Source organism: Vibrio ichthyoenteri ATCC 700023 (genome assembly GCF_000222605.1).
Lineage (GTDB): Bacteria > Pseudomonadota > Gammaproteobacteria > Enterobacterales > Vibrionaceae > Vibrio > Vibrio ichthyoenteri.
Genome location: NZ_AFWF01000018.1, coordinates 1 through 54696 on the forward strand (window position 1 = coordinate 1; position 54696 = coordinate 54696).

The window sequence follows — 54696 nt, forward strand, 5'->3', positions numbered from 1 at the left end:
TTTTTAGGTAACAATGGTGGAATGAAAAAGTTTACTTGCTTCGTTTACTGTGATTTGTGAGTGGTACTTTAGTGATCAATCATAACTTGTAGAGCAGCACGATGGATTGAAGCACTCAGTTGGATAAATTAGATCCGTTACATTCTCTGGGTTGAGTTGGCGTGCTACAGGGACCTGGAATCGAGTGGCTGTAATTTGATTGAACATTTGCCAATGATTGAGTAAGCATTGATTGATGTCGTCAGTCTCATCAGACCAAGTTTCAGTAAGAAAAGGCGTTAAGCTTGCAGCGCCATGCGCGTACATGATCATTTGCCATTTTATCTCCCACACTTTGACCGGAGACTCAGGGAACGCTTGATTATATTCTTCTGCCATATTGTTCACGAGCGCTTCTAATTGGCCTGAGCGATCGATGAAATAATCAAACAGAGCATCTTCCTGACGAACGGCATCGGCGATAAGCTGTATTGGCTGTTTAAATAACAACATATGTGCTAGCAGACGAACAGAGAACAGATAAAGCCTTTCATTAGCAGGAGAGTTTTGCGGTAGGTTGTCGATTATTGTGTGTAGGTATTTGCCCATAAATCGATGCAGCTCATCGCTGATTGCATGCCAAATTTTTTCTTTGCTACCAAAGTGGTGGCGGATCAAGCTATGTGAAACCCCAGCTTGTTCACTGATATTACGTAATGACACACGCTCATAGCCAAGCTCGCAAAACATATCGGCGGCTACCATCAGAATCTGTTTTTTTGTGTTCTCAGCATCTTGTGCGCTTCGACGCCCTTGTTTTCTTTCGGTCATTCGTTTCTACCAACCCTAACTAACCGGGTACTTTTACCAGAAACTTCACCATATTTCATCAATATTAGTTTATTGACCACCTGGAAAATAAACGTTGATCTCAAAAAAAAAATAAATATACTGCACGACTGTGTAGTAAGTGTAACCGTTAAGCGTGGATAACGAGCGGTAACATAAGCGGTGAAAACGAACTTTAGTGGATGTGTCTGATCTTTCGATGGACGCTTTGATACTCCAGTTTTGACCGGTAATTACTTACTCTATTTGGCTAGGTAGCGTCGGTAACGTTTAGGCTTTGCACAAATCGTGTGAGCTTGATCTATGTTTGCATGGCGAGCTTCCATCTTTCGAATCAATCCACTGCCAAGGAACTATTGATTTGTTTTCGCCAACCCAGCACTTGTTGCTGGGTTTTTTGTGTCTGCTATTTGTATATCGTAATCGTCAGTCAATACCGTATTACGACGTTAGTCTAATAAATATAATAGAAGGTAAAATTGATTGTAATTATATATTTAACTAATTAGATGATACTAATATCAGCTAATTAGTTGAACTAAAGTCGATATAAGATTTATTTTAATTTTTATCCCTTCTTAATAAAAGTATCAAATAACTGTAATTATGTAACTTGTTGATATTATTTTGTGAAACGTGGTGTTTTGAGTGCTTAATTTCATGATATCAAAGGTTTATAATTTAACTTATAAAAGTGTTGATAATAAATTTTAATAAAATCAGTATCTTAACTCGCCATAACAAATATATAACATTTCATTCTAAATGGGATCTTTCTCAACTTTACGTAAAATTTAAAACTATTTATTTGAAGTGTCACAATTCCGGATTAGCTTTAGTTAATAGAACAAGGCAATACAAAGATGTTGCCTTAATTATGTTTTACCTATCAGGCTTAATGAGTTTGATATTTATAAATAGTTTTATCTATTTACCTTGCTGTTAAGAATGGAGTCTATTGATGAAAAAAATCGCTTTGATCACAGGATCTAAAGGTGGAATTGGATCTGCGATTTCCTCCCAACTGGTTGCTGATGGCTACCGAGTAATTGCGACCTATTACACGGGCAAGTTGGAGTGTGCGAAACAATGGTTTGCAGAAAAACACTTTACCGAAGATCAGGTCCGTTTGTTTGAACTGGACGTGACGAATACGGCAGAGTGCGCGGACCGTTTAGCAACGCTTTTAAGCGAAGAGGGAACGATTGATGTCGTGATCAACAACGCTGGCATTACACGTGATGGTGTTTTCAAAAAAATGACAGCTGATGCTTGGAAAGAAGTCATCGATACAAATCTAAATAGTGTTTTCAATATCACCCAACCTCTTTTTTCTGCGATGTGTGAAAAAGGGGGAGGTCGCGTTGTAAATATCTCGTCTGTAAATGGTATTAAAGGCCAGTTTGGTCAAACAAACTACAGTGCAGCGAAAGCCGGGATGATTGGTTTTTCGAAAGCGTTGGCAGCGGAAGGGGCGCGTAGCGGTGTGACAGTTAATGTCGTGGCACCAGGTTATACCATGACGCCAATGGTGGAAATGATGAAACCGGAAGCATTAGAGTTTATCAAAAATCAAATTCCAATGAGCCGTTTAGCCGAACCAGCAGAAATCGCACAAGCTGTGAGCTTCCTAGTCAGTGATGCAGGTGCCTATATCACAGGGGAAACCTTGTCGGTAAATGGCGGCTTGCACATGCAATAACGGGGAGCAATGATTATGGAAAAGGTATATATCGTAGCGGCTAAACGCACCGCGATTGGTTCTTTTGGTGGTTCTCTGAAACATATTAACGCCGGTGATCTTGCTGCTGTAGCGATAAAAGCTGCGCTGGAAGAAAGCCAAGTTGCCAAAGAAACGGTGGATGAAGTTATCGTTGGCAATGTTATTGGTGCGGGACAAGGCATGAGCGTAGGCCGCCAAGCAGCCTTGTTTGCGGGTATTCCAGATACAACACCGGCGTACACTTTAAATATGGTTTGTGGCAGCGGGATGAAAACCGTTATGGATGCCATCAGCCATATCCGATCTGGGGATGGCGACATCATCATCGCTGCCGGTGTTGAAGTTATGTCCCAGATCCCTTTCATCATTCCTAGTGAGGTTAGAAACGGTCATAAAATGGGTAACATGTCGCTAACAGACTTGTTGATCAATGATGGTTTGACCGATGTATTTAACCAATATCATATGGGTGTAACGGCGGAGAATGTCGCTAAAGAGGTTGGCATTACGCGTGAACAACAAGATCAATACGCCCTAGCAAGTCAGATGAAGGCGGTTGCTGCCATTGAAGCTGGGCATTTCAAGAATGAGATAGCACCAGTAGAAGTAAAGCTACGCCGTGAAACTTACACTTTTGCAACTGATGAGTACCCTAAAGCGAACACCACACTAGAAAGTTTACAGAAACTGAGACCCGCTTTTGACAGAGAAGGGTCGGTGACTGCGGGTAATGCTTCAGGCCTCAACGATGGCGCTAGTGCGATTATTTTGGCCAGTGAGTCTGCGGTAGCAAAACACAATTTAACGCCGATTGCGGAAATAGTGAGTTACGCACAGTCTGGTTTAGACCCAAAAATCATGGGCTTAGGTCCGGTTCCTGCAGTAACAAAAGCACTGGCTAAAGCTGAGTTAGCGACTGGCGATATTGACTGTTATGAACTTAATGAGGCTTTCGCCGCTCAGGCATTAGGGGTCATTCATCGCTTGGCTGAAGTACACCAAGTGCCAGTAAACAGTATTTTAGATAAAGCGAATCCAAATGGTGGCGCTATTGCTCTTGGGCATCCGCTAGGGGCATCAGGTAACCGTATTTTGGTTTCACTTATCCATGAGTTAAATCGAAGTGACGGCCAGTATGGCGTTGCGTCTCTATGTGTTGGCGGAGGTATGGGTACCGCTGTCATCGTTAAATCAATCAAATGGAATTAAACTTAATCACTTAGGAGTGTTAGTCATGTATACAGACTTTTTCAAAAATTTTAGCGATCAAACTGAGAAAACCCTAGAGCCGTACGTGAAGTTCAACAAGCTAGTAACGAAGAACGTTGAAGTGCTTACAGAGCTTCAACTAAATGCCATTCGTACCTACAGTGAGATGGGCTTGACACAAATGAAAGCGGCAACAGAAGTGAAAGACGTGACTTCTTTGACCGTTTTTAATAGCCAACAGCTAAATGTCCTATCGAAACTTTCTCAGCAAATGACCAATGATAGCAATAAGCTTCAGTCGATTGCTCAAGAGTTTAAAGATGATGTTGAGCAACTAACATCGGAAAACTTAAAGACAGTGACACCAGCATAATCACTGACTTATTGCCGCCTTTATTAAGGCGGCTTTTTCCGATCATAGGAGTTGCATCATGTTTCAACACTTCTTTTCGGACTACCTTGTGAAGCTCCAGGAATCCAATCAACAATGGTGGAATGATCTCGAACTAAACAGGGCGTCCGCAAATACCCCGCTTAATAAAGCCATGCAAGAACTCAATTTTGAAGATACGGCTAAGCTTTTGGAAGGCGCGTCAAATCAGCCGGCTGCGATGTTGGAAATTCAGGCTAAATGGTGGACCCAGCAACTGGAAATTTGGCAGAACGTCGCTTTGACAGGTAATACAGAGTCAGTCGTGTCTGCTGAAAAAGGTGACAAGCGATTCAGTAGTGACAGCTGGCAAAATGAATTGGTGTTTAACTTTATTAAACAATCCTATCTGCTGTTTAGCAAAACCTACCTAGAAACAATCGACAGTGTCGAAGGACTGGATGAAAAAGCGAAAGAACGCTTAACATTTTTTTCTCGCCAAGCTCTCAACGCGTTATCACCAAGCAATTTTATTGCGACTAACCCTGATTTGCTCAAACTCACGATTGAGCAGAATGGTGAAAACCTCTTAGCAGGTCTTGATCAGTTTAAGAACGATTTAGATTCAAGTGCCGACATTTTAAAAGTTCGCATGACGAACAATAATGCTTTTCGTCTTGGTGATGATGTTGCCAATACTCAAGGTGATGTTGTCTATAAGAATGAATTGTTTGAGCTCATCCAATATCGTCCACTAACGGAACAAGTGCATGCTACGCCGCTACTGATTGTTCCGCCATTTGTGAATAAATACTACATTCTTGATCTACGTGAAAAGAACTCAATGGTTCGTTGGCTGCTAGAGCAAGGACATTGTGTATTTATGATCTCTTGGCGCAACCCTGGCCAAGCTCAGCACGAGTTGGAGTTTGGTGATTACGTCACTGAAGGTGTGGCAAAGGCTGTGTCTGCGATCGAGGATATCACTGGTCAATCCCAGATTAATGCTGCTGGTTATTGTATTGGCGGTACGGTTTTAGCGTCTACAATTGCCTACTATGCCGCTAAGCGAATGAAGAAACGTATTAAGAGCGCGAGCTTTTTTACTACGTTATTGGATTTTGCTCAACCAGGAGAGGTTGGTGCATACATTAATGAGCCAGTGATCAATGCCATAGAAGTTCAGAACAACGCTAAAGGCTATATGGATGGTCGCTCTTTAAGCGTGACGTTCAGCCTGTTACGTGAGAACAGCTTGTATTGGAATTACTATGTTGATAACTATCTCAAAGGCGTTAGTCCGGTAGATTTTGATCTACTTTATTGGAACAGTGATAGCACTAATATTGCCGCACCCACGCATAATTTTATGCTTCGTGAGCTCTATTTGGAGAATAAACTTGTTCAAGATAAAGGAGTGAAAATTGGTGGGGTTTGGATCGATTTAGATAAGATCAAAATTCCAAGCTATTTCATTTCGACTAAGGAAGACCATATTGCACTCTGGCAAGGTACGTACCGCGGGGCACTAAACGTCGGCGGAAATAAGACCTTTGTACTCGGTGAATCAGGCCATATAGCGGGAATCGTAAACCACCCGGCAAAGAATAAATATGGTTTTTGGACCAACGATAGCCTTGATGAAAATGCGGACGAGTGGTTGGCGAATGCAGAACATCATGAGGGTTCATGGTGGGGACATTGGCATGAATGGTTATTGGCCTTCAATCCCGACCAACAAGTTGAACCTTATCCGCAAGGTAATGAACAATTTCCGGTGATTGGAACCGCGCCAGGATTGTATGTAAAACAAGTGTTGCCGATTGAACAAGAAGAGATGGCTTGATCTCTTTCAATTTGTAGGTGACAGAATGTCGTCGTACGGTTTTGAAACTGGCTGTATGACGGACAAGATTAAAAAGGGGCTTTTTGCCCCTTTTTCTATGTTGGGATCTCCGAGAATGACCAGGCTTTGTATGGCGTATTTGTACTGAGAGAAAACGTGTTAATCGGCGAATAGCAAATAGTAATGATAGATAATCTAAGTCAGTTCGCATTTTGTAGCATTGGGACTCATATTCCAAAATTATCTATAGCTTTCATTTCTTTATCGCTTAATAGTACCCGTAACGTGTAGAACTATTAGTCGTTTAGTTCATCAATTATTTCGACGATAAAGTGCGTGATAATTATGACGACTCAGTGTGGTATAGGGAGTTATTTCACTTGGTCTTGTTTCAAACATTATTTTGTCGGTTGTATGTACTTTCATCGAGTATGCTAAAACTGGCGCTAGGATTGAGTAGCGTAGTCATGTTGAATGGCTGTTTAGGTATGCCTGAAACGGTAAAGCCGGTCGACAACTTTGAACTCAATCGCTATCTCGGCACCTGGTATGAGATTGCTCGTCTAGATCATTCATTTGAAGCTGGGCTAGAACGAGTTTCAGCCGAATATAACCGACTACCCAAAGGCGGAATTTCGGTAAAAAATCGAGGATATGACCCAGAATCAGACGAATGGGTAGAAGCAACTGGCCAGGCATTTTTCGTTAATCAAGATGATCAGGGTTACTTACAAGTGTCTTTTTTTGGGCCTTTTTACAGCTCTTATGTGATATTTGAGCTTGATAAAGAAGGCTATCAGCATGCTTTTGTTTCCGGCCCCAATTATGACTACTTATGGTTACTGTCTCGTACCCCTGATGTTTCAGATGAATTAAAAAACAAATTTCGTCTTCAAGCGAGAACCTTAGGCTTTGATGTGGATGAATTGATTTTTGTCGAACAAGAGCTTTGATTAGATGACATCGTGAATCATCAGAGCTTAGGGCTATGATTCTTCCGAACATTATATGTTTTAACCGAAAGACAAACTTTGTTACATATTGCCCCGATATTAAATTGATTTAATATCGGGGCCAACGTACCTTTTCGCTTAAGCCATTTAGATGTTTTTGATGAGGGTACAATGCGAACGGTTCTCGGTTTGACGTTATTTTCGATCTTTAGTTTAGTCTCTACCACGGTCAAATCAGAGCATGCAACTTGTCATCAAAACTTTACTGAGCTAACCAAGTTGGTCGAAAACAATTATGCTGGTTATGCAGATAATATTCGTCAACAGATCGAAGCTTCAGAGATAAAAACTCTCGGCCATATTCAGTATGAGTCAGCGGTAGATTGCTTTGCCACGTTATCTAATTGGCTTGCTGTATTTGCAGATCCTCATTTAAAAATTACCTATATCGATCATCAACAACTCGCCAAGACCATTTCTTCTGAGCCTCAACTCCGTTGGTTGTCTGATACTGTGTTATCCCTTTACCTTGGCGATTTCTCAGCCACAAATAGGGAGTCGTTAGCGAGTTTTTTGCAGCGTAAAATGCCTGATTTACTGCGTGCAGAAGGGGTTATTATTGATGTTCGTGGTAATCAAGGCAGTAGTTTTCTGGCAATGCGCCAGATACTAGAACTGATTGGAACAGAAGGCTATCAATCTCTCTGGCATGTACTTGCATCGCCTTCAAACAAAGCATTTTATCAACGTCTGTTGGAGCAACTGGATTCAAGTCACTCACTTGAAATTACTGCAATGTATTCGAACTTAGTGCGGCAAATGACGGCTTATCCGAATACATGGGTTGAATATAATTGGCCTAGCGTGAAGCAGGACAATGTTTTGCCCAACATAAAAAAAATCTATGTGTTAACGGACAAAACGGTGGCCAATGCAGCGGAAGAGTTTGTCATTGCAGCCCGTTCAAATAATAAAGTGACAGTGATCGGCACCAATACATTTGGTGCTCTCGATTATGGTCAGGTTGTCGCTTATCCTATTGGTATTGATCAATATCAGGTGTTGATTCCAAGCCAAAAACGAGTGTGGTACCAGTACGGTCCCATCGACAATAAAGGCTTACCACCCGATATCGTTTCTCACCTTAGTGGCGATGAATTGCTCTCTTATACTCATGATCTACTGTCTCAACAGCTTTGACAATTCAAGGATATGTTGAGAAGCGTGATATGAAAAGATGGCATCATAGCAAATCAAACATACGTTCGTTACGCAAGCTATAGTTACTCGAATCCCACCTCAATGCAGATAAATGCCACATTGGTGTATTAGTAATTACTTATTTAGCATTGACTTAATATTATGTATAAGTAAAATCTAATATAAGATTAAAATATATACAATTCAAACATGCAGTCATTATCGAACACCGTAGTAATGATTAGGTCTGTAATTTTGTTTAGGTGATGATGAAGAGGCAGGTTAACCAGTGGAGAAATCATTATGTGGCAAGTAATACCTTGGCAATCACTGCTGGGAGGGATGTTACTAGGACTTTCGGCGGTGTTACTACTGCTTGTTAATGGCAAGATTGCTGGGATTAGTGGCATTATCAATGGCGTGGTTAATCCTGATGTAAGAGACCGAGTTTGGCGAGTATTATTTTTAGCTGGAATGGCGGTTGGAGGGGTATCGGCTGTTCAATGGCTAGGAGCGTCTGTGCCAACCTTAGAAAATTCAAACCTTTGGATCTATATCGTAGCGGGCCTATTGGTGGGGATTGGCACCTCTCTGGGGAATGGCTGTACGAGCGGTCATGGTATTTGTGGGATTGGCCGTTTGTCTAAACGTTCAATTGTTGCGACGGTGGTCTTTATGTCAATCGCAATATTGACCGTTTTTGTTCGTGTTCATTTACTGTGAGAGGCAACAATGAATAACTCAATTTTGAATGCTCTGACGTTTGCCAGTGCTATTTTGAGTGGGACGCTTTTTGGCATTGGTATGGCAATATCCGGAATGGTCGACCCCAATAAGGTGATTGGATTTCTAGATGTCACAGGGCAATGGGACTCCAGCCTCGCGTTTGTGATGGGCGGTGCATTGATAATTTTTATGCCTAGTTATTTCTTGTTGATTAAACCCAAACAGCAATCTTTAACGGGGGAACTCTATTGCATTCCTAATCATCAAACGATTGACCGCAAACTGCTGATTGGTGCCACTATTTTTGGCTTAGGATGGGGAATCGCGGGCATTTGTCCTGGCCCAGCGGTCGCTAGTCTTTTGTTTGGTAATATCGCGATTGTTCTATTTTTAGTGGCGATGATTGTGGGGTCACTGATCGCAAAGCGTTACAGTGCCGCAACTTCCAAGCGATAGTCCCCAAAAGGCGATCCCACTTTGCTCTGCGTCGGCTTCGAGTGTACTTGCTAGTTAAGTATTATCGATAGCGGGCAGTGATCGCTGAGTTTAAATTCCACCACATCGCTAGGTTCAAATAAATGCTGCTTAGCCTCATTAACGATAAAGTGTGGGCTAGTCACAAAGTGATCGATCAGTGAGCGAAACTGATGGGTACGCTTTGCCTTATTGCGACTACGAACCAGACAATCTGCGTTGACATGACGAGTGGACAAGTGAGCTTGTGATTGCTGGGTAATGTCATTCCATAGCCAATCGTTGGGATAGGCGAGGTTATGATTAAAATCACCACTGATGATATAAGCTTGCTTTTGTTGCTGTCGCTCTAATATCCAACGGTTTAATGCCAGACCTTGCTCCTTTAAAGTTTGACAGCTTTTATTAGGATGAAACTGGCCACTGCATCTCGCTTTTAAGTGAATACTGAGAAGATGAATGGGTTCATCCCACCAATCATTAACGATAATGTAGCTGGCAAACCGTAGCTTAGTTTGACGATTGCTTCTAAGTAACGAAAAATCATCTGGGTCAGTCACCCGGATACCTTTCTTTATCGCAAATCCGGTGTACTGATTAATATCGTTGAATTGTAAGTGACGATATTGCCCCGTACTTCGAGCAGATAAATAGATGTTGTAGCTATCCCCAACAACTCGTCTAATCGCAGACTCACTTGTTACTTCTTGAAAGGCAAGGATCGGGGTATCAATTTGCACAAAATAATCAGATATTTTGTCGAAATCAGCGTTTGTTCGCAATGATGACTTGAAACGCTTATTTCCTTGTAAATCGAGCCATTCCATATTCCATGTTGAAATTTTACTCTGTTGTTGCGCTAGTGTTGGTGGTGCGTACAAAACCACTACATATAGTAAAATGAGACATTCTACAACGCGTTTCATGATTGACTCCCTGTAAAATTAGTCCAAAGCTTTATGCTGCAAGCCTTCGCAAAAAATCAAGCTTAAATACGAAAAAAACGCAATTTTCACGGTTTTCTTTGTATCTGAGATCTATGCCATCAAGATCGATTTGATCTTGCTCTCTAGCCTATGTTTATTGATCTAAATCAATACTTTTAGGGCGTGGTTTGAGTTTAATACGCCACAACATATAGTGTCAGTCGAACAATAATTAGCCCTATATAGTGTATTTGTGGATAACTCTGTGAGTATGCTGGGTAAGGAGATAAAGTGAAACCAATCGTAATCAAGCGTGACGGCTCAAGAGCGCCGTTTAGCCGAGATCGTATTCAAGCAGCAGTGGAAGCTGCAGCTGATCAAGTAGACAACGAAATCGCTATTCATGCTTTAAATGTAGCATTAGCGGTTGAGCTACAACTTAAAGATCACGATGAAGTTCATATCACTGAAATCCAAACCCTAGTTGAGAACGAATTGATGCAAGGACCATTTAAGTCTCTTGCTCGTTCATACATTGAATATCGCCACGATCGCGACATCGCCCGTGAAAAGCAAAGCACACTAACGCGCGAAATCGAAGGCTTAATCGAAGAGAGCAACGTTGATCTCATCAACGAGAATGCAAACAAAGATGGTAAAGTAATTCCAACACAACGTGATTTACTTGCGGGCATTGTGGCTAAGCACTACGCAAAGACCCATATTTTGCCTCGTGATATCGTACAAGCTCATGAAGAGGGCGATATTCACTACCACGATCTCGACTACGCACCATTCTTCCCAATGTTTAACTGTATGCTTATTGATCTAAAAGGCATGTTAACGCATGGCTTTAAGATGGGTAATGCTGAGATTGATACGCCGAAATCTATTTCGACTGCAACAGCGGTAACCGCGCAAATTATTGCTCAAGTAGCGAGCCACATCTACGGTGGTACCACCATCAACCGTATTGATGAAGTGCTGGCTCCTTATGTTAGCGCAAGCTACGAGAAACACCTTTTAACGGCGAAAGAATGGGATATTCATACTCCTGAAGCCTTTGCTATCTCTCGCACAGAGAAAGAGTGTTATGACGCATTCCAATCACTAGAGTATGAAGTAAACACACTGCATACCGCGAACGGTCAAACGCCATTTGTTACCTTTGGTTTTGGTTTAGGTACCAGCTGGGAATCTCGCTTGATCCAGCAATCCATTTTGAAAAACCGTATCGCTGGTTTAGGTAAAAATAGTAAAACAGCGGTATTCCCTAAATTGGTCTTCGCGATTAAAGATGGCTTAAACCATAAAGCGGAAGATCCAAGTTACGACATCAAACAGCTGGCGCTTGAATGTGCGTCAAAGCGTATGTACCCAGATATTCTTAACTACGACAAAATTGTTGAAGTAACGGGTTCATTTAAAACCCCAATGGGTTGTCGTAGCTTCTTAAACCCGTATGAAGAAAACGGTGAACTCATCCACGAAGGCCGTAACAACCTCGGCGTAGTGAGCTTGAACTTACCGCGTATTGCTCTTCGTTCTAACGGTGATGAGAAAGTGTTCTATCAACTGCTTGATGAGAAGCTAGATATCGCTCGTCGTGCATTAGAAACGCGTATTTCCCGTTTAGAGAACGTAAAAGCGCGCGTTGCACCAATCCTATACATGGAAGGGGCATGCGGCGTACGTTTAAAAGCGGATGATTCAATTGCTGACATCTTCAAAAATGGCCGCGCGTCTATTTCGCTAGGTTACATCGGTATTCATGAAACGATTAATGCGTTATTCGGTACAGACCAACACGTTTACGACAGTGAAGAACTGCGCCAAAAAGCGTTGGATCTGGTGAGTTACCTGAAAAAGAATGTGGAGCTATGGACAGAAGAAACCGGTTACGCATTCAGCCTTTATGGCACGCCGAGTGAAAACCTGTGTAGTCGTTTCTGCCGTATCGACACCAAAGAGTTTGGTGTTGTAGAAGGCGTAACAAATAAAGGTTACTACACCAACAGCTTCCACTTAGACGTTGAAAAGAAAGTAAACCCATACGACAAAATCGATTTTGAAATGCCTTACCCGCATATCTCAACCGGTGGCTTTATTTGTTACGGCGAGTTCCCGAACATGCAACGCAATATAGAAGCGTTGGAAAACGTCTGGGACTACAGCTATACACGCGTGCCTTACTACGGGACCAATACCCCAATCGATGAGTGTTATGAGTGTGGTTACACTGGTGAATTTGAATGTACCAGTAAAGGCTTTACTTGCCCGAGCTGTGGCAACCACGATTCGAGTAAAGTGTCAGTAACCCGTCGTGTCTGTGGTTACCTTGGTAGCCCTGATGCTCGCCCATTTAACTTTGGTAAACAAGAAGAAGTTAAACGTCGCGTTAAGCATCTGTAATTGATGCAAACACACTAAATAGTAACCAGCTCGTTTAGGCGGGCTGTTTTTTTGCAGAAGAACTATGAATTATCACCAATACTATCCAATCGATGTGATTAATGGACCTGGTACTCGTTGTACTTTGTTTGTTTCTGGCTGTGTTCATCAGTGCAAGGGTTGCTACAATCAATCGACTTTACGCCTAGATAGTGGTCATGAATTCACTCAAGCGTTGGAAGACCAAATCATCGCTGATTTGAATGACACACGAATCAAACGTAAGGGGTTATCACTCTCCGGTGGTGATCCGCTGCATCCTGCTAATGTCTCTTCGGTGCTGAAGTTAGTGCAGCGTGTTCGCAACGAATGTCCGGGTAAAGATATCTGGCTTTGGAGTGGTTACACGCTCGCTGAGTTGAGTGATGAGCAGCGTGCGGTTGTTGATCTATTAGATGTGCTGGTGGATGGAAAGTTCGTGCAAGAGAAGAAAGATCTTAATTTGGAATGGCGGGGAAGTTCCAACCAAGTGATACATCGGTTCAAAATTTAATAGAGGCAGCGATTTCGCTGCCTTTTTTAGCTCTATATCTTATTGATAACTTTTCAAGTAATGTCGCATTTATGAAAAAATGCAATTTCATCAGGCATTTACGCATGATAGTTTAATGTTGCATTGAGTCAAAACGTGAGCCTGTCATTAAGGTAGTGATATGGCACTAATGCGGTCATTAAGATGGAATTGAGCTGTATGGATTATGAAGTAACTACGCTAAGTGAAAGACCCGATTTAATTGACAAAGTAGCGAATCTAGACAATCGCTCATGGCCGGTATTTTTACAACACAGTGATGCGAATAATTGGCATCACCTTTATGAAGAGTTCGCAGATTCAACGCTTATTTTACTATCCAGTGAACAGGTTATTGGTGTTGGATTTACTGTACCGGTGAAATGGTCTGGAGGAGTGACGGGATTACCGGAAAGTATTCACGATGTTTTGGTACAAGGTTTGGCTCTACGAGAGAGTGAAGCACAGGCCAATACCCTAATTCCCATCGCTGCATTGGTTGACCCTAGCGTGCAAGGTGAAGGGTTAAGCGCAAAAATCCTCATTGAGATGAAAGCATTGGCGAAACGACGTGGTCTGACGTCATTGGTTGTTCCTGTTCGCCCAACCTACAAAGCAAAATACCCAATCCAATCGATTCAAAGTTACGCCAGTTGGTTACGTGATGACGGCTTGTATTATGATCCTTGGCTGCGTGTGCATCAAAAACTCGGTGCTAAAGCGATACATATTGCTAACTGTACTTTGAAGGTAAAAGGCAGCATTGCTCAATGGCGTGAATGGACGAATATGATTTTTCCTCATTCAGGTCAATACGTTATCCCTGGTGCATTAAGTCCAATTGAAATCGATAAAGCCAACGATTGCGGCACTTATCGAGAGCCGAATGTATGGATGAAACATCCAATGAATGATGAGTTGGTGTAAACGAATATTGAACGTTTGCGGTAAAAGAAAAAGGCGAGGTGAATCCTCGTTTTTTTTTGCCAGCGTTTGGTTTATTTGTCGTAATTTAAAAAAAGTAATGATAACTTGAAACTCACTTTCTAACGTTGAATTTCAAAGGGTTGTGACTTTCATGTTTTCTCATTTGCCAGCACCTCAATTAGATCCAATTCTTTCGCTCTCAGTTGCCTATAAGAGTGACCCACGTAATGAAAAAGTGGATCTAGGTATTGGAGTGTACAAAAATAGCCTCGGCGAAACGCCAATCATGCGCGCGATTTCTCAAGCGCAAGATATTGTAGTATCCACTCAAAAAACCAAATCTTATGTCGGTTTAGCCGGCTGTGAAGAGTTTAATCAAGCGATGATCAATCTCGTGCTTGATGGAACGTCAGTGCTGGATCGTGTTATCGCCGTACAAACGCCGGGGGCGAGTGGGGCATTGCGTATGCTTGGCGACTTGATGAAAGTTGCCCAACCAGATACAACAGTTTGGATCTCGAATCCAAGCTATGTAAACCACAAACCGGTGATGGAAGCGGCGGGTTTACAAGTAAAATACTATCGCTATTTCAGCACTGATACTAAGCAAGTCGATAAAGCGTTAATGTTGGAAGATTTAGCGAAAGCGGGCAAAAACGATGTGGTTCTTCTTCATGGCTGTTGTCATAATCCCACCGGTGCCGATATAGACTTCGACGCATGGCAACAAATTACCGCGTTGGCACAAAAAAATGGATTCACGCCTTTTGTTGATGTTGCTTATCAAGGTTTCGGTGATGGTCTTGACGCAGACGCGAAGGGGTTGCGTTATATGGCTGATAATGTCGCGGAAATGTTGATTACAACCTCGTGTTCTAAAAATTTTGGTTTGTATCGAGAGCGAACGGGTGCCGCGATTGTCGTCGGCCAGTCCATCGCAGAGGCCAACAATGCCAAAGGTAAGCTACTAACGCTTGCCCGTTCCACCTATACGATGCCACCAGATCATGGTGCCGCACTTGTTAAAACCATTTTACAAAATCAAGCGCTAACGGCAACTTGGAAGCAAGAGTTAAGTGAAATGCAGCAACGTTTGTTAAACCTGCGCAAAACTTTATGTGACGAGTTGCGAAATGCTCACAATACTTCACAATTTGATTTCATTGAATCGCACAAAGGAATGTTTACTGTGCTAGGCTTTAGTCAAGGTCAAATGTCGCAACTCCGTGAAGAATATGGAATTTATGGAGTAGGTGACGGCAGAATTAATATTGCCGGTTTAACCGAAAAAGACATTCATTATGTGGCTGATGCGATTATGAAGGTCTCATAAGACTGTTTTTTTAAAAGGCTCTTAGGAGCCTTTTAGTCATAAATATATTGGGGGAATGAATGAATAAATCGTGGAAGGCGTTAGTTCCATTATTACTATGTGGTGGTTTGGTCGCTTGTGCCAATACTAGCGAGCAACAAGTAGAAACCGAAGTGAAGCCTCAAGTTACACCTCCTAAGGTTGAACAACCAGAAACCTCTCCTGAAGCAAAACCTGAAGTAAAGCCTAAGCCAGAACCAGAAACCAAGCCTGTTGAAAAACCAAAACCACCGGTTGTTGAAGCAAAAAAAACCTCAGATGGACGTCTGATCTTGGGGGAAAAAGAATGGGTTTATATTCCGGGCTTAGAGCAGTCATTTAAAGCGCGAATTGATACTGGCGCAACGACATCATCAATCAGTGCTGTTGATATCGTGCCTTTTGAGCGTGATGGTAATGATTGGGTTAAATTTAAGATTGAACACGATGGCGTTAACAGCAAAGAAATAGCATTGCCCGTTGATAGATGGGTTAAAATTCGTCAATCGAGCGCTGAAGGAACCCAGCGTCGCGCAGTCGTACAAGCGTGGATTCAAATTGGTGAATTGAAGGAGAAGACGGAATTTACACTCGCGGATAGAACGCACCTTACCTTTCCAGTGTTGTTAGGGCGTAGCTTTTTTAAAGATGTCGCTTTGGTCGATGTGAGTAAGCAATACATTCAAGAAAAACACAAATAATGATGCGATTGTGTTTATAAAAAAACCGCTCACGGAGCGGTTTTTTCAATTAGACTCGATATTCATTATTGAATTTCGATTAGCTCAACTTCAAAAATAAGCGTTGCTGATGGCGGGATCGGCCCAGTACCGCTTTTACCGTAAGCTAGTGTACTTGGAATGTATAGACGGAACTTGTCGCCCACTGTCATATACGTTAAGCCTTCTTGCCAACCTTTGATCACCTGACCTAAACCAAACGTGATTGGCTCACCACGTTCAACTGAACTGTCAAATACAGTGCCGTCTATTAATGTACCGTGGTAGTGAACTTTAACGCGATCAGCCGTGGTAGGGTAAACCTCGCCTTCACCTTTATTAAGTACTTGGTACTGAAGTCCGCTTTCGGTGGTAATTACGCCTTCTTGTGCGCCATTATCCAAAAGAAATGCTTGGCCAAGTTGGAAGTTTTCATCAGCTGCTTTGTGGTTGGTCCACGTACGGTAAATGAAAAATGCTGCAAGGACAAAAATAATAATCGGGAATACAAATTTAGTCATGAATCCTTTCCGCTAGGTTATTGTTTGATTAAGTAGTTAATAGTGTTAGCAATGCTGTCGATATTTTGGTGACCAGAAGTGATCACTTGGTATTTACCATTAATGATGAAGGTTGGTACGCCACTAATTTCACCTTTGGTGGTAATGTCATCTGCCAATTGCATTGCTTGGAATAGTTGAGCTTGTTGCTCTTCGTTTAAATCGTATGGAGAGACCAAATCACGACTATGGAACGCTTGGTCAATGGCCGCTTTACGTTGTGCGATGGTTGAACCTTCGCCCATTTGCACGGCAGAAAACAGCTCAAGCATCATTTGGTGATCAGGTTTGTGACCAATCTGCATTTCTGCTGCGTAGTAAATCATTGCGCCAATTTGTGCGCTTTCGTTAAAAGTCACATGAATTTTGCCAATGCTTTGATCGATCAAGCTTTCAAGCTTTGGAATTTCCGCTTCCATTTTTCCACAGTGACCACAATTCAAAGAAAAGACTTCTGTCACTTGTGGGATTCGGAATGTAGAGAGGTTAGCAGGCAATTTAGAATACTGCTGGCCTTCAACAGGTACTGAGTTGTCAGAGCAACCCGCTAAGACAGCAGATGCACCGAGCAAAAATAGCGTGATCAATTTTTTCATAAGAGTTTCTCGTTACGTGCGCGGCAATAGCGCATTTAAAGTGAGTCGATTTTACCGTTAAGTTAGGATTTAACAAACGGTTATAACTTGAGAGTAGCAATTTCTAACAAGTTAGCGGTAGAAGTATGCAGTTATGACAAAAAAAGCGACGGTTGCGATAAAAATGGGCGGAAATAATTATTTTTAACGATTCAATCTAAAGAAATTGCTGAGAGAGACGATATAAATCGTATAGGTAATCGATTTATATGGTACGCAGATGAGAGTAGTAGCCCTAAGTATGTTATTAGCCTTAACCGGCTGTGGTTCACTACCTGAAAACATACTCAACGACAACATGTTATCAATCGCTCCGCAAGGTGATCACGAGGTAATGCACCCTGAATGGGGTAAAGCCACCTTGCAACCAAAATCAGACGTTCAAGGTCCGTATGGCGAAAAAAATGCTTATCAGCCGCATTCATTGGAAAGCTTTCTGGCGAAACATAATTTAACCTATGAAGTGTTGCCAGGCGATTATAAAATGGTCAAGTTGGTCGATACAATTAAATTCAACACGGGTTCATCGCAAGTATCCAATCAATCAGCTTATTGGCTTGATGTGATAGCTCGCTATGTCGCGTCTCAACCGGGTATTGATGTTGTTATTGATGGGCATGCAGATAGCACCGGTAGCCCACAATTTAATGACAAGCTTTCCGTTAAGCGTGCTGATGCCGTTAAACAATCATTGGTCAACAATCATGTGGATAAGCGTTCGATATTCACTCGAGGGTATGGTGAAGCTGAACCAGCCTGCAACAATAAAACGGCACAAGGTAAAGCGTGCAATCGCCGTGCAGAAGTTTTGTTTATTTTGTCGGCTGAATATTAGCCAAACAGTTCTCATCCTTACTATTTAAATCGAGAATAGCGATGTTATCGCTATTCTCGTTTTTGTATCTGCCTATAATTAGCAGCAAGAGAAGCCAATAGGAAAGATACGTGGCGGTACAACCGAAATATATAGTCGCACTAGATCAAGGCACAACAAGTTCACGGGCGATAGTGTTCGACTATCAAGGCGTTATTGTTAGTGATGCACAGCGTGAGTTTAAGCAAATTTACCCACAAGCGGGATGGGTAGAGCATGATCCGCTCGAGATTTATGCTAGCCAAAGTGCCACCTTAACTGAGGCCTTAGCCAAAGTTGGAATTCACGGCGATGAAATTGCGGCGATAGGGATCACCAATCAACGTGAAACGACGATTGTCTGGAATAAACTGACCGGTAAACCTGTTTACAATGCCATCGTATGGCAATGTCGTCGTACTACATCTGTTTGCGACAAATTGACGGCATCCGGTGCTCAAATTACCGTCAAGAATAAGACTGGTTTGGTGCTAGATCCTTATTTTTCAGCGACAAAAATTCAGTGGATTTTGGACAATGTTGAGGGCGCACGTGAACAGGCAGATAAAGGAGAACTGCTATTTGGCACGATTGACAGTTGGTTAATTTGGAACATGACCGAAGGCCGAGTGCATGCGACCGACTATACGAACGCATCGCGTACCATGCTGTTCAATATTGACGATAGAGTATGGGACGAAGAGTTACTGACGCTCTTTGGCGTACCTAAATCGATGCTACCAGAGGTTCGCTCATCTGCTGCACACTATGGTGAAGCCAATATTGGTGGATACTCAATTCCTATTTTTGGCGTAGCAGGGGATCAACAAGCTGCATTGTTTGGTCAAGAGTGTACACAAGCCGGTCAAGCCAAAAATACTTATGGTACCGGTTGTTTCTTACTGATGAATACCGGCCTCAAGCGCGTTGATTCAACCCATGGTCTGTTGACGACTCTAGCCTGTGACGCATTAGGCGAGCCGAGCTATGCTTTAGAAGGTTCAGTCTTCATGGGGGGGGCGTCAATCCAGTGGCTACGTGATGAGCTAAAACTCATTGATTCTGCTCAGCAATCTGAAACGATGGCAAGAAAGGTAAATAGCGCTAATGGTGTTTATGTCGTACCAGCCTTTACAGGTTTGGGCGCGCCATATTGGGATGCCCACGCGAGGGGGACCATCGTCGGGTTGACTCGGGGCGTTAACGCCAATCATATTGTGAGAGCCACTTTAGAGAGCATTGCCTATCAATCTAAAGACGTATTAGATGCGATGCAAGCCGATTCTGGTTTGATGTTAGCGCATTTGAAAGTCGATGGTGGCGCGGTTCAAAATGATTTTTTGATGCAATTTCAAGCCGATGTCCTTGGAACGCCAGTGCTGCGTCCGCAAGTGAGTGAATTGACCGCTCTAGGTGCAGCTCGTCTTGCTGCGCTAGGTAGTAAAGCTTGGGATAACTTGCAAAGTATCAACAGCCAAAGTACCCCTATTGATGTTTTTAACCCTAGCCAAGATGAGCAGAAACAGACTAGTCGATACAAAGGGTGGAAACGAGCAGTCAAGTGTGCGCAGATGTGGGCATCGTTGGAAGATGATGAGTAAGCTGAGCACGTTATACGGATGTTGTTAGTTTTAAAACAGGGAGAGTAAGTTGGTTTTGATACACTTACTCTGCTTGCTGGCCAGCTCATCGCTTAAAAAAGACGCTTAGCGCGATGCATTTTGAGTAGAAAATAAACGTTCACGCAGGCAATAAAACCATTGGTTAATACCACTGGCCATGAGTCGATCATCAATCCGTAAGCGGTGAACAGGGCACAGCCAAAAAAGTTAATGACACGTAACTTGATGATGTCTTTCATCGTCAGTGACAGCGCGACCATGATTGAAGCGGCGTATCCTAAAAGTTCGACTCCGTTAAAGTCCATCGGTTAACCCTCATAATGTTGTTGTGATGCGTTGTGTCGTTATTGGCAACTGTTGCACGTAAGAAAATCGAGTGTTCGATATTTTTCATTACATTGACAGATGCTTATTGTATTTAACAAAAGGATAGCAGCGACAAAACTGTGATTAAACCCCAATAGGAAGAAGATTGAAGGTTAGCGATTACGCAAACGGTTGGGGAGAGGGGGCTATGCAACGAAGTGTTAACGATAGGAATAAAAAAAAGCCCACATATTCAATGTGAGCTCATCGCTATTTGACCGAATAAGGCCAAGTAAGAGGCAATAAATTACTTCTTAACGCCTTTTTGAACTTGTTTATCAGCTTCCGTTAGCTCGCGAATGCGACGGCTGATGTCACGACGTTCTTTTGAGATTTCAGCGCTTTTGATGATGTGGTCATCAACACGATCTTCGTAATCCGCTTTCATGTTTTTGATGATAGCAACGATTTCATCATGAGACATGTCTGCAACGATGTAATCCATCAAGTTTTCTAGTAAGTCTACACGCTTACGGTTATCACGAACTTTCTTCTCGTTATCAATAAGCTCACGTTTTAACTTATTCTTACGACGCGCTTGAGATACGATTTCAAATACACCACTCATAGGTTCCATTCCTAGTTTTAACGTTAACTGGCAACGATTAAATCATAACAGAGCAAGGGTTTACAGTACTAAGATCAATCATTTTGGCAACTTGGTGGTTTTATCAGCAATTCGTTTCGAGAGAGATTGAGCCGATGGCTGGAACGATATATTATTTTGTAAAGTCACTTGAATGATAACGTGTTGAATTATGCGAAATTCCGACATTATTTTACCGAAGGTTGAAGCAATATCAGATGAAACGCGCAGTAAAAAGCTGCTTAAAGCGTACATATTTGAAAGAACACTGCAGGAAATCACTGAGGTAGAGCTAAATCGCGCTAAAATTGTCATTATTGATGAAAACGGCAATATGAAGCGAGTGCCACTCTTGGCAGAACACTGATTCATATCAAATTTAAAATAATAAGGAAATATTATGAATATTGAGCTATCCCCGATTGAAGCAAGAGTGATTGGTTGCCTAATCGAAAAAGAAGTCACGACACCTGACTATTATCCTCTTACGCTCAATAGTTTAACCGCTGCCTGCAATCAAAAAAGCAATCGTGAGCCTGTATTACAACTGAGTGACCTTGACGTTCAACAAGCCATTGATAGCTTAATGTCGCGCCGTTTAGTGAGTGATGAAAGCAGTTTCAATAGCCGTGCAAACAAATACCAACATCGTTTTTGCAATACCGAGTTCGGCGATCTTAAATTAAGTAAGCAAGAGAAAGGGATTGTCTGCTGTCTGTTGTTACGCGGTGCGCAAACGCCTGGGGAAATCAGAACCCGAACCAACCGACTGGCTGAGTTTAATGATGTTAAAGAGGTTGAAGCGCTACTAGAAAAAATGGCGAATGCTGAAACAGGCGCTCTAGTGGTCAAATTGCCGCGTGAAGCCGGAAAACGTGAATCTCGCTACCAGCATTTATTTAGTGGTGATGTTGATATTGATGCGTTGGCGGCAATGACTACTGCCAATACAGGTCAATCAGCTAACGCACGTATCATCGAGTTGGAAGCGGAAGTTGTGGCATTAAAAGCCGAGATTATCGAACTGCGTTCAGCTCTTGAAGAATTGAATGGCTAGCGATACGTCAACCCATTGGAGCGTGTATTTTGTTCGTATGCGCTCTAATCGACTCTATTGCGGGATCACCACGGATGTAGAACGTCGATTTAAACAGCATTGCACGGGGACTGGTGCAAAAGCGTTGAAAGGGCAAGGACCACTGGTATTAGCGTGGTTTCACCCTGCCGGTAATGATCGTAGCATCGCATCTAAATTAGAGTATAGCTTAAAACAAATAAGTAAAGCGCAGAAAGAGGCGTTGATCTGCGGTGAAATCGCGCTTAAAGAGGTGATCAGTCAGGAATATTATGCGCAGATTACCCGCGCAAATTAAAAAATGTATTACCATTATAAAGTGAATAAAATTCGAATGGATTGGCATTGCATCAGTCCACCAAATTGCTAGGTAAATAAGAGATTTTGTATGTATAAAACGGCTCTAGCTACGCTACTGTCTGTCTTTCCGTTCATTGCGGAAGCACATTCTACGCAAGTGTTGAACGGTTACTGGCAGTACGATGAATATTTGTCTTCTCACTCGAGTCAACAAGTTCTCACTGAAAAGCTTTCGCAAGCGGTGAGAGAGGCGCCACTAGCGATTGATACTGCTCAGACTAGACCAATCTCAATTTCCGTCGTCTATCCCGGGCAGCAGATTTCCGATTACTGGATCCGTAAGATAAAAGCGTTCGAAATCCGTTTGGACAAGTTGGGAATCAAATATGAAATTAACCAAGTTTTTACTAGGCCGAATGTTGATGTAAGACAGCAAAGTCTGTCACTGCTAGAAGCTATCCAAAACAAATCGGATTATTTAATTTTCACTTTAGATACGACCCGTCACCGTAAATTTATCGAGCATGTGCTCAGTTCTACCGAAACCAAACTTATTCTACAAAATATCACCACTCCCGTACGTGCTTGGGATGATCATCAACCATTTATGTATGTCGGTTTTGATCATCAGCGCGGTACGCAAGAGATTGAAAATTATTATAAAGAGAAGATTAAACCCGGCAGCAAGTACTCAGTATTGTATTTCTCTGAAGGGTATATCAGTGACGCGCGTGGTGACACTTTCATCGAGGAGATGAGCCACCATGATGGCTATAAACTTTCATCGTCTTACTACACCAAAGCAACGAGAGATTCAGGTTTTAACGCAACGTTAAGTGCGATTGAAAAAGACCCAGACATTTCCTTTGTTTATGCCTGTTCAACTGATGTGGCGCTGGGGGCAGTCGATGCTTTGAAGCAACTTGGTCGTGGCGATATTCTCGTTAATGGCTGGGGTGGCGGAACGGCGGAACTAAATGCCATCGAGCAAGGGGATATTGATGTGACTGTTATGCGCATGAATGATGATACCGCGATCGCAATGGCAGAAGCGATAAAGTGGGATCTTGAAGGAAAAGAGGTCCCTCATGTTTATTCCGGTGATTTTGAAGTGGTCACCAGCGCAGATGATGCAGAAAAAATCGAACGTTTGAAACGTCGTGCATTTAGGTATTCAGACCAATAATGAAAATGTGGCAGAAGCGAAACGGTAAACACCAACTCGCGACCTTATTAACGCATTCAATCTTTCTTACCATTGGCGTGCTTACTTTGGTGGTTTTGTTGCAAAACTACCAAGTAAACCGCCAGGTCGTCACCCAAGAGGTTGCTCGCTCAAAGCAACAGACATCAAGCTTGATTCAGGAAATATTTACCTTCAGGCTCGAGTCGATCGAAATCCAACAAGACAGTTACAGCCGTAGTTTGTCTTTGGTTGACTCTATGCGTGGCGAGAATCGCGAAAATATTAGCCTGTTTTTTAATGGTATTGACCAAATTGACCCAGACCTGTCGCCTGATTTTCGCTTTATTAGCGCGAACGAAAATATGATCTGGAACGATGAAAATCATCGTTTTTACGGCATCGAAGATGAGCAATTGATGGAGATTAGTGACGACCTTGTAACGGGGAGTGATTGGTACATATCGCAAACCCCATCAGCGATGGGAATGCGTTATCTGATGATCCGGCGTACGTCTTTGATTGCGATGAATAACGGCGAGGTCGTGGGCGATCTTTATGTTGGCATTGTGCTAAACAACAACTTTTCTCTTGTTCGTGCGTTATTGGATGGTAGTAACGTTGATGAAGTGGTACTAGCGGTAGGCAGTGAAATTATCGCGAGTAGCTTGAAAACCAACACTCGGCATATCCGATGGTTGGAAGAGTATTCACCGCAACTAAACGCAAGTAATTATATGGTGTCGCGTGTTGATCTAACCATCAACAGCGTTGCGACGTTTATCTCTGTATACACAATTCAAGACAATTCTCATATTGCGTTGCTCATGCAAGGCCATTATTTATGGGTAGCGGTGGCACTGTTCGTGATTGTTCTGATTGCGTTATATAGCCGATTCTGGCTCGGGCAAAGGGTATCAAAAGAGCTAAATCACTTAATGATCTATACCGAGCAAAGCATTGAAGCTAAGCAAGTTAAGTTGTTTGAAGGCTCTGAGATTGCTGAATTCAATAAAATTGGCCAATCATTTCAACGTTCCTTTAAAAGGTTACGCGAACAAGAGAAGCAATTTGCTGACCTATTCAACTATTCATTGTCGCCAATAACCTTGTGGGATACCTCAGGGCAACTATTACGAATGAATCCTGCCGCAGAGCGAACATTTTGTAAGAGTGATGAACTTTATCAATTGCTATTAGATAAGCTAGTGCCACAGATACGCATGGCAGCGAATGGCGCTTCACTCACTGGGATCAATATAGCGATTAGCGACAACACTTATCGTTGGAATTTTTCCCCAATTATTATCGATAATCAAACGCGACATATTATGGCGCAAGGACAGGACGTCACCAGTTTTGTTGAAGCGGAACGTCAAAGTAAAATGGCGCGTGAAGAAGCAGAAGAGTTAGCAAGGATCAGAGCAGACTTCTTAGCCAGAATGAGCCATGAATTACGCACCCCGCTCAATGGTATTCTTGGTGTCTCGCAGCTGCTAAAAACGAAGCTAAGCAAAGAAAACGATATTGAACATATGGATGTCTTAGTTAATAGCGGAGAACACCTGCTTGCTGTTCTGAACGATATTCTCGACTTTTCGAAAATAGAGCAGGGTAAGTTTCATATTCAGCGTCGCGATTTTCGCTTATATGAAGTGGTCAACACCATTGAGAAAACCTATCGACCACTTTGTCTGGAAAACAATGTCTTATTCACAATGGCGAGTAACATTGATGCGGGACAGCTGGTGTGCAGCGACCAAATTCGCCTGAATCAAATCATGTTTAACTTAGTAAGCAATGCGGTTAAATTTACCCACACAGGCACAATCAACGTTAGCCTAAACCTAGTCGGTGACGGTGAAGATTGCACTTTGGATGTCACGGTTGAAGATTCTGGTATTGGTATCGATAGCGCGCGGCTAAGTCATATTTTTGAGCCCTTTGTACAGGCAGAAACAACCACGACTCGTGAGTATGGCGGCAGTGGCTTGGGACTTGCGATTGTTTACAGTTTAGTTGAATTGCTAGATGGCTCAATCTGGGTTGAGAGTGAGATTGGTGTTGGCACTCGCTTCAACATTACCTTACCGATGACACTATTGAAAGATGAAGCGAGTCCGGTTGATAGCCAACTGTTAGAGCCGCCAGAAACCTTGTTTGATCGGGCGCTAGAAGTATTGCTCGTGGAAGACAATCATACCAATGCTTATATCGCGCGTGCGTTTTGTGAAAAATACGGCATGAAGGTAACTTGGGTACAAGATGGCTATAACGCTGTGGATCACTTAAAACACAATCCAAGTCTTGATTTAGTTTTGATGGATAACCAATTACCAAGTTTGGGTGGCATTGAAACAACCCAAATCATCCGTGACGAACTACTTTCGTCAGTTCCGATTTTTGCTTGTACTGCTGACGGTATGCATGACACTCGACGTGCCTTTATTAATGCCGGAGCCAATTACGTTATTGTTAAACCTATTAAAGAAAGTGCGTTAAACAAGGCGTTTATTCATTATCGAGATCACTTCTACCATTCTCCTGTTTAAAGTGGTGTGGCTAAGAAGGATTTTTCGAGCAACGCGTGTTTAAAATCGCTACTTAATTCGATCGCTTGGTCAAATTTGATTCCGAGTTTATGACCTTGTAGGGTCTTATCGATGCTGACGATGGAATAGGCTAAGTTGGTTGGCAAAAATGAGGAAAACTCGCAGTTGATCTCTAAATCGCTTTCCATGGAGAGGCTGTTTTCACCGCTGATATACAAGGCGCAACCTGTGATTGAAAAATCGACCATGGTCGCGTCATAGGAGACGGTATTTGAGACGACTTGTACTGGTATATCAATAGGGTAGCGTTCATGATTTCGGATTGGTTTAGATGCAAAATGTTGCGGCATACGAATCAATAACAGCCCCGTGGGAGAACTGATACTGGCGAGAACCGAACTCTTAAAGGCAATGATATGCCCAAGCTTGGAGTGAGTTATCGCGCGTATGACGACGGAAACATTATTGAGCTGCCGCATGACTAACACTTCTTGAGATTTTTTAGGAAACTCAATAATCATGTACTGGCCTAGTTTACAACCGATGTAATCAGCATTGAACGAATGGAGGTCGTTAGGACCAAATTCAAGATTGACCGATAGCTTAAGCCCGGCGGTTAAAAATGGTATCAGTTGCTCAACGTTGTTTTGTGGCATAGTCAACAAAGGTGCAGGAATGAGAAGCCAAATACTATAGCGCTGAATCTCAACAAGTTGAATAGTCTCATATTGACGGAGGAATGTTTTGAGATCTCTGTCCTTCTATGAGTGCACTTGCAAGTGCCGCAAGTGCTTGTGAATCACAATCGAAATGCAGTTTAGTTCTACGTTTAACAATATCCTCAACCGTTACAGCCCATTCATGGGTAACCAAATAATCTAATTCAAATGGGTATAAATCAGCAACAATAGTTCGGTCGCTACTTTGAGCATCTTTGACCACATTCCACACCTCAGTGCCATATTGATCGACTAGTCGTTGTCTGGTTTGACTGCTTAGATAAGGCAACTGACTGGCTAATTGATGCAGCAACACTTCTTTTTGATAACCTTGTGAACCGAGTAACGGTGGGTCCTTTTTTTCGGTATATGCGTTCGGAAAGTATGGAGCAAGTGATTCCAACACATTGAGTGACAACTTGCGGTAGGTCGTTAATTTACCGCCAAAAACGGTCAACAGCGGTGGATTGTCGGCCGATGTTTGGAGAGCGAGATCATAATCGCGACTAACGGCTTGAGCAGAAACGCTTTCACCTTCACCATCATTAAATAGAGGTCTTACCCCACTAAAATGATCAATGACATCGTCGGGTGTGAGCTGGCGATTAAAAAATTGGTTTGTCACTGACAACAAGTAGTTGATTTCATCCTCACTGGTCATCGCTTGGTAAGGGTCGCCATCAAACGGTATATCCGTGGTCCCTATCATAGAAAAGCGATCAAGGTAGGGGATCACGAAGACAATTCGCTTATCTTGGTTTTGTAAAACATAGGCGTGCTCATCTGGGTAAATACGCGGTACGATTAAATGCGAACCTTTGATTAAACGCATGGTGTGAGGGCTGGATTCAGGGGTGGACTGGTTAAGGAACTCCGCCGCCCAAGGTCCTGTCGCGTTAACTAATACTCGACAGTAGCGAATGTGTTCGCAGCCCGTACGTTGATCAAATAGCGTTACTCGCCACAATTGGTCGACACGTTCAGCCTTTGTCACTCGGCAATAGTTTCTTACTTCAGCTCCGTGACACTGTGCCAGTTTCAGATTTTCAATTACCAGCCGTGAATCATCGATCCAGCAATCAGAATACTCGAAAACATAATCAATATGTTTGCTCAGCCCATCAGCAGGAGTCACTTTTAATTGCAGTGAAGGCGCTAACAGGCAACGTTTGGCAAGATGGTCGTATAAAAATAACCCGGCTTTGATTTGCCATTTTGCACGTAAGTGGGGGAGGTGAGGCATTCGAAAACGCATCGGTTTGATCAGATGAGCGGCTTTCGTGAGCAAAATCTCTCGTTCATTGAGCGCTTCTTTGACTAAACGAAATTCGCCATACTCGAGATAACGCAATCCACCATGAATGAGTTTTGAACTGGCCGATGAGGTTGCACAGGCAAAATCTTTGGCTTCATATAGCCCGACGCTTAATCTGCGATTAACGGCTTCCGCAGCAATACCGGCACCGTTAATACCGCCGCCAACAACGATCATGTCAAAGGGCGCTTTTTGGGAGGTAAACTCGTCATCTCTAATCACTATAAGTACCTGATATAAAGCCTAATAGTGATAATTATAGACAACTAAAAACAATGGGATGTGAATGTTATCTAAAATCGGACATTCAAGCATCGCAAACAATATAAACCCTCGCTAGAACAAGCTGTTGATTAGGCGCTGTTCTTCTTCGGTGATGCGCACTTGATTGACATCATTTAGCTTTGAATTGATCACTCCCCGCAATTCACGCAACTGGCTCGGAGAGAGTTGGTGAACACTTGATTTAAGCAATTCTAAATGTTTTGAATTATGGCTTGTGGTGCGACCAAAGCTCGACGAACCGACATTATATGCTCGTGCCATTTTTTACCCCCAATTTAACAGCAATACTAAGCTTCATTATGTCCTTACGCCTAGAACATCAGATGAGATGTTGTCGCTTCCTTGTGTGCTTAGCGAGCTATCAGAATAGATAATTGAGGTTAAATAATGTCCGAATTATGTCAGCGCAAGGCGAGAAATCGGTGAAACTGCCCGTTTTTGGCCGATTATATAGCGTGCAGTGAATCCAAAGATTCACCGCACGGATTGCCACTACTTTGCCGCTGATTTTGTTGAATGAGTTACGCGTACCGAAAACTTACTGGCGAGTGAATGCAATTCAGGCAGCATGCGATAAATGAGATAGAGTTGTTGAAGCACCATGCGAGCAGAGCTGTCATCTTCGTCTCTCCATTCAGCAAGGCGGGCTTCTAACGCTGGATCATCAATACGATTAGTATCACATTCAATCGATTGATCATTGAGTTGTCCGTAGAGTAATTCTAAATGATGATGAATTACTCGATGTGACTGCAACACCAACTGATGAGTGGTGTCATTGTCGATGCGAGTTCGATGAGCGCCCAATGCAGAAATGTAACTCAATAAGGCATGGTTTAATGTCAGCAAACGAAAACTCTCATCCACGGCGGAATGGTATTTACCTGGCTCGACCAACATTGCACTGATGGCTGAAGTCAGGTTTGCATCTTGGTTATGGGCATTTCGTCGCGCGATTCGATACGCCAAACTATCGTTTTTACCAATCCGATACTGGCCAATAATTTGTGCTAAATAGTCTTTATTTGAACGAATGCCTTCTGCCATGACTTTGTGCAAACGTTTGGATTGCCAATCGGGCAAGATAAAGGTCACAGCCGCTACAGCAAGGGCACAGCCAATTAAGGTATCGGCCAAGCGAGGTAGTACAACGGCGTAACCTTCACCGAGTTGGTTGAAGCAAAACAGCACCAACAAGGTGATAAACCCTGTCGCGTAACCATAGTTGGCTAAGCGAAACGCAAAAAATGCCACGCCTGAAATAACGATGAAGACTAATTGGCTTTCTTGTGACGGGAACATGGCCAATAAGGGCGCACCAACCAGAAGGCCGGCCAACGTCCCCAAAACACGCGCCACCAGTTTTTGCTTAGTCGCGCTGTAGTTAGGCTGACAAACAAACAGTGTGGTTAACAAAATCCAGTAGCCACGTTCAATATCAAACAACTGGATGATGCCGTAGCCTAGCGTCAACGCAATAGACATCCTAATCGCGTGGCGAAATAACATTGAATCGCGATTTAGATTAGCGCGAATACGTTGCCACATAATTTTTGGGTTGTGCGCTTCGGTATCATCGAGCACTCCTTCTTCTAAGCGACTCACATCTGGGTTGTTAACATTACTCAGTTGTCTATCAACCGTCGCGAGGTTATTGAATAGATAACCGAGTTGAGACAGCAGTGAACGCCATTCAGGCTTTTGCTGTTGCTGAAGATAGGTGAGTGATGCCTGTAATTCATCCAGCGCCAAAATAGAATCAGTATATTGAAAATCTTTACCCAGACGGATTGCGGTCGCGATTTCACGACACGCTTTGGCCTGAACTTGTAATAAGTGTTTAAAGCGAAAGAGAACATCGGAGCGATCAAAATGCTGCGCTAATTCTTGGTAACGATAATGGCTAGAACTGGCGCGTTCATGGATGTCTTGAGCAATAAAGTAAATGTTAAGAAATCGGTCACTGGCACCGTCAATATGGCCGCGTTTAGAACGACTTAGCAACGTAACTTTGCATTGGTTCAACGCATTCACCGTCACCGCATTGAGATTGGCTTCTTTGATGCGATAAGGTTGTGGCTTGAGATCGGATACCGGATGAAATAATTCACTTTTAGCATCGAGGTAATTACCCAATTCAAAGAAGACTTTGGATAAGCTTTGTTGCACGGGTTGAGTTGGCCAGAAGGCGTGCCAAATCATCGACATTAAATAATACCATGCCGCACCACTGAGCAACATTAGAGGTTGAAACCAAAGGTTGGTACTTTCGTGAGCCCCAAGCATGGCATAAATGGCGATTAGCAAAGAGCCAAATGCGATACTGGCGTAGCGCGGGCCGATAGCGCCGAGCATGATGAAGCTAAAAGTAGAAACAAATAGGCCTAAGGCAAAAAACGGTGGGTACTTAAACAGGACTTCAATTGAGACTGCAGCAATGGCAAAACAGATAAAGGTCAGAGTGACGGATTTTAATCGACCAGTAAAGCTGTCTTCACTTTCCGCCAATGCAGCAGCAATCACGCCAAGAATTAAAGGTATGACGAGTGAATTAAGCTGGTAATACCAAGTGGGAATGACAACGCCCAGCAGGGTGATCAGTATCAAAAGACTATAATTAAAGGTCTTGTTGGCCCAATAGAGGCGGAGTTGACTCAAAAAATGCACCGGTTATCCAACTTTTACTGTATTTGAGAGCAAATAATAACAGAAATCCTATGGTAAACTTCTGATACAGATAAAGAAATAGGTTTAGTTGTTGATTAATTAAGCGCTGCTATTATTGACAACGAATTTTCAATTCCTTTTTCAAATCAGAACGAGGATAAGATATGATAAAAGCAACAGAATCCATAGGCTTAAAACAATGCAGCTAACGGCAAACAAGACTGCAAAATTCTTCATTCAAAACGAATATCATCACGTCAGCCTCGATAACGATTTTATTGTATTGAGCTCAGAAAACAGTGAAGAACGCATTCCATTCAATGTATGGAGCGGTCGAGTTGAACTCAAACGCGGTTTGATTTGGGGAGGATTGCAGTTTTTTGCTCACCCTCAAGATAATCGTCAACAAAGTTGGCTAGTACAAGGTTTACCTTGGGAAAAATGTCGTCAATTTGCTCGCCATGCTATTAAGCATTATCAACATTGGCACAATGAACAATGTCGTCAATTGGTTGAATTCCTACCGCAATGGGAAGAACAGGTCAGTGTTTTTCATCGTTCGCAGAGCTTTGTTACTCATGCACAAGTGGCGCAATGGCTAGAGAATATTGAAACAGACTTTGCCACAATGTCGATGACACTTGATGACGCGACGTTAAGAATGCCGCGACGTATGGAAAAAATTGCCCCGTGGGTGACAGACTCAGAGCACAAACTAGAGCAACGCAATCACGACTGGATGGTGAATGAGTTAGACAATTGGAAAGTGCTTTTTTCTCAAATCGAGTCCTCGCCACTGAATCTTAGCCAGCAAAAAGCAGTATTACTCAACGACAATAACAATCTTGTGTTGGCTGGTGCTGGTTCAGGAAAAACCAGCGTGCTTACTGCACGTGTCGCGTATTTGTTGCAGAGTCATTTAGCCCAAGCATCAGAGATATTGATGCTGGCCTTTGGCCGAGAAGCGGCACAAGAAATGAGTCAACGATTAACAAGTAAGATTGGTTCAGCCACTGAGCAAGTCAAAGTGAATACCTTTCACCAGTTGGGTTTGCAAATCTTGCGTCACGTTGAAGGCGAACAAGTACGCATTTCACCGATAGCGGTTAATGAAAAGCTACGTCAAGGGTGGTGTACAGATTGGCTAAAGCGACATTGGATGACGCCAACCAGTTACAAGCGCTGGCAAAAACACTTATCTAAGTGGCCGATTGCTTATATCGCGGGCGATGAAGAGCTCGGTAGTCATGTTGAAAATCCTAAATTGATCGCTTGGTTAGATACACAACTAACGCAATTAGCGGCAATGGAGAGCACCAAGAAAGAGATACAACAGCAGCTGGTTGATCACCAAGAATATACGCGTCTAAACAGTGAGCTTGCTTTGGTGTGGCCATGCTACCAAGCATGGTTAGACATGCTTAAAGAGCAGAATGAAATTGATTTTAACAGCATGATAAGCCGTGCAACCAGTTATGTGCAGAAGGGTAAATTCACCTCGCCTTGGAAATACATCATGATCGATGAATACCAAGACATTTCTCCGCAGCGATTGGCTTTGGTTGAAGCGCTATGTAATCAAAGTAAGCATCAAGATTGTGTTCTTTTTGCTGTGGGCGATGATTGGCAATCAATCTATCAATTTGCCGGTGCAGATGTTGACCTGACGACCGGGTTTGCACAGCGCTTTCCCAATTCAACCCTGCATTATTTAGATACGACGTACCGCTTTAACAATCAACTGGGTAATGTTGCCAATGAATTTATTCAGCAAAACCCGAATCAATTGGCGAAAGAACTCAAGAGTCACAAGGAACAGAAGGGTAAAGCGGTCTCCTTGATCCCGATGGCCAATGTTGAAAAGATCCTTGATCAATTAGATCGTAAAGCGAAATCAAAGCAAACGGTGTTGATCTTGGGGCGCAATCATTACCATAAACCAGAGCTTCTCGCGGATTGGCAGAAGCAGTTTAAACAACTGGATATGGAGTTTATGACCTGCCATGCCAGTAAGGGTAAAGAAGCAGATTATGTCATCGTGGTGAACGTCGATGAAGGGCAATTTCCTGCGCGCGTGAAAGCAATCCATCTTAATGGTGCCTTAACGCAATCGAATGATGATTTTGCTTATGCTGAGGAGCGTCGTTTGTTTTATGTTGCATTAACACGAGCCAAGCAGAAAGTGTGGGTTGCCTATAAAGGCAGTGGCTCTACTTTTGTTAAAGAGTTAGTCAATGATGACTACCCAGTTAACCAATCTTAATCAGGGTTAAGCTGCCTACATGTGGTTAATAAATAAAAAACCGAAGAGAAATCTTCGGTTTTTTTTAATTAACGTTGATGCTTAGATGCGTTCTGCAATGTAAGCGTCGTAATCAGGAATTTCGATATCAACTTCTTGTTCAATCAACTCGGAGCTGAACAGAAACTTCGCGGTTGCACGGTTGGTCGCAACAGGAATATTCCACACACTAGCAATTCGAAGTAGGGCTTTAACATCTGGATCATGCGGTACCGCATTAAGAGGGTCCCAGAAGAAAATCATAACGTCGATTTTGCCTTCAGAAATCAATGCACCAAGCTGTTGATCGCCGCCCATTGGACCGCTAATCATGCTTTTAATTGCCAGACCGGTTTCTTTACTTAGCATATGACCAGTGGTACCAGTGGCGTAAAGAAAGTGGCGTTGAAGTTTTTCTTTATTTTCTTTTACCCAACGCAGCAGCTCTGGCTTGCAGTTATCGTGAGCTACGAGCGCGACGTGTTTATGAGCTGGCATAGTACGCGTTGTCTTTTGCATCTAATTTTCCTAATTATTGATATAAAACGTAGGGCGATACTCTGAAGGAGACAGAGACTCCGCAATCACTTTAGGGTTGAGATTATTCGGTGTCAAAGCTTCTATGATAGGAGCTTCAATTTTTTCAAATTGCATCCCATTCAAGTAGTTTACGGCTTGCTGAACAGATAAGCGTCCTTGTAGTACCATTTTATCGGTTGGAGCAAATTCAACTCGATTTCGCAACAAACCGCGGTAAACACCATGGCTGAGATAGGTTGAAATCAACCCAATTTCACCGGTTTTCTTTGATGAGCGAAGTTCGCTGATGGCCGCTTCGATTGCAACGGCGCTGCCCACGATATAATCGATTTTTTCGCCTTCAATGGCTTTCTGAACCAGGTTACGCTGCAGCTCTTTGTCATTATCCGTCCAAAAAGTTTCAACAATACGAACATCACTATCTTGTATTGCGGCTAGCAAACCTTGAATAACCGGTTTGGTGCCTCCACTCGATTTTGGCCCAGGTAATAGCGCGATGGAAGTGATGCCACTTCCGGTTGGGTGTTTGCGTTTAAGGTATTGGCCGGTGTAGTAACCCATCCAATACCAATCGACACCAACTTCCCCCTTGAGAATGCTCTGTGTCGCGTCATCGACAATCAGCTTATTAACTGTGGCAAAAATCGGCGTGCTGCCCACATAACGTTTGAGATCTGAATAGTAAATGTCAGGAGCGACCGTGCCTAGAATGATCGCGTCAGCATTCCAGTTAGTACAAAGTGATAGCTGCTCTTTCTGTTTATCGTGATTTGGGTACCCACCGGCTTCTAATACGCGTAACTGCACGTTATTTTTTCGTGCCTCATCGACCATGCCGTAGTTGACGGATAGCCAGTAGGAATCTTTAAGATGGGGGTAAATAGCACAAATTTTTAACGGTTCTTTGGCTACCGATTGAACAGTAAACAATAGGCTGCACAGTACGATTAAAATTTTGAACAAGGTATTCGATACAGAAACAGATGGCATGACGGTTTTCGTTGGATTAAATAGTGTAAACACTGCAGAATATAGCGCATTCTGAGAGAGTTAAGAAGTGATGAATTCCCATGTTACTTGCTAAAGCCAGCATTGGCCGTAAGTTGTTGTTTGCTTTTCTAGTGATGGCACTGCTCGTTCTGATGTCGTCCATCATCGGCGTATTCGGTTTTTCTTTTGTCGCGAAGACAGAACGAAATGTGGTGAATTCCGCGATTCCATCAATGATTGAAGCTCGCCAAGTTGCGGAGTTGAGCTCACGTATTATCTCTTCAGTGCAAAATTTAAATAGCGCTCGCAATGAAGAACAACGCAAGGCGTCTGGCAAAGAGTTGTTTGACCAACTTGAAGCGTTACTTACTCATATTAAACAATTGGGCTCGGACTCGTTTGATTCTCAATTACTCCAAACCCTTGAATCCAATGTTCAGCAGATCATTAATACACTCGGTAAACTGGGTGTGGTGGTGGAAAAGAAACTCTTTTTAGAACATGACCTGATTGTTAGGACAGAGGACATGCGCTCATTGGCGCAAGAGCTCGAACAACTCACTCGTACCCAAGTTTCTAATACCAGTACGATTGCTGTTGCGAACGTCACTCATATATACGATCTGTTGGCCAAGCAACATACGGAAAAAGCATACCAAGCATTGGATGCTTTGGTGGAAGTAGATTTGGATCTTTCTGAGCGTTTGCATGAACTGCACCTATTAGCTTTTCAGATGCTCAATCAAATTGAAGAAATTCGCACCATCACAGATACCAAGCGATTAAGTGCAATCCGCGACCAGTTTAACGATAACCTTTCTATCATGAAGCGCCGCGTTACTGCTGTCGAAGACCCAACTCGTTCTGTCCAAATGTCAGAACTACTCAGTCAACTGGATGCGCGTGGTGTTGTATTTGATGTTCTGTTACAACGTCACGACAATGAGAAAGAATCACACCAGTTGATGCTCGACACACTTGACCAATTTACCGCGTTAAATGCAACGGTGAATAAATTGGTTGATGATTCAAACCAAGCGACCACTGAGGCGGTGGATGAACTTAAAACAACCCTTAATTTTGCCCAATTAACGCTGACCATTATCACCGTATTAGGTATGTTGATTGCCGTATTCATCGTGTGGAAAGTCGTTTATGTATCGGTACTTAAACGTCTAGCTGAGTATTCATCAGCACTGTTATCAATCGCACAAGGGCAGTTAAAAGTTGATATCACCGTCAAAGGTAATGATGAATTAGCCCATATGGGACAAGCGATCATTACTGCACGCAACACGGCGCACGCATTGAAAGTTGTCGCAGAGAGTGAACGCACGGCAAAACGTGAGCTTGAAGAGCACAAAGGCCGCTTGGAAGAGTTGATTATGGAGCGAACTCATCAGCTACAAGAAGCGAATAAGCGACTTAACCTTGAAGTGGTCAACCACACCTTGGCGCGCCAAGAAGCAGAGCAAGCAAGCCGCGCAAAATCCGCTTTTCTTGCAACCATGAGTCATGAAATACGTACGCCAATGAATGGCGTGCTGGGAACGGCACGCTTGCTAAAAGATGCAGGCTTAAATGCGCAGCAAACCTACTATGTCGATATTATCAATCGTAGCGGTAAAACCTTATTAGCGATCCTTAATGACGTTCTCGACTACTCCAAAATTGAAGCGGGTCATTTGGAAATTCGACCTGTCGATTTTAATCTTCATTACATGGTTGAAGATGTTCATCAGCTATTGATGGGGAGAGCTAAAGAAAAGCAACTAGAGCTCTCTACGATTATCGAAAGCGATATTACCCCATTCTGGTTTGGTGACGTCACTCGTATTAGCCAAGTGCTGAATAATTTGGTCGGCAACGCGATCAAATTTACCGATGACGGTCATGTTGATATTTATGTGTCGTTAGAAGAGGAGAATCAGGTTACGTTCGAAGTTTCAGATTCGGGCATTGGGATTTCTGAGCAAGAAATGGCGTCATTGTTTGATGCCTTTACGCAAGCCTCTGGCGGATTGGGCGTAAAAGGTGGGACTGGACTCGGTCTTGCTATTAGTAAACGTATCGTTGAAGCGATGGGCGGCACATTAAATGTTGAGTCCCAAGTAGGCCAAGGTAGCCGCTTCTGGTTTACCGTCCCTCTTGAAGTTGGCCAAGAAGTGGTAAAAAAAGAGAGCCCAACACAGTGTGTATTAAGCGCCAAAGTATTATTGGTTGAAGATAACCCAGTTAACTGCGTGGTAGCAGAGGGGTTCTTAACCAATTTAGGCCACCAGGTGGTCATTGCTGAAAGTGGTGAGGAAGCAAAACAATTATTTGCCCAAGATAGCTTCGATATAGCACTACTGGACATTAATTTACCTGACTGTGATGGTCGTGACTTATTAGAAGAGTTGCGTAAAATGCAGCGAGAAGCGGCTATTCCACCAGCTGATCGTACTCCTTTTGTCGCGGTATCGGCGCATGTTTACAATGAAGAAGTGGAGAGTTACCTTGCCGCAGGTTTTGATGGCTACTTACCGAAGCCTCTCGATAAAGATGCCTTATGTGAATTAATCCAAAACCGTTTGGATGGCAAAACGTTACTACTTGATCAAGCGAACTTGCCGACCCCGATCACAAGCAATTTTAGCCTGTTGAATGAAGTGATGATCCGCGATGATCTTAAGGTGTTAGGCCTAGCTAAAATGCAGCATATCGTGCAATTGTTTATTGTCGGTAGTGAGGAAATATTGTCTGAACTCACGGATGCTGAACAAAACAATGACGCCACGCAAATCAAACAGCTGGCTCACAAACTCAAAGGCTCTGCAGGCAGTTTAGGTTTGGTCGCTTTGCATCAAGTTTGTGCTGATATCGAAAGTTCAAACAACCCAAGGCAAACCTATCAAATATGCAAACCAAGGCTCGTTGAGTTGCTGCAACAATCTAAGCTAGCATTACAAGCTATTGTTAATTAGAGCATCCAAATAGCGGATAATGCGATCAGCGATTGCGCTGTGTAGTAGGTAAACATCACTACATGGCGCGAATAATCAGAACTTGCTCTGAATCGGTCAATGGCAAGCACTAAATCTGACATAATAAAAATGATTGCCCCAATGCCGGCCAGTACCGCTGTATGTACTGGTGAGCTTTGCCAAGCCTCTATTGCATTCCACGCCATAAACAAAATAGCACTCACATAACACGCGACATGCCAGCGTTCACTTTGCATATTGGGTAATAGCAACAAAAAAACAACTAAACCAATGGTGGATAAGATAATTGGCAGTATCACACCACTATAGTGTGGGATGATCAAAGAGAACGCATAGCCATAGCAAACTTGTACTGCAAAGAAGCACCATAGACCCGCACGAAAGCGATCTCGTGGCGACATCAATAATACATCGCCAATCACTGACAGAATGAGTCCGCAAGCAATGATTTGATTATAATATTGGCTATCGCTTGGGTTGGTGACGACCAAGAAGGTAAGCAAAACAACAGGGAGGGGTTTACTAAGATAAAATAACCAGCGAGGTCCGCGGCTGATCGTGTAAATATGCACTAAGCAAAGTGAAACAATAGCGAACCACATATTTTTCCTTTATTCACACCAAACATCTCTAACGATCCCCGTAACCTTAGCGTTTGTTCCAGACAAATGCTATATGGCATTGAAAAATATTATGCTTTTATTCGACTTATCATTGCCAATCTAGCTTAGATAACAATGTGATTGGTGTTTTATGCGATGAAATGCAAGTGACGCTGTCACTAGTGCAGCGAGGATATTCAGCGTAGACGATAGAAGTACGCAAGATTAGCGATACTTTAGTCAGTGATAACAAAAAGGCTTAGCGATTCGCTAAGCCTTGATTGAGCGTTACGCAGTACGACTACGTAAAGGCGATAGCCAGATTAAGCGATGGCATTTTGTAGAATCGCGCGGCTTTCATCTAAGCTGATCGCCTGCGTTTCACCTAGTGCACTCATACCATGTTTTTCTAGTTGGTCGATAACTTTATCCACGGCTTGAGACTGATCACCACCATGTTCTGTAAGTTGTGTCGAAACCCCAAGGCTATGGTAGAAAGCTTCAATTGCGTCAATGGTTCGCTCTGCGAGTTGATCTCCAGACTCTAAACGGAAGACTTCACGACCCATTTGATCAAGTTTGCTGCGCTTATTCGCGATTTGATTACGCAGCAGTGATGGTTGAACAATCGCCAGTGAGCGAGCATGATCAACATGCCATAATGCAGTCAGTTCATGACCAATCATATGCGTCGCCCAATCGTGGGGTACACCAGAACCAATTAGACCGTTTAGTGCTTGGTTTGCTGTCCACATCAGATTTTCTCGCCACTGATCACAGTCACGTTGTGGATATTGTTCACCTAAAGTCAGTAGGTTGCGTAGTAGCACTTCCGCATAACCATCTTGCACCATGTGACCATGGTTGTAGGTTAAGTATTGTTCACAAACGTGTACCCAAGCATCAACAAGACCGTTAATTAGCTGACGTTCAGGCAAAGACTTCATGACATCAGGGTCCATTACCGCGAACTTTGGTTGTACAAAAGGGGAAAGAAATGCGAGTTTGTCTTGCGTTTCCGCTTTAGTAATAACCGCGCCCGAATTTGATTCTGAACCTGTTGCAGGCAGGGTAAGAATAGCGCCCAGCGGTGTTGCTGCGGTCACTTGATGTTGTCCCGTTAAAATATCCCAACCATCACCGTCATATTGTGCTGCCGCTGCGATGTATTTACAGCCGTCAATAACCGAACCGCCGCCAACGGCTAGGATCATGTCTATCGCTTGATCTTTGACAAGCGTGACCGCTTTGTCGAGGGTTTCTTTGGTTGGATTTGGTTCAACGCCGGAGAATTCAACCCACTCAAAATCGTTTAATGCGCTCACCACTTGTTGGTATACGCCATTGTTCTTGATAGAGCCGCCGCCATAAACTACCAGTACTTTACTTGTCTTAGGGATCGCTGTTGTAATCGAAGCAATTTGACCTTGGCCAAACAAAATCGTAGTTGGGTTAGAATAAGTGAAATGCATAGACACGTGATTACCTCGCAGGGAATGGGTAGAGAATAGTTATTGATTTATTTATAACTAGTGGGGGCGATGTTGATAAATTGCAACTGACCAATTCGCAATATTTACTCAAAAACCGCTTAAACCTGCTGTGAAATAGATTTCTTTTTTGCACGCTAAATACGTCAAATGCTAGGTGTGACGTTGAATATCAAATGAGGAAAGAATCGTTTACAAATTTACTGTTTTTTACTGCTTAAATTTGAGTGATACTGAATGGCCCTATAGGAGACCTAGTCAATCTTCTCAAAACACCCTCAAATCATCGAGGGTGTTTTTTTACAAGATAAAAAGCCCTTACAACCAGTGCTTATCTAACGAGTTACAAAGTAAATCGATAGTTTTCAGGCACGACCACTACGCCGTTAGGTGATATTTTAAAACGACGAGCATCATCCACGCGGTTCAAGCCAATTTGAGTTCTTGGTGGAATTTTTACGTGTTTATCAATAATACAATTGACCAGTTGGCTACCTTCACCGACTTCAACGTCGTCAAACAAAATACTGTCAACAACCGTTGCACCATCAAGAATACGGACATTAGGGGATACAATAGAATTTTGTACCGAGCCCCCAGCGTTAATAACTCCGTTCGATATCATCGAGTTAATAAAAATACCTTCGTTTCCGGTACCTGATGAGACGGTGCGGGCTGGTGGGTATTGGCGTTCATAAGTACGAATCGGCCAATCCTTTTGATATAGGTTCATTGGCGGAATGGGCTCAAGAAGATCCATGTTCGCTTGGAAGAAAGAGTCTATCGTGCCGACATCACGCCAATAGCAATCCATAGCCACACGACCTAGAGGGTTGCAAAATTGGTAGGCATAAACTTGTTGGCTATCGATTAATTTAGGAATGATATCTTTGCCGAAATCATGTGATGAGTCAGCTTGGGATGCATCTTGCTCTAGTTGTTCACGAAGAACGTCCACATCAAACACATAAATGCCCATTGAAACGTCGGACATTTCTGGATTGTTAGGCCTGGTAGGCGGATCGCTAGGTTTTTCAACAAATTCAGTAATGACCGAATCAGATTGTGTTTTCACCACACCAAATTGACTTGCTTCTTCTTTCTTCACGGGCATACAGGCAATGGTGAGTTTGGCGCCATTTTTCTTATGCGCTTTAATCATGGCGGCATAATCCATGCGATAAATGTGATCGCCAGAGAGTACAACTATGTATTTAGCGTCACTTCGCTCTAGCAGCCATAAGTTGTGATAGATCGCATCGGCTGTGCCTTCATACCATTTGCCGCCCCCTCGCATTTGCGGAGGAACGACTGAAATAAATTCTCCCAGTTCAGGATTAAGCAGCGACCAACCATCCCGAAGGTGTTTTTGTAGCGAGTGGGATTTGTACTGAGTCAAGACGAGCACTCGTCGCAGTCCTGAGTGAAGACAGTTACTCAGTGTAAAATCGATGATGCGATATTTCCCGCCAAAGGGGACGGCTGGCTTAGCTCTATCATCGGTTAATGGGTTCAAACGCGAACCAACACCACCTGCGAGTATAATGGTTAATGAATCTTGCATGGTTTTTCTCCAGTTCCTAACTCGGCCTGCAAACAATCAAATTGATCACCTGAATCAGGTTAGTACAAGAAATAGGCCATGTCAGAAATCATTGGTTTTTAAAGGTTTTATTCTCTGCTAGCTATAGAAATGTCTCATTTGGGTGCAAGAAAACAATTTGTTGCACTAATAACGTGAAGGTTTTATTAAATGGTATGTCGTTCCATTTGTTTGTGATTTTTGCTATAAAAGATCTTAAAACAAATAAGCAGAGGGATACTAAATGAACAAATGGTTTTTGGGGTTGGCCTTGGCAGCGATAGCGTCGAGTGCGATTGCTGATGTAGACGTAACGATTCCGAAACAACGGGTTGTTTGTGAGTCTAAACAATCCATTGCCACGTTTATCAAACGTAAAGGCGTGGCGAATAAAGTAAAGTTACCTGCAGGGTGTAAAGCGCTGGATGTTAAGCGTCGCGCTGAAGTGATCAAACGTTACTCAAAACTTGGCTATCTTGAAGTAAAGTTGAATACAGGGAATCGGGTCTACGTCGATAAAGACGCGATTAGACGTGGTTAAAGAGGTTAAAAGTGCCTTGATTTACAGCGCATGAACTTAATCGATTAAAATAGGGCGCTAATGCTGTTAATACAAACAAAGCGCCCAACGAAAGTATCACTTTGAAAGTGAAAAGACGTTAAGCGACAACGCTAACGTTTTTGTCACGGCTTTTTAAGAACGCATAGCTAAATCCGGTCACTGCCGTACCCGCCGCAATGGCGACCAAATACATCAGCACAGGTGTCACTGCGTTCGGGATCAGAAGAACAAACAAGCCACCGTGCGGCGCCATTAACTTTGCACCAAACAGCATTGAAAGAGCACCAGTCAATGCACCGCCAGCCATACAGGCAGGAATGACGCGGATTGGATCTTTTGCCGCAAATGGAATCGCGCCTTCAGAGATAAAGCACAAGCCAAGCACAAAGGATGCTTTACCAGCCTCTCGTTCGCTCTGTTCAAACTTACTCTTAGCGAGGAATGTCGCTAATCCCATCCCCAGCGCTGGAACCATACCCGCCGCCATGATTGCCGCCATTGGAGCATAGGTTTGAGAGGCAAGTAGGCCAACACCAAAAGCGTAAGCCGCTTTATTGACCGGGCCACCTAAATCAAAACACATCATAGCGCCCAAAACGATGCCGAGCATCACTGCGCTGTCTGAGCCCATATTGTTTAGGAAGTCGGTAAGTGCAGTCATGATGCCAGCAACAGGACCACCTACGACGTAAATCATGACTAAACCCGTAAATAAGGTCGCCACGAATGGAATGATCAGAATCGGTTTAAGCGCTTGCATTGATTGAGGCAGTTGGAGCTTATCTGCAATAAACTTTGCAGCATAACCGGCGATAAAACCTGCTGCAATGCCCCCTAAGAAACCCGCACCGGTTGAACTTGCCAGCATACCGCCGACCAAACCAGGTGCGAGACCAGGACGGTCAGCGATAGAGAAGGCGATAAAGCCGGCTAATACAGGGATCATTAAAGCGAATGCTGAACCGCCACCGATGGTCATCAGTGCCGCCGCTAACGTACCTTCTTGTTCAAAGGCTTTAATACCAAATACAAACGAAAGGGCGATGATCAAACCACCGGCAACCACAACGGGTAGCATATGTGAAACACCGGTCATAAGGTGTTTGTAAACGCCTTTTTTCTCATCTGAGCCAGACGCATTAACAGCGGTACTCGCATAAAACGGTGCAGCCTTAGCAAAAGCGATTGTGATTTCTTGTTCGGTTTTCTTTAGTGCCAGACCGGTGCTGGTTTTGTACAGCTGCTTGCCATTGAATCGCTCTAGTGGCACTTCGATGTCTGCTGCAATGATGACTAAGTCAGCGTCGGCAATCTCTTGCTCGGTTAGTTGGTTTTTTGCGCCCACCGAACCACGGGTTTCAACTTTGATTTGGTGGCCCATCGCTTGGGCTTGTTTTTCCAACGCTTCAGCGGCCATAAAAGTATGTGCCACTCCGGTTGGACAGGCCGTAATTGCGACGATTCGTTTCGCGTCGTTGACTGGCAAATTAGTTTGTGAGGCTGTTTCAAGCAAAACCGCGTTTTGTGGTGCGTCTTTTAATACCTGTTCAGCGTTATTAATCACTTGATCAACCGAAACACGATACACTTTTTTCCCGATAAAGCGTTGGTCGTCAACATCGCGACTTGCCGCAATAATGACAACATCGCTTGCATCGATGGCTGATTGATCGACTGGTGTATAGGGGATCACATTGGATTGGCATTCAATGTGGACCGTAAGATTTAACGCTTGGCTTGCTTTTTCCAAAAGCCCCGCAGCGATAATGCTGTTCGCAACTCCGCTTGGGCAAGCGGTGATAATAGTTAGATTCATAACATCGACCTTTTGTTATTCGAATTCAGACGAAATTGGATTGATTTGTACTTGTTGTTGTAATGTGATTACTTCTGCAATATCTGGCACACCCACGCCAACTTGCGATACAGCAAGAGCGGAAAGGGCGGTGGCAAACGAGAGTAATTGTGTTTTGTCCATGTGCTGCATATGGCCCCAACAAAGTCCGGCGACGAGCGTATCTCCGGCACCAACGGTGCTAACCACGGTCATTTTTGGTGGTTTTGATGCCAGCCATTCACCTTGGTTCAACCACATGACGCCCTTAGCACCAAGCGATACCACAATGTTCTCAATTCCTTTGTTTGCAAGTTGCTCGGCGATTTTGGTCACGTCATTGTGAGTCTCTATAGCTTGACCCGAGAACTCAGCCAGTTCTTCATCATTGGGTTTAATAAGCCAAGGCGCGGCTTCAATACCCGCGCTAAGTGCGGCGCGACTGGAATCAAAAAGCACTTTTTTCCCTTTTTGGCGTAACTTATGCACCCAATCAGCGCACATCTGGGCGTTAACGCCATTTGGCAGACTGCCTGCCAGCACGAAAAAGTCGTGGTCGAGACACAGTTCATCAAGCGTTTGTTCAAATTGAGCGATAGCTTGCTGGCTCACTGTGACACCTGGGAAGTTGATGTCGCTAACTGCGCCATTATTTTCGACTAACTTTACGTTGATCCTCGTTGATCCCTCGACGCGGATAAAACGATCTGTTGCCCCCATGTCTTCGAATAACTGGCAGAAAAGCGTTTGGTTATCTTGGCCAAGAAATCCTGTCACCGTCACCTGTGCGCCCAAGTCGCACAAAACACGGGCAACGTTCACGCCTTTGCCCGCTGCGTGAAAATCACTGCGTTCCACAAGATTGACGCCGCCCGAAACGAGGGTTTGCAAACTACCCGTTAGATCCAATGCCGGGTTTAAAGTGATGGTGACAACTTTCTTGCTTGGTTTTGTCGTCGTTTGGCTTGCAGTGGTTAGATTTGTCATAATTTACGCCTCACCCAGACCTGATTCGATCGCTTGACCTATGGCAGCTAAAGCTTCAGCTGCATCGTCGCCTTGAGCCACAAACTCAAGTTGATGGCCATGTTTAACGCCAAGAGCGATGACTTTCATTAAGCTTTTAGCGTTAACAAAAGCACTCTCTGAATCGATGTTACGTACTGTAATGGCCGCTTCGAATTTCTTCGCACTCGCGACTAACATTGCCCCTGGGCGCGCATGCAAGCCATGAGCATTGCGAATCTTGAAAATGGCACTGTTATCGTTTGCTGCTGGTGGTTGCGCAATATCGGTAGTTGCGCTGAACATCGCAATTAATTCTTGCGCTGATTTTCCATTTAAGCTGCCAATCGTGCCGTTGGCGACCAAATCAGAGATGATCTTTAGTTGAGCTTGATGCGCGCCATTGCAGGCCGAAAAGGTCACCAAGGAAGCCACCGGCTTGTCTTCGAATTGGCATTGGTTTGCGGTGGAAACGAATGCCATACCTGTTTGATTGGTGCCTTTGTGTGAACCTAGCAGCCACACTCCATCACCTAGATACGTTGGGGATTTCGCCACAACGTCCGCGACAAATTCATTGCTAACACTACCACTATTTTTTAGCAGCCCTGCTGAGACTGCCGCCATTTGAATCATGTCACTGGCAGGAAAACCGAGTTGAATGTGGCTCGCATCGAAATCGATGTTGAATTGGGTTTCACCATTGAGTAGTGCGATGATTTCTTCTGCACTCTGTGCATTCTTTAATGCTTGTTCAACACCATCTTCGCCGAGTACTTTGGTTAACTGTTTTAAAATACCTAAGTGTTCGTCGCTTTTAGCTGCGATCCCAATAGCTAAGTAGACGAGGTTACCGTTACCCCAATCGATACCGTTCGGGAAGTGGGCAATCGCGACGCCGGTTTGCTTAACGAGATGACGGGTATCGGTTGTGCCATGAGGAATTGCAATACCATTACCAAGGTAGGTTGCATTTTGCGCTTCACGATTGGCCATGCCGTGATGATAACCTTGCTCGACAAACCCTTTATCGGTGAGTTGTTGAGCCAGAAAAGTGATGGCAGCGTGCTTATCCGCATACACTTGATTAAGTGATACGTCTTGAGTAGAAAGCTTTAGCATGTAGGCCTCATATGTATTCGGTAATTTACAGCTGAATCGTTTCAGCAGTTTGGTAAAAAAATTCAGCAAACTCATGGTTGATGCCGTCATAACTGAGAAGTAGACGACAATTTGATTGTTTGCTTAATCCTTTCAGCTTTAATGCTGAATCCATTCAGCGTATAATGCAAATATTGTTGAGATCATTGTTAACAAACTTTGATCTAATCCACAGAATGTAGATCTGAATATGACACTGGATGAAATAGCCAAATTAGCCGGCGTATCCAAAACGACGGCGAGTTATGTGATCAACGGTAAAGCAAAGACTTATCGAATCAGCGAAAAAACACAGCTCAAAGTGATGGCGGTAGTTGAACAACATAACTACCGACCAGATGTAGCCGCAAGTTCGCTCAGAGTGGGCAGTAGTCGTTCATTTGGTTTGGTGATTCCGGATCTTGAAAACACCAGCTATGCCAAACTTGCGAAACTGTTAGAGCAAAACTCACGTAAGGCTGGCTATCAAATACTGATTGCTTGTTCCGATGATGACCCGCAAACAGAGAAAAGCGTAGTTGAAGCATTGGTTAGCCGCAAAGTGGATGCCTTGTTTGTTGCCAGTGCAATTCCGAGTGCCAGTGAGTTTTATTTGGCATTGCAAAGCAAAGGGACACCGGTTGTGGCGATAGACCGCCCATTAGATGATGAACACTTCTGCTGCGTGATTAGTGAAGATTTTGGTGCCGCGCACGAGCTTGCGCTCTCCATTATTGGTGACGGCGTCACTAAAATTGGCGTTATAGGTGCACTGCCAGATCTCAATATTTCGCGTGAGCGTGAACTAGGTATCCGTTCAGTGGCAAAAGAGCAGGGTATTGAAGTACAAATTGGCTATGGTGAGCACTTTAATCGCGAACAAGCACAGGCTATTTTTCAGCAATGGATCAATGAGGGACAAGTACCACAAGCGCTCATTACTACTTCCTATACGTTACTCGAAGGAGTGTTAGATGTGTTGCTTGAGCACCCGGAGTTGATTGGTCAAATTAAACTCGCTACGTTTGGTGATAATCGTTTATTGGATTTTTTGCCTTTTAAGGTCAATTCGCTACCACAACAATTTGAAGTCATCGCAGATAGTGCATTGGCGTTGGCGTTAAATGCGGCGGCTAAGCGCTATGAAGCGGGCGTAGAATTAGTGCCAAGACAGATAAAAATCAGAAGTTAACAGCCGACGCTCGATTCGAGATGATTTAGTGCGTCGAGCTTTGCTCTGAATTAAGGCTACCCATATTTGTGGTAAAACCTGAGATAAAAAAACGCCCCTTTTAATCGGGGCGTTTTTGTACTTTGCTGACGCAAATATCGAGCGGTCTAGCATCAATGCTTGAACATCTGAACTTGGCGATTAAGACGCATAGTAATCGCTTCAAGATCTTCAGCAATGGTACGAGAGCTGTCTGCTTCCTGCGATAGATGGTTTGAAACATCGTTCGCCTGTTGAATGTTTTTACTGATCTCTTCAGTCACGGTACGCTGTTCAGATGCGGCATTAGAAATTTGCATTGCCATGTCTGATATTTCTTGGATAGAAATGGTAATTTTCTCAAGTGCATCTGTTGCATCATTTGCATCTTCGACACTTGAAGATGCCAACGCTTGACTACGATTCATCGATTCAACCGCTTCATGACTGTTTCTCTGCAAGCTTTCAATCATTTCACGGATCTCAACCGTCGAACTGTGGGTGCGTTGGGATAAAACTCGCACTTCATCTGCCACTACGGCAAACCCTCTTCCTTGCTCTCCTGCGCGGGCCGCTTCAATGGCTGCGTTTAATGCCAGTAAGTTAGTCTGCTCGGCAATATCGCTGATCGTCGAAAGAATGGCGTTAATCTCTTTGGAATTTCGCTCTAGTTCACCAATGGTTTCTGATGCATGTTGAAGCTGAGAGGCCAAATTGGTGATTGATTCCTGATTGCGCTTAATGACAAGTTTGCCTTGGTCACAATGTTCCGTCGAACCAAAGGCAGAATCAGCGGTAAGACGCGCATTTCCAGCGACTTCTTCCGCGGCGGCTGACATTTCATGTACCGCTGTGGCGATTTGAGAAACTTCGTTAAGCTGTACCGATAGGCCATCACTGATTTTTGTTGCCACGCGAGTGCTAAGCTTAGATTGGTCATCGATACTGTTGGATGATTGAGATATATCGGTAACGACTTCCTGTAATTTGGCGATGAAAGCGTTGACGTGACCAGCCAGTAAGCCGATTTCGTCTTGAGTCTCCACCTTGATACGTTTGGTTAAGTCGCCGTTGCCTTGTGATAAATCTTGCATTGATTCGCTCAACGAATTGAGTGGTGCCAGTGCTTTTTTAACTATCAATAAAGAAATCAAGGCAATAACCAGCACTTGAATCAATCCCATTACTAGCGATTGGCGAACCAATGATTGGTGTGATTGAAAAGCATGCTCTTTATCGACCACAATCGTGTAATACCAATCAGTGTTGGGTACTTTGCGTGATGCAACTAAAGAGTCCACATCTGATATAGAAAGAGCTTGCAGTTCATCTGACGTTGATAGTGCAATTATTTTGCTCATCGTTAGATCAGGAGAAATGCGGTTAAGGTCTTTCAGCGTTAAGTCACTATTTGCATGGGCAACGATATGACCTTGGCTATTGACCAAAAAGCCAAATACACCTTGTTGATCAGATTCAACGATATCACTGACAAGGGCATTGATTTCAACATCCGCGCCCAATACGCCTTTAATTCCGGCGGTGTTGAACGGCTTGGCAATCGAGACAACTAATTTTTGGGTACCGATATCGACATAAGGTTCCGTTATTTGCATTTGACCTGCCGCGATGGCGTCTTTATACCAAGGGCGTGTTCTAGGATCGAATCCTGTGGCATCAATCAGTGGAACGCCTTGAAGAAACTGCCCGGTGTCTAAACCGGCATAAACAATTTGAAAATCGCCAGCTTTGGTGAGGTAAGACAAATAGGATTCAACATCGCCATTTTCTTTAAACCCCCCAGCCGCCGCATTTACAACAGTGATTTTAGCGGCTAGCCAATTGTTCATACTGGAGACATTTTCTTCCAATAGCGTCATGCCGTATTGGGTCGTAGATCGTTGGGTCTCGTCGAGAATTTGACGGCCGGTTAAATACGTTTGCGCTGCGGTCATTATGAGTACAGCTGAAACAAACGCGATAGTAAGTTTTGTTTTTATCGATAATGCTGACATATACAACCTTTTCCCTATATCAACTTTGAGCGCGCGGAGAATATCAGACAGCGTTCTAAATAAAATTGTAATTTCGACGGAAGTTTGAGTTGCGTCTAAATAATCGAGAGGATTTATCTAAACGACAGAAATAATTAATGAATCATTAACAACTATAACGATTTACATCGAAACAAAAGATGGCGTATATAAAATAGAAAGTAGAAAAGTCCGCAGAAGTAAGCAATATAGCAAATTGACAGAATAATGACGCAGGTAAGACGTGACAGTCAAAAAAGCCCGCCAATGATGGCGGGCTCAAAATTAGGCGCTTAAATGAAATTTAAAACTGGAAACGCACTGACATCGCAATTTGTGGGCCATAAATGCCTGAGTTGCGAGTTTCTGCTGAGAGTGACAGTTGATCTGTCGAGTGGAAGCGGATACCAGCGTGGAACACTGAACGTTCATCGAGAACACCGACGCGCGTTGTCGCTTCGATTTGTGCCGCAAGCCAAACGCGTAGACCAATATTAAATTCAGGTACGGTATTGCGCTCTTTATTCTGATCATCAGGATAAGTGATGGTGTGAACCAGCGCTTGGCCAAACACGTCGGCAAACTGGTTAATTGGGCCGTTAAAGCCAAAACCAGCGGCTAAATCAGCGTCGCCATCGAACTGGCTATCTGCTCGAGCGACAAAATGGACACTCTCTAGCACTTGGGTACTGAACTCAACACCGGAAAATTTTGGGTTAACTGCGGTACGAAATTCTAGATAATTGTAATTAAAATTATTGGCAAACGCAGGTTGCGCAAGCGTTAGACTTGCTAATAAGCCTAAAAGCCATTTTTTTCTCAAAGCTTTTCTCCAACTGACAGCAGTAATGCTGAAAAGGCCCACAAAGTGCGGGCCTGATGTTGGGGTATTTTACCTATAAATACTTTAGATTTACAGCACTTGAATGCGATCAACTTCGATCTCAGGAGTATTTCCCCCTTCAAATTCGCCGTATAGGCGTACACGGGTTGAAGCGTCAATTGGGGCTGCTAAGCGAATGTCGTCATCAAGTTCAACTTGTACCTCGTTGCTGCCATCATTAAAGATAAAGGTGTCAGCACTTAGCTGGCGAACCAACTTACCTTCAACGACAACATGTTGCTCGGTGAACATATTGCTTTCGGCAATCAGTTGAGTCATGTTGGTTAATTGCACCGGGCCGTTGAATTGAACGCCGCCTTGGTGTTGACCATGACCATCATTCGCTAAGACGATTGAAGGAAGGATAATCAGAGAAGCAGCTATAGCAATAATTGTTTTTTTCATTTTTAGTTCCTTTTGTCACTACTTTTTGGCGATGTGCCTTGATTTGATGATGCTATTTAACAACACCTTAGGTGAATCAATGCTGAGTTAGGCATTCATTTTCAATTCATGTTTTTGTTAGAAATAGCCGCTTAAACTGGTTATCATCGCGCAATCTAAATTCACAGGTAGTAGTCCGTTATGTATTCAGCATTTCAAGCTCTAATGGTACAAGGAACCACGTCTGACGCAGGGAAGAGTGTTTTAGTGGCAGGTTTATGTCGTGTTCTTGCAAGACGTGGTATTCATGTTGCGCCTTTCAAGCCACAAAATATGGCACTCAATAGTGCGGTTACCGAAGATGGTGGCGAAATTGGGCGTGCGCAAGCTGTGCAAGCGGCGGCGTGTAACGTTAAACCAACGGTACATATGAACCCAGTGTTGCTAAAGCCCAATTCTGATACTGGGGCTCAAGTGATTTTGCAAGGTCGTGCGCTGACGAATATGGAAGCCACCGGTTATCATGATTACAAACGCGTTGCGATGAATACGGTAATGGATTCATTCAACAAGCTACAAGCCGAATTTGATTCGGTAATGATTGAAGGCGCGGGTAGTCCAGCAGAGATTAACCTGCGAGAAAATGATATCGCCAATATGGGCTTTGCAGAACAAGCCGATGTACCAGTAATTATTGTGGCTGATATCGACCGCGGCGGCGTCTTTGCTCATCTATATGGCACACTTGCGTTGTTGTCTAAATCTGAACAAGCCAGAGTTAAAGGCTTTGTCATCAATCGTTTTCGTGGTGATATTAAACTGCTTGAGTCAGGATTGGATTGGCTGGAAGAAAAAACCGGTAAGCCGGTGATTGGCGTGCTGCCATATTTACATGGATTTGATCTTGAAGCGGAAGACGCGATCAATAATGATCAAGGTGACAAAACGTCGGCAAAACTGATTGTTAAAGTCCCCGTTTTGACTCGCATCAGCAATCACACGGATTTTGATATTCTCCGTCAAAACCCTGATATCGACTTACAATTTATCGGTAAAGGTCAATCACTGCGTGGCGCTGATGTGATCGTCTTACCGGGTTCTAAATCCGTTAGAGCCGATCTTGCTTATCTCCGTAGCCAAAACTGGGGTAACGAAATCGCTCGTCATTTGCGTTTTGGTGGCAAGGTGATGGGCATTTGTGGTGGTTACCAAATGCTTGGTCAAAGAATTGATGATCCATTAGGCATTGAAGGCGAACCGGGTTCAAGTGAAGGGCTCGGTTATCTCGATATCACGACGGTTTTGACTGAAGACAAATCACTAGTTAATGTCAGCGGTGAGCTAACCTTAAACGGTAAAGTTGCTCAGGTAAAAGGCTATGAAATCCATGCTGGTCGCAGTGAGGTGCACGAATTACAGCCGTTCTCACTCAGTAATGGCGCTCAAGATGGTGCGCTTAGTGATTCAAACCAAGTGCTCGGAACTTATTTGCATGGCGTTTTTGATCATTCAGAAGCCTTAACCTTATTGTGTGAATGGATGGGGCTTGAAAATGTCGCTATCGTTGATCACCACGCAAACCAAGAGCGAGCAATAAACCGAATCGCTGATGCCATTGAAAAATATCTGAAATTGGATTTGTTATGGCCAGAATTAGAACACTATGAAACTTCGAATTAAATGTTTTACGCTGTTTGCGGCACTTATCTTAAGTGGCCCTTTATATGCAGGGGCAACAGATAAAATTCGTGTTTACGCGGCATCATCGATGACCAATGCGCTTGATGCGTTGGTCAAACAATACAAGCAAAGCCACGACGTAACGATTGTTCCTATTTATGGCGGGTCTTCTTCACTTGCAAGACAGATCGAGCAGGGTGCCCCGGCGGATATATATATTTCTGCTAATAGTCTCTGGGTGGAAAGATTAGTGGCCAGCGGCATTGCGAAATCTCAGGATGTCTCTCTCTTTGCTCGTAATCAGTTAGTGGTGATAGCACCAATTGACCGTGCGGTTGAGCTCGATGGGACCAATGTTTTGTCATGGCAGACGGCATTAAATGGGCAACGTTTAGCAATTGGCCAACCCAATGCGGTGCCTGCAGGTATTTATGCCAAGCAAGCGCTTGAGGAGCTTGGAATATGGAGCACCGTGAGTCAATCACTTGCCCCGACCAACAATGTCAGAACGGCATTGACCTTAGTAGAGCGCGGCGAGACGCCATTGGGTATTGTTTATCAAACAGATGCACAAGCTTCTGATAAAACGAAAGTTATTTATCGTTTTGCCGCAAATACTCATCAAGAGATTCGCTATCCAATGGTGACATTGTCACATAATGATGTCGTCAATGCGTTTTCCAACTATTTAAAAACCGAAGACGCGCAACAGACGCTGCGCCGCTTTGGTTTTGAATAGGAGCGGTCAGTTTGCTGTCTGAATATGAATATCAAGCGGTGTTGTTGAGCCTAAAAGTATCACTGTATGCCATTGTTTGGTTGATACCGCTTGGTATTGCTATCGCATGGTTGTTAGCACGTAAGCAGTTTGTTGGTAAGAGCCTTGTTGATAGCATCGTTCACTTGCCCTTGGTGTTGCCGCCAGTCGTGGTCGGTTATTTATTATTGATACTGATGGGACGACAAGGCATCGTTGGCAGTTGGCTATATCAAACGTTTGGCATCTCTTTTGCGTTTAACTGGAAAGGGGCTGCGTTAGCCTGTGTGGTGGTCGCACTGCCTTTAATGGTGCGTTCAATACGGCTCAGTTTAGAAAATGTGGATACCAAGCTTGAACAGGCCGCTTCAACATTGGGTGCGTCGCCGCTAAAGATTTTTGTTACGATTACCTTGCCTCTTACCATTCCGGGCATCATTACCGGTGTGATGCTCTCTTTTGCTCGCAGTCTTGGGGAGTTTGGGGCCACCATCAGCTTTGTATCGAATATTCCCGGAGAAACTCAAACAATCCCGCTTGCGATGTACACTTTTATCGAAACCCCTGGGGCAGAAAATGAAGCAATGCGCTTATGTGTTATTTCGATTGTCATCGCGCTTGCCTCTTTGCTCGCCTCTGAATGGCTTACTCGTCGCTGTAGTAAGCGATTAGGAGCGAAACAATGAGTAAATTAGCAATCGCGTTTGAACAAACGCTTGGCAATACTCACTTCGATATTAATGTTGAACTGCCGGCGAAAGGGATCACCGCTATTTTTGGTCGCTCTGGCGCTGGTAAAACCTCGCTGATCAACGTAGTTGCCGGTTTAACTAAGCCAACGGCTGGCACTATTGAGATAAACGGGCGCGTTCTTTATGACTCCAACCGTTCAATTAATCTCCCAACACGAGCTCGACGTGTTGGCTATGTTTTTCAAGAATCACGGCTCTTTCCTCATTATCGTGTGAAAGGCAATCTGTTGTATGGCGTTAAGCAAAGCGACCCTGTTTACTTTGAGCAAGTGGTCAAATTATTAGAACTTGAACCTCTATTGACCCGTTTTCCAATAGAGCTCTCTGGTGGCGAGAAGCAACGAGTCGCGATAGGCCGGGCGCTACTCTCTAAGCCTGACATTCTTCTGATGGATGAACCGCTTGCTTCATTAGATCTACCACGTAAACGCGAAGTTCTGCCTTTTTTAGAGCACTTGGCTGATAACGTTAAGGTACCGATTCTTTATGTCACCCATAGCTTGAATGAAATTTTACGTTTAGCAGACCATATTGTGGTGATTGAAGACGGTCGAGTCGTCAATTCTGGCTCAATAGAGAGTGTATGGTCCTCAAATGCGATGCGACCATGGCAATCTTTTACCGAGCAAAGTTCTTTGTTTGAGGCTCAACTCGTTGAACAGATTGATGATTACGCGCTGTCAGGGTTAGAGCTGGCAGAGGGGGTGATGCTGTGGGTGCAAAAAGTGGAAGCGAAAATCAACAGCAGAGTGCGATTACAAGTGCGCGCCAATGACGTTTCAATTAATTTGCAAAAGCCTGAGCGCAGTTCGATTCGAAACGTTCTTCACGCTCAAATTGTCGCAATAGAAACCCACAGTCATGGTAGTGCAAGACAGAGTGTTTCTGTGAAACTTGAATTGGCGAAAAACTGCTTCATGTGGGCGACGATCACCGCTTGGGCACGAGACGAGTTGGAATTGGTGGTTGGAATGAACGTCTATGCACAGATCAAAGGGGTTAGTGTGACTCAGCGTGATATTGCGTTGTCCCATTAAGCTCGGATGCTCAGC

General features: G+C 43.6%; 49 protein-coding genes. 28 read left to right on the forward strand and 21 right to left on the reverse strand.

Annotated features, from left to right (window positions below; genetic code table 11):
• Window positions 1-75: 75 nt before the first annotated feature.
• A complete protein-coding gene (locus RH85_RS02465; protein ID WP_006710600.1) occupies window positions 76-810 on the reverse strand; it encodes a TetR/AcrR family transcriptional regulator in 735 nt (244 codons plus the stop codon).
• 979 nt (window positions 811-1789) lie between these two features.
• Between RH85_RS02465 and RH85_RS02470 the strand changes: the two genes are divergently transcribed.
• From RH85_RS02470 to RH85_RS02505, 8 genes are all read left to right on the forward strand, one after another.
• Entirely contained in the window at window positions 1790-2530 is a 741-nt protein-coding gene (locus RH85_RS02470; RefSeq protein WP_006710601.1) for an SDR family oxidoreductase, read from the forward strand.
• A 15-nt stretch (window positions 2531-2545) separates the two neighbouring features.
• Entirely contained in the window at window positions 2546-3760 is a 1215-nt protein-coding gene (locus RH85_RS02475; RefSeq protein WP_006710602.1) for an acetyl-CoA C-acetyltransferase, read from the forward strand.
• 25 nt (window positions 3761-3785) lie between these two features.
• Window positions 3786-4133 carry a phasin family protein gene (locus tag RH85_RS02480; protein ID WP_006710603.1) on the forward strand — a complete coding sequence of 116 codons (348 nt, stop codon included), beginning with the start codon at window positions 3786-3788 and terminating at the stop codon, window positions 4131-4133.
• A 58-nt stretch (window positions 4134-4191) separates the two neighbouring features.
• Complete coding sequence (phaC, locus tag RH85_RS02485) at window positions 4192-5976, forward strand: class I poly(R)-hydroxyalkanoic acid synthase (protein WP_006710605.1); 1785 nt, start codon at window positions 4192-4194, stop codon at window positions 5974-5976.
• 431 nt (window positions 5977-6407) lie between these two features.
• Complete coding sequence (locus RH85_RS02490) at window positions 6408-6929, forward strand: lipocalin family protein (RefSeq protein WP_169313216.1); 522 nt, start codon at window positions 6408-6410, stop codon at window positions 6927-6929.
• A gap of 171 nt (window positions 6930-7100) precedes the next feature.
• Window positions 7101-8129 (forward strand): S41 family peptidase, encoded by a 1029-nt coding sequence (locus RH85_RS02495; protein ID WP_006710607.1) that lies wholly within the window; start codon window positions 7101-7103, stop codon window positions 8127-8129.
• A gap of 303 nt (window positions 8130-8432) precedes the next feature.
• Complete coding sequence (locus RH85_RS02500) at window positions 8433-8852, forward strand: YeeE/YedE family protein (protein WP_006710608.1); 420 nt, start codon at window positions 8433-8435, stop codon at window positions 8850-8852.
• Window positions 8853-8861: 9 nt separating this feature from the next.
• Window positions 8862-9311: a YeeE/YedE family protein gene (locus RH85_RS02505; protein ID WP_006710609.1), complete on the forward strand. Its 450-nt coding sequence runs from the start codon at window positions 8862-8864 to the stop codon at window positions 9309-9311.
• A gap of 50 nt (window positions 9312-9361) precedes the next feature.
• On the opposite strand, the gene RH85_RS02510 is transcribed toward RH85_RS02505, so the two are convergent.
• Window positions 9362-10255, reverse strand: coding sequence for an endonuclease/exonuclease/phosphatase family protein (locus RH85_RS02510; RefSeq protein WP_006710610.1), 894 nt, complete (start codon window positions 10253-10255; stop codon window positions 9362-9364).
• A gap of 291 nt (window positions 10256-10546) precedes the next feature.
• Here RH85_RS02510 and nrdD point away from each other — a divergent pair, with 291 nt between their 5' ends.
• The 5 genes from nrdD (at window position 10547) to RH85_RS02535 (ending at window position 16196) form a co-directional block, all read left to right on the forward strand.
• A complete protein-coding gene (nrdD, locus tag RH85_RS02515) occupies window positions 10547-12667 on the forward strand; it encodes an anaerobic ribonucleoside-triphosphate reductase (protein WP_006710611.1) in 2121 nt (706 codons plus the stop codon).
• A 64-nt stretch (window positions 12668-12731) separates the two neighbouring features.
• Window positions 12732-13199, forward strand: coding sequence for an anaerobic ribonucleoside-triphosphate reductase-activating protein (nrdG, locus tag RH85_RS02520; RefSeq protein WP_006710612.1), 468 nt, complete (start codon window positions 12732-12734; stop codon window positions 13197-13199).
• Window positions 13200-13397: 198 nt separating this feature from the next.
• The gene (locus tag RH85_RS02525; protein WP_006710613.1) at window positions 13398-14144 is read left to right on the forward strand and encodes a hypothetical protein; all 747 of its coding nucleotides are present in this window, start codon (window positions 13398-13400) and stop codon (window positions 14142-14144) included.
• A 151-nt stretch (window positions 14145-14295) separates the two neighbouring features.
• Window positions 14296-15477: an amino acid aminotransferase gene (locus RH85_RS02530; RefSeq protein WP_006710614.1), complete on the forward strand. Its 1182-nt coding sequence runs from the start codon at window positions 14296-14298 to the stop codon at window positions 15475-15477.
• 59 nt (window positions 15478-15536) lie between these two features.
• The gene (locus tag RH85_RS02535; RefSeq protein ID WP_006710615.1) at window positions 15537-16196 is read left to right on the forward strand and encodes a putative ATP-dependent zinc protease; all 660 of its coding nucleotides are present in this window, start codon (window positions 15537-15539) and stop codon (window positions 16194-16196) included.
• 65 nt (window positions 16197-16261) lie between these two features.
• Here the strand turns inward: RH85_RS02535 and RH85_RS02540 are convergent, their stop codons facing one another.
• Window positions 16262-16735, reverse strand: a complete 474-nt coding sequence (locus RH85_RS02540; protein ID WP_006710616.1) for a BamJ family beta-barrel-assembly machinery protein — start codon at window positions 16733-16735, stop codon at window positions 16262-16264.
• Between the two features lie 17 nt (window positions 16736-16752).
• Entirely contained in the window at window positions 16753-17370 is a 618-nt protein-coding gene (locus RH85_RS02545) for a thiol:disulfide interchange protein DsbA/DsbL (RefSeq protein ID WP_006710617.1), read from the reverse strand.
• Window positions 17371-17629: 259 nt separating this feature from the next.
• Between RH85_RS02545 and RH85_RS02550 the strand changes: the two genes are divergently transcribed.
• Together RH85_RS02550 and glpK are read left to right on the forward strand one after the other, a co-directional pair.
• The gene (locus RH85_RS02550) at window positions 17630-18244 is read left to right on the forward strand and encodes an OmpA family protein (RefSeq protein ID WP_039948427.1); all 615 of its coding nucleotides are present in this window, start codon (window positions 17630-17632) and stop codon (window positions 18242-18244) included.
• A gap of 110 nt (window positions 18245-18354) precedes the next feature.
• Window positions 18355-19863: a glycerol kinase GlpK gene (gene glpK / locus RH85_RS02555; RefSeq protein WP_006710619.1), complete on the forward strand. Its 1509-nt coding sequence runs from the start codon at window positions 18355-18357 to the stop codon at window positions 19861-19863.
• A 92-nt stretch (window positions 19864-19955) separates the two neighbouring features.
• Here glpK and RH85_RS02560 read toward each other — a convergent pair whose 3' ends face one another.
• Together RH85_RS02560 and RH85_RS02565 are read right to left on the reverse strand one after the other, a co-directional pair.
• Window positions 19956-20189: a YgjV family protein gene (locus tag RH85_RS02560; RefSeq protein ID WP_006710620.1), complete on the reverse strand. Its 234-nt coding sequence runs from the start codon at window positions 20187-20189 to the stop codon at window positions 19956-19958.
• A 308-nt stretch (window positions 20190-20497) separates the two neighbouring features.
• Window positions 20498-20818, reverse strand: coding sequence for a DUF496 family protein (locus tag RH85_RS02565; protein WP_005599404.1), 321 nt, complete (start codon window positions 20816-20818; stop codon window positions 20498-20500).
• Window positions 20819-21008: 190 nt separating this feature from the next.
• Between RH85_RS02565 and RH85_RS02570 the strand changes: the two genes are divergently transcribed.
• The 5 genes from RH85_RS02570 (at window position 21009) to luxQ (ending at window position 25946) form a co-directional block, all read left to right on the forward strand.
• Window positions 21009-21203 carry a hypothetical protein gene (locus RH85_RS02570; RefSeq protein ID WP_006710621.1) on the forward strand — a complete coding sequence of 65 codons (195 nt, stop codon included), beginning with the start codon at window positions 21009-21011 and terminating at the stop codon, window positions 21201-21203.
• Window positions 21204-21236: 33 nt separating this feature from the next.
• Complete coding sequence (locus tag RH85_RS02575) at window positions 21237-21893, forward strand: YceH family protein (RefSeq protein WP_006710622.1); 657 nt, start codon at window positions 21237-21239, stop codon at window positions 21891-21893.
• A complete protein-coding gene (locus tag RH85_RS02580; RefSeq protein ID WP_006710623.1) occupies window positions 21886-22209 on the forward strand; it encodes a GIY-YIG nuclease family protein in 324 nt (107 codons plus the stop codon). The genes RH85_RS02575 and RH85_RS02580 overlap by 8 nt, the downstream gene beginning before the upstream one ends.
• Before the next feature lie 90 nt (window positions 22210-22299).
• The gene (locus RH85_RS02585; RefSeq protein WP_006710624.1) at window positions 22300-23397 is read left to right on the forward strand and encodes an autoinducer 2-binding periplasmic protein LuxP; all 1098 of its coding nucleotides are present in this window, start codon (window positions 22300-22302) and stop codon (window positions 23395-23397) included.
• Window positions 23397-25946 (forward strand): quorum-sensing autoinducer 2 sensor kinase/phosphatase LuxQ, encoded by a 2550-nt coding sequence (luxQ, locus tag RH85_RS02590; protein ID WP_006710625.1) that lies wholly within the window; start codon window positions 23397-23399, stop codon window positions 25944-25946. The genes RH85_RS02585 and luxQ overlap by 1 nt, the downstream gene beginning before the upstream one ends.
• Here luxQ and RH85_RS02595 read toward each other — a convergent pair.
• The 4 genes from RH85_RS02595 to yccS all read right to left on the reverse strand — a co-directional run bounded on the left by RH85_RS02595 (window position 25943) and on the right by yccS (window position 30932).
• Window positions 25943-26602: a PilZ domain-containing protein gene (locus RH85_RS02595; protein ID WP_006710626.1), complete on the reverse strand. Its 660-nt coding sequence runs from the start codon at window positions 26600-26602 to the stop codon at window positions 25943-25945. The genes luxQ and RH85_RS02595 overlap by 4 nt on opposite strands.
• 67 nt (window positions 26603-26669) lie before the next feature.
• Complete coding sequence (glpD, locus tag RH85_RS02600) at window positions 26670-28202, reverse strand: glycerol-3-phosphate dehydrogenase (protein WP_039948430.1); 1533 nt, start codon at window positions 28200-28202, stop codon at window positions 26670-26672.
• 114 nt (window positions 28203-28316) lie between these two features.
• Entirely contained in the window at window positions 28317-28526 is a 210-nt protein-coding gene (locus RH85_RS02605; RefSeq protein WP_006710628.1) for a hypothetical protein, read from the reverse strand.
• A gap of 231 nt (window positions 28527-28757) precedes the next feature.
• The gene (gene yccS / locus RH85_RS02610; RefSeq protein WP_006710629.1) at window positions 28758-30932 is read right to left on the reverse strand and encodes a YccS family putative transporter; all 2175 of its coding nucleotides are present in this window, start codon (window positions 30930-30932) and stop codon (window positions 28758-28760) included.
• A gap of 199 nt (window positions 30933-31131) precedes the next feature.
• Between yccS and helD the strand changes: the two genes are divergently transcribed.
• Window positions 31132-33195, forward strand: a complete 2064-nt coding sequence (gene helD, locus RH85_RS02615) for a DNA helicase IV (protein ID WP_006710630.1) — start codon at window positions 31132-31134, stop codon at window positions 33193-33195.
• A gap of 81 nt (window positions 33196-33276) precedes the next feature.
• Here the strand turns inward: helD and RH85_RS23245 are convergent, their stop codons facing one another.
• Both RH85_RS23245 and torT read right to left on the reverse strand, forming a co-directional pair.
• Window positions 33277-33732, reverse strand: coding sequence for a methylglyoxal synthase (locus tag RH85_RS23245; protein WP_006710631.1), 456 nt, complete (start codon window positions 33730-33732; stop codon window positions 33277-33279).
• Window positions 33733-33741: 9 nt separating this feature from the next.
• Entirely contained in the window at window positions 33742-34743 is a 1002-nt protein-coding gene (torT, locus tag RH85_RS02625; RefSeq protein ID WP_006710632.1) for a TMAO reductase system periplasmic protein TorT, read from the reverse strand.
• 80 nt (window positions 34744-34823) lie between these two features.
• Here torT and torS point away from each other — a divergent pair, with 80 nt between their 5' ends.
• Window positions 34824-37709 carry a TMAO reductase system sensor histidine kinase/response regulator TorS gene (gene torS / locus RH85_RS02630; RefSeq protein ID WP_006710633.1) on the forward strand — a complete coding sequence of 962 codons (2886 nt, stop codon included), beginning with the start codon at window positions 34824-34826 and terminating at the stop codon, window positions 37707-37709.
• On the opposite strand, the gene RH85_RS02635 is transcribed toward torS, so the two are convergent.
• The 3 genes from RH85_RS02635 to glgC all read right to left on the reverse strand — a co-directional run bounded on the left by RH85_RS02635 (window position 37706) and on the right by glgC (window position 41422).
• A complete protein-coding gene (locus RH85_RS02635) occupies window positions 37706-38332 on the reverse strand; it encodes a lysoplasmalogenase (RefSeq protein ID WP_006710634.1) in 627 nt (208 codons plus the stop codon). The two genes, torS and RH85_RS02635, sit on opposite strands and share 4 nt — an antisense overlap.
• 323 nt (window positions 38333-38655) lie before the next feature.
• Complete coding sequence (locus RH85_RS02640) at window positions 38656-39804, reverse strand: iron-containing alcohol dehydrogenase (RefSeq protein ID WP_006710635.1); 1149 nt, start codon at window positions 39802-39804, stop codon at window positions 38656-38658.
• Between the two features lie 361 nt (window positions 39805-40165).
• Window positions 40166-41422, reverse strand: a complete 1257-nt coding sequence (glgC, locus tag RH85_RS02645) for a glucose-1-phosphate adenylyltransferase (protein ID WP_083824835.1) — start codon at window positions 41420-41422, stop codon at window positions 40166-40168.
• Window positions 41423-41648: 226 nt separating this feature from the next.
• Between glgC and RH85_RS02650 the strand changes: the two genes are divergently transcribed.
• On the forward strand, window positions 41649-41945 hold the full coding sequence (locus RH85_RS02650) for a hypothetical protein (protein ID WP_006710637.1): 297 nt from the start codon (window positions 41649-41651) through the stop codon (window positions 41943-41945).
• 118 nt (window positions 41946-42063) lie between these two features.
• Here the strand turns inward: RH85_RS02650 and fruA are convergent, their stop codons facing one another.
• The 3 genes from fruA to fruB are packed head-to-tail and all read right to left on the reverse strand — an operon-like array spanning window position 42064 to window position 45927.
• Window positions 42064-43782 carry a PTS fructose transporter subunit IIBC gene (fruA, locus tag RH85_RS02655; protein ID WP_006710638.1) on the reverse strand — a complete coding sequence of 573 codons (1719 nt, stop codon included), beginning with the start codon at window positions 43780-43782 and terminating at the stop codon, window positions 42064-42066.
• A 15-nt stretch (window positions 43783-43797) separates the two neighbouring features.
• Entirely contained in the window at window positions 43798-44787 is a 990-nt protein-coding gene (pfkB, locus tag RH85_RS02660) for a 1-phosphofructokinase (protein ID WP_006710639.1), read from the reverse strand.
• Window positions 44788-44790: 3 nt separating this feature from the next.
• Complete coding sequence (fruB, locus tag RH85_RS02665; RefSeq protein WP_006710640.1) at window positions 44791-45927, reverse strand: fused PTS fructose transporter subunit IIA/HPr protein; 1137 nt, start codon at window positions 45925-45927, stop codon at window positions 44791-44793.
• 229 nt (window positions 45928-46156) lie between these two features.
• Between fruB and cra the strand changes: the two genes are divergently transcribed.
• Entirely contained in the window at window positions 46157-47137 is a 981-nt protein-coding gene (gene cra, locus RH85_RS02670) for a catabolite repressor/activator (RefSeq protein WP_006710642.1), read from the forward strand.
• Window positions 47138-47289: 152 nt separating this feature from the next.
• Here cra and RH85_RS02675 read toward each other — a convergent pair whose 3' ends face one another.
• The 3 genes from RH85_RS02675 to RH85_RS02685 all read right to left on the reverse strand — a co-directional run bounded on the left by RH85_RS02675 (window position 47290) and on the right by RH85_RS02685 (window position 50476).
• Window positions 47290-49170: a methyl-accepting chemotaxis protein gene (locus tag RH85_RS02675; protein WP_006710643.1), complete on the reverse strand. Its 1881-nt coding sequence runs from the start codon at window positions 49168-49170 to the stop codon at window positions 47290-47292.
• A gap of 322 nt (window positions 49171-49492) precedes the next feature.
• On the reverse strand, window positions 49493-50011 hold the full coding sequence (locus RH85_RS02680) for a hypothetical protein (protein WP_006710644.1): 519 nt from the start codon (window positions 50009-50011) through the stop codon (window positions 49493-49495).
• A gap of 90 nt (window positions 50012-50101) precedes the next feature.
• Window positions 50102-50476, reverse strand: coding sequence for a YgiW/YdeI family stress tolerance OB fold protein (locus RH85_RS02685; protein ID WP_006710645.1), 375 nt, complete (start codon window positions 50474-50476; stop codon window positions 50102-50104).
• A 180-nt stretch (window positions 50477-50656) separates the two neighbouring features.
• On the opposite strand from RH85_RS02685, the gene RH85_RS02690 reads away from it, so the two are divergent.
• From RH85_RS02690 to modC, 4 genes are read left to right on the forward strand one after another with little or no spacing between them, the layout of a single operon-like run.
• A complete protein-coding gene (locus tag RH85_RS02690) occupies window positions 50657-52135 on the forward strand; it encodes a cobyric acid synthase (RefSeq protein WP_006710646.1) in 1479 nt (492 codons plus the stop codon).
• The gene (gene modA, locus RH85_RS02695; protein WP_006710647.1) at window positions 52119-52874 is read left to right on the forward strand and encodes a molybdate ABC transporter substrate-binding protein; all 756 of its coding nucleotides are present in this window, start codon (window positions 52119-52121) and stop codon (window positions 52872-52874) included. The genes RH85_RS02690 and modA overlap by 17 nt, the downstream gene beginning before the upstream one ends.
• Before the next feature lie 14 nt (window positions 52875-52888).
• Window positions 52889-53578, forward strand: coding sequence for a molybdate ABC transporter permease subunit (gene modB, locus RH85_RS02700; RefSeq protein WP_039948437.1), 690 nt, complete (start codon window positions 52889-52891; stop codon window positions 53576-53578).
• Window positions 53575-54681, forward strand: coding sequence for a molybdenum ABC transporter ATP-binding protein ModC (gene modC / locus RH85_RS02705; RefSeq protein ID WP_006710649.1), 1107 nt, complete (start codon window positions 53575-53577; stop codon window positions 54679-54681). The genes modB and modC overlap by 4 nt, the downstream gene beginning before the upstream one ends.
• The last annotated feature ends 15 nt before the right edge of the window (window positions 54682-54696 follow it).

Coding starts and splice junctions, on each gene's coding strand:
- RH85_RS02465 (WP_006710600.1), bottom strand. CDS start 810: ATGACCGAAAGAAAACAAGGGCGTCGAAGCGCACAAGATGCTGAGAAC.
- RH85_RS02470 (WP_006710601.1), top strand. CDS start 1,790: ATGAAAAAAATCGCTTTGATCACAGGATCTAAAGGTGGAATTGGATCT.
- RH85_RS02475 (WP_006710602.1), top strand. CDS start 2,546: ATGGAAAAGGTATATATCGTAGCGGCTAAACGCACCGCGATTGGTTCT.
- RH85_RS02480 (WP_006710603.1), top strand. CDS start 3,786: ATGTATACAGACTTTTTCAAAAATTTTAGCGATCAAACTGAGAAAACC.
- phaC (WP_006710605.1), top strand. CDS start 4,192: ATGTTTCAACACTTCTTTTCGGACTACCTTGTGAAGCTCCAGGAATCC.
- RH85_RS02490 (WP_169313216.1), top strand. CDS start 6,408: ATGCTAAAACTGGCGCTAGGATTGAGTAGCGTAGTCATGTTGAATGGC.
- RH85_RS02495 (WP_006710607.1), top strand. CDS start 7,101: ATGCGAACGGTTCTCGGTTTGACGTTATTTTCGATCTTTAGTTTAGTC.
- RH85_RS02500 (WP_006710608.1), top strand. CDS start 8,433: ATGTGGCAAGTAATACCTTGGCAATCACTGCTGGGAGGGATGTTACTA.
- RH85_RS02505 (WP_006710609.1), top strand. CDS start 8,862: ATGAATAACTCAATTTTGAATGCTCTGACGTTTGCCAGTGCTATTTTG.
- RH85_RS02510 (WP_006710610.1), bottom strand. CDS start 10,255: ATGAAACGCGTTGTAGAATGTCTCATTTTACTATATGTAGTGGTTTTG.
- nrdG (WP_006710612.1), top strand. CDS start 12,732: ATGAATTATCACCAATACTATCCAATCGATGTGATTAATGGACCTGGT.
- RH85_RS02525 (WP_006710613.1), top strand. CDS start 13,398: ATGGATTATGAAGTAACTACGCTAAGTGAAAGACCCGATTTAATTGAC.
- RH85_RS02530 (WP_006710614.1), top strand. CDS start 14,296: ATGTTTTCTCATTTGCCAGCACCTCAATTAGATCCAATTCTTTCGCTC.
- RH85_RS02535 (WP_006710615.1), top strand. CDS start 15,537: ATGAATAAATCGTGGAAGGCGTTAGTTCCATTATTACTATGTGGTGGT.
- RH85_RS02540 (WP_006710616.1), bottom strand. CDS start 16,735: ATGACTAAATTTGTATTCCCGATTATTATTTTTGTCCTTGCAGCATTT.
- RH85_RS02545 (WP_006710617.1), bottom strand. CDS start 17,370: ATGAAAAAATTGATCACGCTATTTTTGCTCGGTGCATCTGCTGTCTTA.
- RH85_RS02550 (WP_039948427.1), top strand. CDS start 17,630: ATGAGAGTAGTAGCCCTAAGTATGTTATTAGCCTTAACCGGCTGTGGT.
- RH85_RS02560 (WP_006710620.1), bottom strand. CDS start 20,189: ATGGACTTTAACGGAGTCGAACTTTTAGGATACGCCGCTTCAATCATG.
- RH85_RS02565 (WP_005599404.1), bottom strand. CDS start 20,818: ATGAGTGGTGTATTTGAAATCGTATCTCAAGCGCGTCGTAAGAATAAG.
- RH85_RS02570 (WP_006710621.1), top strand. CDS start 21,009: ATGCGAAATTCCGACATTATTTTACCGAAGGTTGAAGCAATATCAGAT.
- RH85_RS02575 (WP_006710622.1), top strand. CDS start 21,237: ATGAATATTGAGCTATCCCCGATTGAAGCAAGAGTGATTGGTTGCCTA.
- RH85_RS02580 (WP_006710623.1), top strand. CDS start 21,886: ATGGCTAGCGATACGTCAACCCATTGGAGCGTGTATTTTGTTCGTATG.
- RH85_RS02585 (WP_006710624.1), top strand. CDS start 22,300: ATGTATAAAACGGCTCTAGCTACGCTACTGTCTGTCTTTCCGTTCATT.
- luxQ (WP_006710625.1), top strand. CDS start 23,397: ATGAAAATGTGGCAGAAGCGAAACGGTAAACACCAACTCGCGACCTTA.
- RH85_RS02595 (WP_006710626.1), bottom strand. CDS start 26,602: ATGCCACAAAACAACGTTGAGCAACTGATACCATTTTTAACCGCCGGG.
- RH85_RS02605 (WP_006710628.1), bottom strand. CDS start 28,526: ATGGCACGAGCATATAATGTCGGTTCGTCGAGCTTTGGTCGCACCACA.
- helD (WP_006710630.1), top strand. CDS start 31,132: ATGCAGCTAACGGCAAACAAGACTGCAAAATTCTTCATTCAAAACGAA.
- RH85_RS23245 (WP_006710631.1), bottom strand. CDS start 33,732: ATGCAAAAGACAACGCGTACTATGCCAGCTCATAAACACGTCGCGCTC.
- torT (WP_006710632.1), bottom strand. CDS start 34,743: ATGCCATCTGTTTCTGTATCGAATACCTTGTTCAAAATTTTAATCGTA.
- torS (WP_006710633.1), top strand. CDS start 34,824: ATGTTACTTGCTAAAGCCAGCATTGGCCGTAAGTTGTTGTTTGCTTTT.
- RH85_RS02635 (WP_006710634.1), bottom strand. CDS start 38,332: ATGTGGTTCGCTATTGTTTCACTTTGCTTAGTGCATATTTACACGATC.
- RH85_RS02640 (WP_006710635.1), bottom strand. CDS start 39,804: ATGCATTTCACTTATTCTAACCCAACTACGATTTTGTTTGGCCAAGGT.
- RH85_RS02650 (WP_006710637.1), top strand. CDS start 41,649: ATGAACAAATGGTTTTTGGGGTTGGCCTTGGCAGCGATAGCGTCGAGT.
- fruA (WP_006710638.1), bottom strand. CDS start 43,782: ATGAATCTAACTATTATCACCGCTTGCCCAAGCGGAGTTGCGAACAGC.
- pfkB (WP_006710639.1), bottom strand. CDS start 44,787: ATGACAAATCTAACCACTGCAAGCCAAACGACGACAAAACCAAGCAAG.
- fruB (WP_006710640.1), bottom strand. CDS start 45,927: ATGCTAAAGCTTTCTACTCAAGACGTATCACTTAATCAAGTGTATGCG.
- cra (WP_006710642.1), top strand. CDS start 46,157: ATGACACTGGATGAAATAGCCAAATTAGCCGGCGTATCCAAAACGACG.
- RH85_RS02675 (WP_006710643.1), bottom strand. CDS start 49,170: ATGTCAGCATTATCGATAAAAACAAAACTTACTATCGCGTTTGTTTCA.
- RH85_RS02685 (WP_006710645.1), bottom strand. CDS start 50,476: ATGAAAAAAACAATTATTGCTATAGCTGCTTCTCTGATTATCCTTCCT.
- RH85_RS02690 (WP_006710646.1), top strand. CDS start 50,657: ATGTATTCAGCATTTCAAGCTCTAATGGTACAAGGAACCACGTCTGAC.
- modA (WP_006710647.1), top strand. CDS start 52,119: ATGAAACTTCGAATTAAATGTTTTACGCTGTTTGCGGCACTTATCTTA.
- modC (WP_006710649.1), top strand. CDS start 53,575: ATGAGTAAATTAGCAATCGCGTTTGAACAAACGCTTGGCAATACTCAC.